The sequence below is a fragment of the Myxococcales bacterium genome (assembly GCA_012517325.1).
Classification (GTDB): domain Bacteria; phylum Lernaellota; class Lernaellaia; order Lernaellales; family Lernaellaceae; genus JAAYVF01.
The window spans coordinates 115,343-170,126 of the sequence record JAAYVF010000006.1; the positions used below are offsets into that span (position 1 = coordinate 115,343).

At 61.9% G+C, this 54,784-nt stretch carries 43 protein-coding genes (1 of these 43 only partly in view); 20 read left to right on the forward strand and 23 right to left on the reverse strand.

Annotation, left to right across the window (positions count from 1 at the left end; all coding sequences use genetic code 11):
* Nucleotides 1-503 carry the end of a potassium channel protein gene (locus GX444_00900; GenBank protein ID NLH47139.1) on the forward strand. It extends 511 nt beyond the left edge of the window, so the window shows 503 of its 1,014 coding nt (coding positions 512-1,014); its start codon lies beyond the left edge, outside the window; the stop codon is at nucleotides 501-503.
* 8 nt (nucleotides 504-511) lie between these two features.
* Here the strand turns inward: GX444_00900 and GX444_00905 are convergent, their stop codons facing one another.
* The 3 genes from GX444_00905 to GX444_00915 are packed head-to-tail and all read right to left on the reverse strand — an operon-like array spanning nucleotide 512 to nucleotide 4,176.
* On the reverse strand, nucleotides 512-1,477 hold the full coding sequence (locus GX444_00905) for a 6-phosphogluconolactonase (GenBank protein NLH47140.1): 966 nt from the start codon (nucleotides 1,475-1,477) through the stop codon (nucleotides 512-514).
* Between the two features lie 55 nt (nucleotides 1,478-1,532).
* Nucleotides 1,533-2,891 (reverse strand): phosphoglucosamine mutase, encoded by a 1,359-nt coding sequence (locus tag GX444_00910; GenBank protein ID NLH47141.1) that lies wholly within the window; start codon nucleotides 2,889-2,891, stop codon nucleotides 1,533-1,535.
* A gap of 22 nt (nucleotides 2,892-2,913) precedes the next feature.
* Nucleotides 2,914-4,176: a UDP-N-acetylglucosamine pyrophosphorylase gene (locus GX444_00915; GenBank protein ID NLH47142.1), complete on the reverse strand. Its 1,263-nt coding sequence runs from the start codon at nucleotides 4,174-4,176 to the stop codon at nucleotides 2,914-2,916.
* A 186-nt stretch (nucleotides 4,177-4,362) separates the two neighbouring features.
* Between GX444_00915 and GX444_00920 the strand changes: the two genes are divergently transcribed.
* The 3 genes from GX444_00920 (at nucleotide 4,363) to GX444_00930 (ending at nucleotide 9,085) form a co-directional block, all read left to right on the forward strand.
* Nucleotides 4,363-5,568: a diphosphate--fructose-6-phosphate 1-phosphotransferase gene (locus GX444_00920; protein NLH47143.1), complete on the forward strand. Its 1,206-nt coding sequence runs from the start codon at nucleotides 4,363-4,365 to the stop codon at nucleotides 5,566-5,568.
* A 47-nt stretch (nucleotides 5,569-5,615) separates the two neighbouring features.
* The gene (locus GX444_00925) at nucleotides 5,616-7,820 is read left to right on the forward strand and encodes a hypothetical protein (protein ID NLH47144.1); all 2,205 of its coding nucleotides are present in this window, start codon (nucleotides 5,616-5,618) and stop codon (nucleotides 7,818-7,820) included.
* A 161-nt stretch (nucleotides 7,821-7,981) separates the two neighbouring features.
* Nucleotides 7,982-9,085, forward strand: a complete 1,104-nt coding sequence (locus tag GX444_00930; GenBank protein ID NLH47145.1) for a DUF362 domain-containing protein — start codon at nucleotides 7,982-7,984, stop codon at nucleotides 9,083-9,085.
* A gap of 16 nt (nucleotides 9,086-9,101) precedes the next feature.
* Here GX444_00930 and GX444_00935 read toward each other — a convergent pair whose 3' ends face one another.
* The 4 genes from GX444_00935 to GX444_00950 all read right to left on the reverse strand — a co-directional run bounded on the left by GX444_00935 (nucleotide 9,102) and on the right by GX444_00950 (nucleotide 11,767).
* The gene (locus GX444_00935; GenBank protein ID NLH47146.1) at nucleotides 9,102-9,680 is read right to left on the reverse strand and encodes a hypothetical protein; all 579 of its coding nucleotides are present in this window, start codon (nucleotides 9,678-9,680) and stop codon (nucleotides 9,102-9,104) included.
* Nucleotides 9,681-9,696: 16 nt separating this feature from the next.
* Nucleotides 9,697-10,131 carry a hypothetical protein gene (locus GX444_00940; GenBank protein ID NLH47147.1) on the reverse strand — a complete coding sequence of 145 codons (435 nt, stop codon included), beginning with the start codon at nucleotides 10,129-10,131 and terminating at the stop codon, nucleotides 9,697-9,699.
* Nucleotides 10,132-10,146: 15 nt separating this feature from the next.
* Nucleotides 10,147-10,830 carry a glycosyltransferase family 2 protein gene (locus GX444_00945; GenBank protein NLH47148.1) on the reverse strand — a complete coding sequence of 228 codons (684 nt, stop codon included), beginning with the start codon at nucleotides 10,828-10,830 and terminating at the stop codon, nucleotides 10,147-10,149.
* Between the two features lie 88 nt (nucleotides 10,831-10,918).
* Nucleotides 10,919-11,767, reverse strand: coding sequence for a 3-hydroxybutyryl-CoA dehydrogenase (locus GX444_00950; protein ID NLH47149.1), 849 nt, complete (start codon nucleotides 11,765-11,767; stop codon nucleotides 10,919-10,921).
* Between the two features lie 176 nt (nucleotides 11,768-11,943).
* Here GX444_00950 and GX444_00955 point away from each other — a divergent pair, with 176 nt between their 5' ends.
* Complete coding sequence (locus GX444_00955) at nucleotides 11,944-12,252, forward strand: hypothetical protein (GenBank protein NLH47150.1); 309 nt, start codon at nucleotides 11,944-11,946, stop codon at nucleotides 12,250-12,252.
* 64 nt (nucleotides 12,253-12,316) lie between these two features.
* Here GX444_00955 and GX444_00960 read toward each other — a convergent pair whose 3' ends face one another.
* Complete coding sequence (locus tag GX444_00960; GenBank protein ID NLH47151.1) at nucleotides 12,317-14,362, reverse strand: amidohydrolase family protein; 2,046 nt, start codon at nucleotides 14,360-14,362, stop codon at nucleotides 12,317-12,319.
* Nucleotides 14,363-14,951: 589 nt separating this feature from the next.
* Between GX444_00960 and dnaK the strand changes: the two genes are divergently transcribed.
* From dnaK to GX444_00985, 5 genes are all read left to right on the forward strand, one after another.
* Nucleotides 14,952-16,847, forward strand: coding sequence for a molecular chaperone DnaK (gene dnaK, locus GX444_00965; protein NLH47152.1), 1,896 nt, complete (start codon nucleotides 14,952-14,954; stop codon nucleotides 16,845-16,847).
* A gap of 105 nt (nucleotides 16,848-16,952) precedes the next feature.
* Nucleotides 16,953-17,930 (forward strand): DnaJ domain-containing protein, encoded by a 978-nt coding sequence (locus tag GX444_00970; protein ID NLH47153.1) that lies wholly within the window; start codon nucleotides 16,953-16,955, stop codon nucleotides 17,928-17,930.
* Between the two features lie 38 nt (nucleotides 17,931-17,968).
* Nucleotides 17,969-18,598, forward strand: coding sequence for a nucleotide exchange factor GrpE (locus GX444_00975; GenBank protein NLH47154.1), 630 nt, complete (start codon nucleotides 17,969-17,971; stop codon nucleotides 18,596-18,598).
* 212 nt (nucleotides 18,599-18,810) lie between these two features.
* Nucleotides 18,811-19,068 (forward strand): DUF1844 domain-containing protein, encoded by a 258-nt coding sequence (locus GX444_00980; GenBank protein NLH47155.1) that lies wholly within the window; start codon nucleotides 18,811-18,813, stop codon nucleotides 19,066-19,068.
* A gap of 24 nt (nucleotides 19,069-19,092) precedes the next feature.
* Nucleotides 19,093-20,460: a Do family serine endopeptidase gene (locus GX444_00985; protein ID NLH47156.1), complete on the forward strand. Its 1,368-nt coding sequence runs from the start codon at nucleotides 19,093-19,095 to the stop codon at nucleotides 20,458-20,460.
* 9 nt (nucleotides 20,461-20,469) lie between these two features.
* Here GX444_00985 and GX444_00990 read toward each other — a convergent pair whose 3' ends face one another.
* The 4 genes from GX444_00990 to GX444_01005 form a co-directional block, all read right to left on the reverse strand.
* Nucleotides 20,470-21,762, reverse strand: coding sequence for an adenylosuccinate synthase (locus GX444_00990; protein ID NLH47157.1), 1,293 nt, complete (start codon nucleotides 21,760-21,762; stop codon nucleotides 20,470-20,472).
* A gap of 25 nt (nucleotides 21,763-21,787) precedes the next feature.
* On the reverse strand, nucleotides 21,788-23,374 hold the full coding sequence (locus GX444_00995; GenBank protein ID NLH47158.1) for a phosphoglycerate dehydrogenase: 1,587 nt from the start codon (nucleotides 23,372-23,374) through the stop codon (nucleotides 21,788-21,790).
* 140 nt (nucleotides 23,375-23,514) lie between these two features.
* Nucleotides 23,515-25,488, reverse strand: coding sequence for a PAS domain S-box protein (locus tag GX444_01000; GenBank protein NLH47159.1), 1,974 nt, complete (start codon nucleotides 25,486-25,488; stop codon nucleotides 23,515-23,517).
* Between the two features lie 92 nt (nucleotides 25,489-25,580).
* A complete protein-coding gene (locus GX444_01005) occupies nucleotides 25,581-27,224 on the reverse strand; it encodes an alpha/beta hydrolase (GenBank protein NLH47160.1) in 1,644 nt (547 codons plus the stop codon).
* 150 nt (nucleotides 27,225-27,374) lie between these two features.
* Here GX444_01005 and GX444_01010 point away from each other — a divergent pair, with 150 nt between their 5' ends.
* The 4 genes from GX444_01010 to GX444_01025 all read left to right on the forward strand — a co-directional run bounded on the left by GX444_01010 (nucleotide 27,375) and on the right by GX444_01025 (nucleotide 31,498).
* Complete coding sequence (locus GX444_01010) at nucleotides 27,375-28,370, forward strand: hypothetical protein (protein NLH47161.1); 996 nt, start codon at nucleotides 27,375-27,377, stop codon at nucleotides 28,368-28,370.
* A 24-nt stretch (nucleotides 28,371-28,394) separates the two neighbouring features.
* Complete coding sequence (locus GX444_01015; GenBank protein NLH47162.1) at nucleotides 28,395-29,780, forward strand: PhoH family protein; 1,386 nt, start codon at nucleotides 28,395-28,397, stop codon at nucleotides 29,778-29,780.
* 107 nt (nucleotides 29,781-29,887) lie between these two features.
* Entirely contained in the window at nucleotides 29,888-30,427 is a 540-nt protein-coding gene (locus GX444_01020) for a cob(I)yrinic acid a,c-diamide adenosyltransferase (protein NLH47163.1), read from the forward strand.
* A gap of 3 nt (nucleotides 30,428-30,430) precedes the next feature.
* Nucleotides 30,431-31,498 (forward strand): carotenoid 1,2-hydratase, encoded by a 1,068-nt coding sequence (locus GX444_01025; GenBank protein NLH47164.1) that lies wholly within the window; start codon nucleotides 30,431-30,433, stop codon nucleotides 31,496-31,498.
* Nucleotides 31,499-31,522: 24 nt separating this feature from the next.
* Here GX444_01025 and GX444_01030 read toward each other — a convergent pair whose 3' ends face one another.
* Both GX444_01030 and kdsB read right to left on the reverse strand, forming a co-directional pair.
* The gene (locus tag GX444_01030; protein ID NLH47165.1) at nucleotides 31,523-32,491 is read right to left on the reverse strand and encodes a KpsF/GutQ family sugar-phosphate isomerase; all 969 of its coding nucleotides are present in this window, start codon (nucleotides 32,489-32,491) and stop codon (nucleotides 31,523-31,525) included.
* A gap of 9 nt (nucleotides 32,492-32,500) precedes the next feature.
* A complete protein-coding gene (gene kdsB / locus GX444_01035; GenBank protein NLH47166.1) occupies nucleotides 32,501-33,280 on the reverse strand; it encodes a 3-deoxy-manno-octulosonate cytidylyltransferase in 780 nt (259 codons plus the stop codon).
* A gap of 162 nt (nucleotides 33,281-33,442) precedes the next feature.
* Between kdsB and GX444_01040 the strand changes: the two genes are divergently transcribed.
* The 4 genes from GX444_01040 to GX444_01055 are packed head-to-tail and all read left to right on the forward strand — an operon-like array spanning nucleotide 33,443 to nucleotide 37,364.
* Nucleotides 33,443-34,255, forward strand: coding sequence for a geranylgeranylglyceryl phosphate synthase family protein (locus GX444_01040; GenBank protein ID NLH47167.1), 813 nt, complete (start codon nucleotides 33,443-33,445; stop codon nucleotides 34,253-34,255).
* A 19-nt stretch (nucleotides 34,256-34,274) separates the two neighbouring features.
* Nucleotides 34,275-35,591 (forward strand): B12-binding domain-containing radical SAM protein, encoded by a 1,317-nt coding sequence (locus tag GX444_01045; GenBank protein NLH47168.1) that lies wholly within the window; start codon nucleotides 34,275-34,277, stop codon nucleotides 35,589-35,591.
* Nucleotides 35,588-36,331, forward strand: coding sequence for an isoprenylcysteine carboxylmethyltransferase family protein (locus GX444_01050; protein ID NLH47169.1), 744 nt, complete (start codon nucleotides 35,588-35,590; stop codon nucleotides 36,329-36,331). Before GX444_01045 ends, GX444_01050 begins: the two co-directional genes overlap by 4 nt.
* Complete coding sequence (locus GX444_01055) at nucleotides 36,309-37,364, forward strand: hypothetical protein (GenBank protein ID NLH47170.1); 1,056 nt, start codon at nucleotides 36,309-36,311, stop codon at nucleotides 37,362-37,364. The genes GX444_01050 and GX444_01055 overlap by 23 nt, the downstream gene beginning before the upstream one ends.
* Before the next feature lie 13 nt (nucleotides 37,365-37,377).
* On the opposite strand, the gene GX444_01060 is transcribed toward GX444_01055, so the two are convergent.
* Nucleotides 37,378-38,730 (reverse strand): B12-binding domain-containing radical SAM protein, encoded by a 1,353-nt coding sequence (locus tag GX444_01060; protein NLH47171.1) that lies wholly within the window; start codon nucleotides 38,728-38,730, stop codon nucleotides 37,378-37,380.
* Nucleotides 38,731-38,852: 122 nt separating this feature from the next.
* On the opposite strand from GX444_01060, the gene GX444_01065 reads away from it, so the two are divergent.
* The gene (locus tag GX444_01065) at nucleotides 38,853-40,325 is read left to right on the forward strand and encodes a hypothetical protein (GenBank protein ID NLH47172.1); all 1,473 of its coding nucleotides are present in this window, start codon (nucleotides 38,853-38,855) and stop codon (nucleotides 40,323-40,325) included.
* Complete coding sequence (locus GX444_01070) at nucleotides 40,326-41,654, forward strand: B12-binding domain-containing radical SAM protein (GenBank protein ID NLH47173.1); 1,329 nt, start codon at nucleotides 40,326-40,328, stop codon at nucleotides 41,652-41,654.
* Between the two features lie 9 nt (nucleotides 41,655-41,663).
* Here GX444_01070 and GX444_01075 read toward each other — a convergent pair whose 3' ends face one another.
* From GX444_01075 to GX444_01110, 8 genes are all read right to left on the reverse strand, one after another.
* Nucleotides 41,664-42,983 carry a B12-binding domain-containing radical SAM protein gene (locus GX444_01075; protein ID NLH47174.1) on the reverse strand — a complete coding sequence of 440 codons (1,320 nt, stop codon included), beginning with the start codon at nucleotides 42,981-42,983 and terminating at the stop codon, nucleotides 41,664-41,666.
* Nucleotides 42,984-43,086: 103 nt separating this feature from the next.
* Entirely contained in the window at nucleotides 43,087-44,484 is a 1,398-nt protein-coding gene (locus GX444_01080; protein NLH47175.1) for a TolC family protein, read from the reverse strand.
* A 92-nt stretch (nucleotides 44,485-44,576) separates the two neighbouring features.
* Nucleotides 44,577-47,024, reverse strand: coding sequence for a DNA internalization-related competence protein ComEC/Rec2 (locus GX444_01085; protein ID NLH47176.1), 2,448 nt, complete (start codon nucleotides 47,022-47,024; stop codon nucleotides 44,577-44,579).
* A complete protein-coding gene (gene uvrC / locus GX444_01090; GenBank protein NLH47177.1) occupies nucleotides 47,017-48,855 on the reverse strand; it encodes an excinuclease ABC subunit UvrC in 1,839 nt (612 codons plus the stop codon). The genes GX444_01085 and uvrC overlap by 8 nt, the downstream gene beginning before the upstream one ends.
* Entirely contained in the window at nucleotides 48,852-49,193 is a 342-nt protein-coding gene (locus GX444_01095) for a cupin domain-containing protein (GenBank protein ID NLH47178.1), read from the reverse strand. Before GX444_01095 ends, uvrC begins: the two co-directional genes overlap by 4 nt.
* A gap of 69 nt (nucleotides 49,194-49,262) precedes the next feature.
* Nucleotides 49,263-51,323, reverse strand: coding sequence for an excinuclease ABC subunit UvrB (uvrB, locus tag GX444_01100; protein ID NLH47179.1), 2,061 nt, complete (start codon nucleotides 51,321-51,323; stop codon nucleotides 49,263-49,265).
* 3 nt (nucleotides 51,324-51,326) lie between these two features.
* Nucleotides 51,327-52,229 carry a methyltransferase domain-containing protein gene (locus tag GX444_01105; GenBank protein NLH47180.1) on the reverse strand — a complete coding sequence of 301 codons (903 nt, stop codon included), beginning with the start codon at nucleotides 52,227-52,229 and terminating at the stop codon, nucleotides 51,327-51,329.
* 33 nt (nucleotides 52,230-52,262) lie between these two features.
* Nucleotides 52,263-54,784 (reverse strand): PKD domain-containing protein (locus tag GX444_01110; protein NLH47181.1); only part of this gene is annotated, 2,522 nt, incomplete at its 5' end.

Here is a 54,784-nt window from a genome sequence, read left to right on the forward strand (position 1 = left end):
AGGCCCGCGGGTTGGTCGTGGCGATCGGTTCGGACGCCGAGGCGGTATTCATCATTTTGACCGCCCGCGATCACAACCCGGATTTATTTATCGTGGCGCGCGCGCTCGAGGAAAAGAACGAACTCAAGCTCCGCCGCGCCGGCGCCAACCGCGTCCTTTCGCCGTACCGGTTCATCGGGAAGCGGATGGCGAGCAGCATTCTGAGCCCGGCGATCATCGACATGCTCGATTCGATCATGTATTCCGGCGAACTGGATTTGGCCATGGAGGGGCTGTTGGTCTATTCAAGCAGCCCGGTGGCCGGCAAATCGCTGCGCGACAGCGGCATCCGCGAAAAGCTGGGATTGATGATCATCGGCATCCGCAAGGCTCACGGCAATATTCACTTCAATCCGACCGCGGACGAAGTGATCGAACCGGGAGACACCCTGATCAGTATCGGCGAGAAGGATTCCCTGCGAAAATTGACCGATTTTCTCAGCGGCGGCATCCGCGAGTTGTAACGGGCGGATCAGGCGCGGCGGCGATCGACGATTTTCACGCCCTTGGCTTTCAGTTTGGCGCGGCTTTTCAGCAGCAGTTTCCCGGCCACTTCGTCGATGATATAAATCAACTCGCCGCCGTCCTGGGCGTATTTTTGCCCGTAGGAAATGGGGATCGCCGTCGAGGGATCCTCGATCAGCGAGCGCGCGACCGGTTCTTGTTTCCGCTCGCCGCTGGCCAGCAGCAGCACGGTGCGCGCCCGGTAAACGAGCTCGGCGCCCATCGTCACCGCGAAGCGCGGCACGCTGTCGATGGAGTCGAAATGGCCGTCGGCGACCGCGTTGATCACGGTGTTTTCGTCGAGCTTGACCAGCAGTACCGCGCCCGACCGGAAGGGGATGCCGGCTTCGTGGAAGGCGACGTGGCCGCGCCCGCCGACGCCGATGATTTGCAGATCGATGCCGCCGTAACGGGCGATTTTCTTCGCGTAGGCGTCGAGGATTTCGTTTTTGACCCAGGCCAGATACGGCGATTCGGCCTTGGCTTTGATGGTGATGGCCCGTCCCGAATCGCCGCCCGTTTCCCGCCAATCGCGCGGATACTTGTTCAGGTTGGCGATCAATTCCGCCTGATCGATCAGATTGGCGAAGGGGACGTTGGTTTCGACGAATTTGTGCTGCAAAAGAGCGAAAAATTCGGTGACCATGAAGTAGCAGTAACTGGCCGGATGAACGGTGCGGAGCTGGGCGTTTTCACCGGGCAGCCCGACGTATTCATCGAGGTTGAACGAGCGGATGCGGTGCGGATCGAAGTCGCCGCGATTGGCCGAGGCGGCCAGGTTTTTGTACAGGCCGACCGGGCTGTTGCCGGTCGCCAGGCCGAGCAGATATTCGGGCTTTTCATGCAGCCGTTTGCGGATGTCGGCGCGCACGAACTTGGCGCCCAGTTCGCTCATTTGTTCGTAATCGCGTGCCACCACAACTTGAATCGGCATCTTCCGCTACCTCGTCAAACGTTGTCGAATCGGCCGATCGGTGCTGAACGATCGTTCAAACGAGCGCCTGTTTTAATGCATCGGCGATCTGTTGGCAATATGTCCGGGTCTTCTCGGGGGTGGGGCCTTCCACCATGACGCGGCACATGTTCTGGGTGCCGGAATACCGGACCAGTACGCGGCCCTGCTCGTGCAACTCGGCCTCGACCTCGTCGATCAGTTTTTGCACCGCGGGCAGTTCCTCGAGCGGCCGTTTGCGGGCGACGTCGATGTTGATCAACACCTGCGGGAACACCTCCATGACCCGGGCCAGTTCGGAAAGGGGCTTGCCGGTGCGCCGCATCACGGCGAGCAATTGCAGCGCCGAAAGGGTGCCGTCGCCGGTGCTCAGAAAATCGAGGAAGATCATGTGGCCGGATTCCTCGCCGCCGATGTTGGCGCCGAGCCGTTCCATGTCTTCCAGCACGTAGCGATCGCCGACCTTCGAGCGGTGATTGGCGATGCCGAATTTTTCGCAGGCCACTTTCAGGCCGAAATTACTCATCACCGTGGTAACCAGCAGATCGTTCTTCAACCGGCCACGATCCTTCAGGTGGGTGGCGCAGATCATCAAGATCTGATCGCCGGTGATGCGCCGGCCGCGCTCGTCCACCGCGATGAGCCGGTCGCCGTCGCCGTCGAACGCCAGCCCCAGGTCGGCCTTGGTCTCGAGCACCAGTTTTTCCAGGTCTTGCGTGTGCTGGCTGCCGCAATGGTCGTTGATGTTGATGCCGTTGGGCGCGTTGTGAATGACCGTCACGTCGGCGCCCAATTCGATCAGGGTTTCCACGGCGGTCTTGTAGGTGGCGCCGTTAGCCACGTCGAGGGCGATTTTCATGCCTTCCATCGTCAGGTCGCGCGGAAAGCTGTTTTTCAGAAACTGGATGTAGCGGCCCTTGGCGTCCTCGATCCGGTAGGCGCGGCCCATTTCGTGAGCGGGCGGGGTCATTTTGTCCAGCTCGCCCGCCAGGATGAGGCGTTCGATTTCCGCTTCCTGCTCGTCGGACAGTTTGTGGCCGTTGCCGGCGAATAGTTTGATGCCGTTGTCTTCGTAGGGGTTGTGCGAGGCCGAAATGACAATGCCGGCGTCGGCGCGCATGCTTTCGGTGATGAAGGCGATGCCCGGCGTCGGCAGCACACCCACCAGATAGGGGTTGCCGCCCATGGAGGTGATGCCCGCCTCGAGGGAGCTTTCCAGCATGTAGCCCGAAATCCGGGTGTCCTTGCCGATGACGATGCGAATCTTGTGGCCGTTGCCTTTTTGCTTTTTCAGGACGTAGGTCACCGCCTGGCCGACCGCGAAGGCGATGTGGGCGTCGATCGGGTATCGATTGGCCTCGCCGCGGATTCCGTCCGTGCCGAACAGTATGCCCATGGGATTTCCCTTTCTCGTTTTTTCAAGCCGCCGGCCGATACGCGGGCAGGATGCGCCACGCATCCGCGCGCACCTGATCGACGATCGCCTGCAACCAGGCCGTGCCCTGTTGTTTCAAATCATCCGGCAGGTTTTTCATCACTTCCAGATAATTGCCGCCCCGGTCGTTGCGCCAGTCGATCAGGCCGCGCACGAAACGATCCCGCGCGGCGGCGCCCGTCTGCTCGGACCGGCTCGGATTGAATATCTCCAGCAATGGTTCGATGTTTTGATATAGATCCTTCTTGCGGATCGCCTCCGGTTCCTGCGAGGCGTGATGCGAGGCGACGATCGACTCCGGCATTTTCAACGCCAGGGTCTTGAGCCGGCCGAGCCGCTCTTTTTTCGCCTGCGCCAGCTTTTCGAGCACGCCTTCGTAAAGCCACAGGCCGAAGAGTTGCTCGTCCGACTCGAAAAACCGCCGCCGCACGTGCCGGTACCATTCTTCCAGCGCCAGCAGGTTGGCGAGGTAGAGCACGTTGTTGTTGACGATCCGGACCAGCGCGGGATACTGCCGCGCCACGTAAGGTTTGACGAGCGAACGGTTGGGCGCGTCCAGCACCAGTTGGTTGTCGCCCGGCACGTCATGCCGGAGCACCGATCCCGCCGCGACCACGTTGCCGAAACCCAATTGCACCGGGCCGACGATGCCGCCCTGGCCGCCGAGGAAAATCGGCGGGCGGTCCAACATGACTCCGCGCGGCACGTCGCCCAGCAGACTGGCCGTGCTTTTGTCGCCCTCCGGCGTGTAATTGAAGTGGATGTAGCCCGAGCCCACCTCGCTGTGGTCCTTCCGGCTTCGACCGCCGGACATCAGCACGTCGCAGAAGTTGATCAGGCTGCCGAGGGTGACGAACGGGAACAGGATCGTTTGTTTCAAGCCGACGCAATGGGCGCCGTTGGCTTCTTCCTCGAGAATGCAGGCTTCGCGTACTTGCGCGCCCAGGCCCAGGTTGGCGCCTTCCAGAAAAACCGATTGGCGGAAATAGCCGCCTTTCAGTTGCACCTTAGGACCGATCTGACAATCCTCGACGACCACCGGCGCCTCGTGGCCGAGGCGGGCGCCGTGGCAGATGACGGTTTTCGCGCCGTGAATGCGGCAGCCGGGATAAATCACGGTATCTTCACCGGAAATGCGATCCGGGTCCACGTCTTCGGCCACGGTGACGGTCAGCGGATTGACGAAATGGACGCCTTTGGCGATCAGCGCGCGCAGTGCCTGACTGGGGGCGAAAGATGAATCCACCCGGGCCTCCGTTCCCTTGATTGAATGCCCGCTGATTTAATCACAACCGGTAAAAAAATTCACTCGGAAAAATGACTGCGGCTGACGGCCATCCGCCGCCTCTTTCACGGTTGAAAGCGGCCGGCGATGCCGCCATAATTCCCTTTCGTTTCGAGAAAAACGAGGTTCATCCACGGAGGCGGTTTCATGCGCGGCAATCTGGTCATCGGCCAATCCGGCGGCCCGACGGCGGTCATCAACGCGTCGCTGGTCGGGGTGGTTCAGGAAGCGAAAAAGCAGGCGAACATCAAGAAAATATTCGGCATGCGCTGGGGCATCCAGGGATTTTTAAACGAGGATCTGGTCGACCTGGGCAAGGAAAAAGAGGCCACGTTGGAGCGGCTCAAGGTGACGCCGTCCTCCGCGCTCGGCTCCTGCCGGCTCAAGATCAAGGACGAGCATCTGCCGGCGATTCTCGCCGTGCTGCGCAAGTACGACATCCGGTATTTCTTCTACATTGGCGGCGACGATTCGCAGAACACGACGCATCGCGTGGTCGAGTACGCCAGGTCGCAAGGCTACGAGCTGTTCGGCATCGGCATCCCCAAGACGGTCGATAACGACCTGTACGGCACCGACCACACGCCCGGCTACGGCTCGGCGGGCCGTTACGTGGCGCTGTCGGTACAGCAGGGCGGCATCCTGGCCCGCGACATGCAAAAGGTGGATCCGGTGCTGGTGTATCAGGCCGTCGGCCGCGACGCCGGCTGGCTGGCGGCGGCGGGCGCCCTGGCGAAAAAATACGAGGCCGATCCGCCGCACCTGATCTACATTCCCGAGCGGCCGTTCACCCGCGAAAAGCTGCTGGCCGACGTCGAGCGGTGCTACGCGAAATACGGTTTCGTTTCCATCGTGGTCGGCGAGGGGATCACTTATCCGGACGGTTCGCCGGTTTCGGGCACGCAGACCTTCGACAAATTCGGCAACCCCGAATTCGGCGCGATGGGTGGCGTTTCGGCGGCGATGGTGGTGAAGAACCTGGCCTGCGATCACCTGAACGTGCGTGGCGAATTCCAGATCGTCGAATCGCTGCAGATGGCCGGCGCCGACCGGGTCTCGGTCGTGGATCGCCGCGAGGCTTATCGGGCGGGCGTCGAGGCGGTCAAACTGGCGGCGAAGGGCCGCACCGGGCTGATGGTCGCCTTTGAACGCCGGCCGGGCAAGGAATACAAGATCGCTTACACGCCGGTGCCGCTGACCCGCGTCAACGAGGGCAAGAACAGGATGCCCGACCGGTTCATCGACGACGCGAACAGCTTCGTCACCCCGGCGTTCATCGATTATCTCCGGCCGCTGGTCGGCGAACTGCCGGAAATGGGGCGGCTGGCGTACAAGGCGGTCCCCCGGAAATAACGGCACGGGAAATTACGGCGTTTTTCACTCCGATCGACGAGGTTGTCATGGCGAACTTCACCTATCGCGACGGGCATTATTTCAAAGACGGTGAACCGTTCTTCTTTATCGGTATCGACTATCAGTATTACCGCGACAAGCGCTCGAACTGGGGCGCGCGGCTGGATCAGCTCAAGGCCGGCGGGGGCAACGTCATCACGTTTTACATCCCCTGGCGGCACCACATCGTGCACGACGAACGGACCGGCGCGGTGCGCTACGACTTCACCGGCGAAACGCTCGATTCGCGCGACCTGGTGACCTTCCTCAACTTGATCCGCGCAAAAGGGCTGCACGCCGTCGCCAAGCCCGGGCCGTTCGTCCACTCCGAGCTGAACATCGGCGGCCTGCCGGACATCGCTTCGCCCTCGTTCAACCCGGAAATCGAGCCGGTGCGCCTCTATCACGGCGGGCCGCTCTATTGGGAGTACGACTACACGCAGTTGCCGTCGCCGTGGGATCCGCTCTTCGCCGCGCTGGCCGAGCGCTGGCTGGGCGAGGTCGGTAAGCTGTTGCAACCCTATGTCGGCGAACCGCTGATCGGTATTCAGTTGCTCGACGAAACGATTTACTGCACCAGCAACGATGCGCCGTGGCATTTCGGCTACGACGCGCCGAACATGCGCTTCTTCCACCAGTTGCTGCGCCGGAAGTACAAAACGATCGCCAATTACAACAAGGTTCACGGCACGGAATACCGGGCGTTCGATTTCGTTCCCGCGCCGCGGCTGGAGCCGGGAAAGCCGGTCGCGCACGAGCGCCGGGAACTGTTGCGGTACGTCGACTGGGCCGAGTTCCAGTGGCGCGTCCGGCGCGTCGCCTACGAGGTTTACCGGCAGCAACTGGGCATTGACTTGCCCTACCTGACCAACTTTGCCGGCATCACGCCGCCCATTTCGGAAAACGTGCCCGACGCTAAGGAAGCCTCGACCAAGGATTCGCCGCTGAACTATCTGCCGCTTTACCCCGAATGGTGGTTCGCGCAAAACCGCGTCGATCTCGACGCCGACGTCTATCACTACGGCATGATCTCCTGGCTCGGCGTTGCGGCCTACAACATCGGCGACGCCGGCAGCGAGCCGGGCGAACTGGGCGACAACGAGGTCTTCAACCGGTACATCAACACGGCGCGCCGGCGCCGCGGCCTCAACCTGGAAGAGAACTGGGGCTTCTCGAAGCTCTATCATCCGCTCAGCAAGTACCCAATGATCCCGTTCTTCCAAACGCTGGCTTCCATCGCCGGCGGCGCGACAGGCTACGTGGTGTTCACCGGCGTCTGCCACGGTTACTGGATCGACGACCTGGATCGCACGACGCAAAAGCAGTACCGCACCTTCCCGGACGCGGCGCCGGTCGGCGAAAACGGCGAGATCGGGCCGATGTATGACGCGATGAAGCTGCTCGACGATTATTTCGCGCGCGAGGGCGCGGCGTTCCTGCGCGCCGCGATGGACATGGACCTTTGCTTCTTGATCGAGCCGGAGTACGCCGCGGTATCATCCTGGACGCCGTCGGCGACCGAATGGACATTGCCGCACGCGATTCCGCGCGTCGGCACGGGCGTGCTGGAACCGGCGACCATGACCTGCAACCGCCTGGGCGTGAATTACGAACTGGCGGAACTGCCCGCCTTGTCGGTCGACGACCTGCTGGCCAAGAAGCGGGTCGCCATGCAACTGGCGTTCTTCCTGTCGCGGTCGGCGCAGGAAAAGCTGATCGAGTTCGTCAAACGGGGCGGCGTGCTCATCGCTTCCGGCGAACTGCCGCGTTACGACGAGTTCATGCGCCCGTGCGAGCTGTTCGCCGATTTCGTCCGCACCGATCCCGCGGGCCTAATTTACAACACGGGCAACATCTTCAACGACGAAAACGCCCTGCTGGCCAATCTGCGGCGCGCGGGTTGGGAACGCCGCGTGTCCTATTCGGATCTGCTGCGGGCGTTCGTTTACCGGCAGGAAGACGACTATTTCGTGTTGTTCTTCAACTTCGACCGCAGCGGCCCGCATGAAAAAGCGATCGAGTTTTACGGCCGCCGCCTGCTGCTTACCGTCGGCGCCAAGACCTGCGGCGTGGTGCGGGTGGTCGGCGACCGCATCCGCTCGTATCTCATCAAGGGCGTCAACGAGTTCGAAGACCGGGTGGAAACGATCCGCCTGCGGATGGCCGATCAGACGATCGAAGTGGTCGGCGACGGCTCGGGTTTTGACTTGTAGTCGCGTCAAGACCGCGCAATCGCGAACGAAAGGCGGCCCCGCGGGCGTCTTTTCGTTTTTGGGTTTCCCGGCAACTTTTCAATCCTTATATTCCCTGCTATAAACGTGGCGCGACGGCCGGATGAATCCGGCCCGGATCGGCGTTAACGAGAGGGATAACGATGACCAAGGCAAAAGTGGCGGTTTTAAAAACCATGCCGGAAACCGTGCTCGACGATTATGCGCGGTTGATCGAAATGGGCGAGGCGCAAAAGCACCTCGACCGGAACGCGACGACGATTCTGAAGGACAACATCTCCTGGCACTTCATGTACCCGGGGGCCAACACCACACCATGGCAACTGGAAGGGACGATTCTCGGCCTGCAGAAACTGGGCTACCAGGATCAGGTTTGCGTGCAGAACGAAACCGTGGTGATCAACGCCTTCAAGGGCGAGCGACTCAATAAATTCGTGCCCATCTTCGAAAAGTACAACCTACCGGTGAAGTACAATTTTCGGCCGGAAGAAATCAAATGGGTCGAGTACAAGCCGAAAGGCCAGACCCTGGTCCTGCACAAAATCTATCCCAAAGGCATCACGCTGCCCGAATACTTTTTTGGCAAGAACATCGTGCATCTGCCGACCGTCAAATGCCACGTCTACACGACGTACACCGGCGCGATGAAAAACGCCTTCGGCGGCCTGCTGACGACCCGCCGTCACTACACCCACACCTGGATTCACGAAACCCTCGTCGACCTGCTGATGATCCAGCGGGAGATCCACACCGGCCTCTTCAACATTATGGACGGCACTACCGCCGGCAACGGCCCGGGTCCGCGCACCATGTGGCCGGTCGTCAAAGATTACATTCTGGCCTCGGGCGACCCCGTGGCGATCGACGCGGTGGCGGCCAAATTGATGGGTTTCGATCCATTGTCGATTCCCTGCATCCGCATCGCCCACGATAAGGGCCTGGGCGTCGGCGACCCGCGCGAAATCGAGATCGCCGGCGAGGACATCACCAACGTCAATTTCCATTTCCAGACCGGGCACAATGCGGCGACGGGCTTCGTCAAATACTTCTGGTGGGGCTTCCTCAAACCGTTGCAGAAGCTCTTTTTCCATACGCCCCTGGTCTATTTCTTCGTGCTGGGCTCCTACGTGTTTCACGATTACATCTGGTACCCGTTCAAAGGCATTCCGCGGGTGCGGCGGTGGCTGCGCACGACCAAATGGGGCCAGTTGTTCCTGAAGTATCCGGGCAAGTTCAGCTATTATTGATTCGCGATCCGGCGCTTCACTGCGGCGGCGCGCCCAGGGGCCGGCCGAAGGTCAGGGTGCGTCGCGCCGCCTGCTGTTCCGCCGCGATCTCCAACTTCCATTCGACGAGTTGGCCGTCCGCCAGCGTCCAAAACGCCCGGCGGACCGGCGTCAGGCGCGTGCCTTCCCGGCGCGGGGCGCCCAGGATGGCCTCCAACCGATCGGTTTCGGCTTCGAATCGCGTCTGTTCGCTTTCCAGGTTCGCCGCCACCGGCTCATCCTGAATTTGCAGCCAGAGAATCGTGTCGTTTTCGCCGCGCAGCCTCACCAGGCGGTTGACTTGTTCGGGCCCACTCTGCGTGTACCAATAAATGCCGTTGCCGGCCGCCTGGTGGTTGGGATGAGCCCGCAGAATCGCGCGCACCGAGCCCCCCAGGCGGACTTCGATCTGGCAGGCCGAGAGGATTTCGTTTTGCCTGTCGCGCAACGACGGGGTACAGGCCAGGACCAGCAACAAGGAGACAAAAACGGGTAGGCGGCCAAAACGAGAGTGAATCAATCCGTCGGCATTGCCGTTCGGGAAATAGCGGTCAGGCGTAGCGTCGGTTCGGCTCACGCGCTTTTCGTTTTACCTATTCCTTGGTGCATTCGTTGTGTTCGGGCTCCTCTTTTTTATACAAGGCGGTCGCCAATTGGTGATAGGCTTCGTGAACGTCGATCAAGGCCTTGCTCAGCGCCGCGTCATCCTTGCCCTTCGCGGTTTGCGCCAATTTGCCGACCTCCGCAACCAGAATGAGCGCCTTCGAATCGAAAGTCGCCTTCCGGCTTTGCAGACCCGCCGGTAACGTCGCCTTTTGCAGGGCGCCGGCCAGCATAACCAGTTCCGGCGCCGCCTGGCGGATCGCGGCCCAATCCTTGGCCGGATAATCGGTATGCCAGCATTTGGCCATGACCAGATGGAACGCCGTCAATTCGGGGACGGGAGCCGGTTCATTTTCCCCGGCCCACGCGGCGCCCGCGCCCAAGCTCGTCAGCACCAGGAAGAGAACGAGAATCCGCCGGTGCATGGTTCCTACTCCTTTTTAATCGGTGAAGCGGAATTTCAGGATGGTCCACAGCGCTTTGAAGCCGTCGCGCCAGGTGATCTTTTTGCCTTCGGCGAAATCGCGGCCGGAGTAGTAGATCGGCACCTCGAAGACTTTGTACCCGCGCTTGAAAACCTTGGCGGTGATTTCCGGCTCGAACTCAAAACGGTCGGACCGGATGGCCATGTCCTTGAGGATCGGCGCGCGAAAAACCTTGTAACAGGTTTCCATGTCCGTGAGCATCGTGTTGTACAGCAGGTTGGTCACGAAGGTCAGGAAACGATTGCCGAGATAATGCCAATAGAGAAAGGCGCGGCGCGGCCCGAGAAAACGGCTGCCGTAAACGACGTCGGCTTTCTTGTTGACGATCGGGTCGATCAGCGTGTGGTAATCGTTCGGATCGTATTCCAGATCAGCGTCCTGAATCAGGGCGATCTCGCCGGTGATCTTTTCCTTGCCGGTGCGGATCGCGGCGCCCTTGCCGCGGTTGACCTCGTGGTAAAAAACGCGCACGTCTGGCAGGGGCTCGATTTTTTCCCGCAGGACATCCCGCGTGCCGTCGGTCGAGCCGTCGTCGACGATGATCAGCTCTTTTTCCAGGTTGACCGCCAGAACGAGCCGGACGATCTCCTCGATGGTGTCGCGCTCGTTGAAAACCGGCATGACGATGGACAGTTTCATGATCGCTCCATTTCTTGCGCGGGCCGTAGATTAGTGAAAAAACGGCCCGCGCGCAAACGGAATCGATTGGCGTCGCGAAGCGTCGGTATCAATAACGGTAAAAACCTTCGTTGGTTTTGCGGCCCAGCTTGCCCGCCTCGACCATCTTGATGAGCAAGGGGCAGGGGCGGTATTTGCTGTCGTTATAGCCCGTAAACAGACGCTGCATGATGAACAGACAGGTGTCCAGGCCGATCAGATCCGCTAGGGCCAGCGGTCCCATTGGGTGGTTCATCCCGAGTTTCATGACGGTGTCGATCGCCTCGGCGTCGGCGATGCCTTCGTACAGGCAGTAGATCGCCTCGTTGATCATCGGCATCAGTACGCGGTTCGAGACGAATCCGGGATAATCGGCGACGCGCGCCGGGGTTTTGCCCAGCTTCACCGAAAGCTCGTTGATGACGCGGTCGGTTTCGTCCGAAGTCGCCAGTCCCCGGACGATTTCGATCAGTTTCATCACGGGCACCGGATTGAAGAAGTGCATGCCGATCACCTTGTCGGGCCGTTTGGTCACGGCGGCCAGCGCGGTCACCGACTGGCTGGAGGTGTTGGTCGCGAGAATCACCTCGGGCCGGCAGATGCGGTCCAATTCGGTGAAGATCTTTTTCTTGATGTCCATGTTTTCGGTCGCGGCTTCGATGGCCAGATCGGCTGCTGCCGCCGCCGCCAGATCGCTCACCGTCGTGATGCGGCCCAGCAACGCGTCCGCGTCGGCGGCGGTCATTTTTTCTTTTTCCACGAGCCGCTTCAGATTCTTGGCGATCGCGGCCTTGCCCTTGGCGGCGAGCTCGTCGGTAATGTCGTGCATCAAGATCGAAAAGCCGGCACCGGCGGCGACCTGCGCGATTCCGTGACCCATCTGTCCCGCCCCAACCACGAAAATTGTTTGCAAACCCATTTTATCTACTCCTTTCCCTCCCGTCGGGTCGCGTGAATTCATTGAAAAAATGATGTGGTATGGGTTACTTAGCACGCGAGGAAAAAGGGAGCAAGAGGCGGTTGCAGGGAGGGCGTCGTTCTGGTAAATACTTCGGTCGATTCGTACCCAAATCGTCGGCACGATGGAGGAGTTCAATGGCCAAGAAGGAATTGGGTAAATTTCACGTCTGTGCGCATTGCGGAGTGAAATTTTTCGATCTGGCAAAAGATCCACCCACCTGCCCCAAATGCGGAACGGTGGCGAGTATGCAGATAATCGTTCGGCATGATGACCGCCCCGCGCCAACCGCGAAGAGCAAGGATCCGGATTTCCTGGAAGACATCGGCGATCTCGAAGATCTGGATGGCGATTATGACGGCGAGTTCGACACCGAGTTGGACGGCGATTTCAGCACGAGCAGCACGACGGAAGAGGACTTCACCGAGGAAGAAGAAGACATCTAGCGATGACGAATTCCGCTCCATAAAAAAGCGGGCGCGCGTCCGCTTTTTTTATTTCCACAACCCCCTACCGCGGGAACAGCATTTCGTAGGCCTTGCTCATCTCTTCGCCGTACAGGGGTGTCAATTTCTCGCCTTGAATCCGGGTCGGCAGGAAGTCGACGTTGCGCAAGCGGCCGCGATAAAAGCTCAGCACGGCGATCACGGCGGGATTGGCGCCCAGCGATTTTTCGCTCAACACGCTGACGTCGCCCAAGCCGCCCGCGATGAATCCGGTTTCGTCCACTGAAATCCGTTGCGGCGGGAATTTCCCCGCCAGTATGACCGCGATCGCGCCCTTGGCGCGCAATTCGCCGGCGATCGTCAACGCCTTGGTGTCGGGTTTGGGAGTGAACAGGTAAACCAGGCCGACCGTGCCGGCTTTGGCATCCGCGGCCAGGCGCGCCGCCACGGCCGGCAGACGATCGGGTTGATCCGCGTCGACGGCCAGCAAATCAAACGCATGGCCCCGCGTCATGAGCGGCGCGGCGGGCTCTTCGCTGGCCGTCAGCGCCGACAAATGATGATCGCGCAACTGCGTCGCCGTCTGGTGCGCGTCCTCGGTTTGCCGGGCCAGGGCGGGCGCCAGCGCCAGTAAATCCAGGCCGACATAATCGAACGCGTTCAGCCAGGCGGCATCGAGGCAGTCCTTGCCCGGCGCGGCGCACGGTTCGCGCAGCGGCAGATCGAGCACCGACGCGGTCAGGTCCGCCGATTGAAAATACGGCGTGATTTTGAATAGCGCCTCGGCATAAGGATCCAACTCCGATTCCACCGCCGGACCGGTGGGCCGTGACGCCGGCAGAAGCCGGTCCGCCAGCAGGACGCGGGTCAGTTGGTGCGGATCGAAAACCAGATCGGCCGGCGCGGGCTGTTCCGATTTCAACGGAACCAGCAGCGGGTAATTGTGGAAATAGTTGCCAATCAAACCGCCGCCGCGGCGGGCGCAGTCTCGGATGTAGGAAGTGGTCGGATTCTCGCCGTCGATCGAGAGTACGCGGATGCCCGGTTCGATATCGGCGAAAGCCAGGAACGCCAGCGCGGCGGGGTTGGCGGTAATGTACTGGCGGACGGCGCCAGCGTTCGGCAGCACGCGTAGCGGGATGGTTTTATCAAGGCCGAACAACTTCGGCAGCCATTGGTCGAACGGCGCGATGGTGACGATTTCGATCGGCCGGTCGATGCCGTTGATTTCACGCCAACTGGTCAGGGTGCCGGTCAGGGTGTTTTTCAAGCGGGCCGAGAAAATGCCTTCCACGGCGTTGGTCATGCTGGTCGTGCAGACCAGGATCAACCGGTAGGGCCCGTTTTTGTCGTACTCGACTTTCGGCGGGAGCCCGATGAGCAGTTTGTTCAGATCGTATTTCTCCACGGCGGGCGGCTGATCGTCGAGCACGCGCTTGAAATTCAGGTTGTAAAAGTGCGCCAGTTCGCGGCGGGCCAGATCGAGCCCGGCCAGGGTGATCAGTTCCGATTTTCCGTGGGTGGCGAATTTCATTTTCGCCGAGGCGTGTTCAAGGAAATAGCGGCTGTCGAAAATGTACTGCGTCAGCCAGTCCACGTTGCGGCCGGCGTCGCGCGCGATGATGATCTGCGTGCCCCAGAGAATGCGGTCGAAGCGGTCGTTCAAAAAGCGCCGGAATTCCTCGCGCCGGGCGGACATCGTTTCGAAGGCTTGGCGCTTGTCCACGTCCCATCCGAATGAGAAATCCAGATACAGGTTGTGGTAACGCAGCAGGTATTTCGACAGGCGCGGCAGATCGTTCAACAGGTGCAGAAAGCACCCGCCGATCACCGTCAGGTGGGGATATTCGCGCAGCACGTCCTCCAACTCCGCGCCGTATTTATCCAGTTCGATATCGATCAAAACCGGCAGGTGATTGATTTCGCACCATTCGTAAAACGGTTGCAAACGCGGGTCGGTCAGCGGCATCCGGCGCTGGCTCTCCAGGCCGTTGGTCAGGATAAAGCCGCGCGCGCCGCGTACGACGAGATCCCGAAAGTAATGATCAAAATCCGGTTCGTCGCCGCGAATGAGCGGAAAGATGATCAAGCGGCCAGGAACCCGGGCCAAAGCATCGAGCAGTAATTGATTATTTTCAATTGAAGAGTCCCAATTTATCGGCTCGCTCGGATTGAAAGTGTTGTTGTAGGACCCATCCAGGACGATTTTAGAAATTCCTGTTTTATCCATTGCTTGCAGTAGATCGCCGCCTTTGGCCTGGTCGGCCAGATGTTCGCGGGCGGAGTAGACTTCAAGTTCATCGAAAAGTCCGCCGGAGCAGGCGGTTACAAGAAAAATACAAAACGCCGAAACGATAAAAATGTACAAAATTTTCAAGACATTATGTCCTTCATGGCAATTCGCTTTTGATCCGGATTGTAATGTCGTGGCTACCACCGGTCAATTGCGAATCGCGGGAATTTTCCGGCAGGCCGACTGAATCGTCATTCAGTCTCAATAAAATCGGATGTCTTTGGCTCGCTTCGAATAAATCAAACTGAATATCAATAGGTTAGACGCCTTCACCGCATCGGGAAAAACGGCGATTTCGGTGTTAACACAATCGTCACGGACCTGAAATTTGCGTTGACAGGAGGGGAATCATGGTTACTTTTCAACCCAAAGTTTGCAGAATGTCGTCAAAAGGAGTGTGCGAGCAATGGGTAAAATCATCGGTATCGACTTGGGAACCACCAACTCGGTTGTGGCGGTGATGGAAGGTACGGAAGCCAAGGTGATCGTCAACTCGGAAGGCGGCCGGACCACGCCTTCGGTGGTCGCCTTTACCAAAGACGGTGAAAAGCTGGTCGGCACGGTCGCCAAGCGGCAGGCCGTTTCCAATCCCGAGAATACGATCTATTCGATTAAACGGTTCATGGGCCGGCGCATCAACGAAGTGAAAGAAGAGATGACGCTCGTCCCGTATAAAGTCGTGTCGGGCCCCAACAGCGACGCGCGCGTCGAGGTCATGGGCAAACAATACAGCCCGCCGGAGATCAGCGCCCTGATTCTGCAAAAGCTGAAGAGCGCCGCGGAGGATTACCTCGGCCAGAAAGTCACCGACGCGGTGATCACGGTGCCGGCCTATTTCAACGACGGCCAGCGCCAGGCGACGAAAGACGCCGGACAGATCGCCGGCCTCAACGTGCGCCGGATCATCAACGAGCCGACCGCGGCCGCCTTGGCTTACGGTTTGGACAAGAAAAAGAACGAAACCATTGCGGTCTACGACTTCGGCGGCGGCACCTTCGATATCTCCATTCTGGAAGTCGGCGACGGCGTGGTGGAAGTGAAGTCGACCAACGGCGACACCCACCTGGGCGGCGACAACATCGACCAGCGGATCATCGACTGGCTGGTCGGCGAATTTAAAAAAGACCAGGGCATCGACCTGAGCAAGGACAAGATGGCGCTGCAACGGCTGAAGGAAGCCGCCGAGAAGGCCAAGATCGAACTGTCGCAAGCCAATTCCTCCGGCATCAATCTGCCCTTCGTGACGGCCGATGCCGCCGGTCCGAAACACCTCGATTACACCCTGACGCGGGCCAAGTTCGAGCAATTGGCCGAGGATCTGTTCGAGCGGTCGCTCAAGCCGTGCGAGCAGGCGATGGCCGACGCGAAACTGAAAACTTCCCAGATCGACGAAATCGTGCTGGTCGGCGGCTCCACGCGCATTCCGAAGGTGCAGGAGTTGGTCCGCAAGTTTTTCGGCAAGGAACCGCACCGGGGCGTCAACCCGGACGAAGTGGTCGCGGTGGGCGCGGCGATTCAGGGCGGCGTGCTGGCCGGCGACGTGAAAGACGTGCTGTTGCTTGACGTCACTCCGCTGTCGCTGGGCATCGAAACCCTGGGCGGCGTGATGACCAAGCTGATCGAGCGCAACACCACCATCCCGACGCAGAAGAAGGAAATCTTCTCGACCGCGGCCGACAGCCAGACCAGTGTGGAAATCCATGTTCTGCAGGGCGAGCGCGAAATGGCCGCGGCCAACCGCACGCTGGGCCGCTTCCACCTGACCGGCCTGCCGCCCGCGCCGCGGGGCGTGCCGCAAATCGAGGTTTCCTTCGACATCGACGCCAACGGCATTTTGTCGGTCGCAGCCAAGGATCTGGCCACCGGCAAGGCGCAGACCATCACCATCACCAGCTCTTCCGGCCTCAGCAAAAACGAGGTCGAAAACATGGTGAAAGACGCCGAATCGCATGCCGAGGAAGACCGGAAGCGCCGCGAGGAAATCGACCTGCGCAACCAGGCCGATTCGATGGCCTACCAGACCGAAAAACTGCTCAAGGAAAACCGCGCCGCCATCGACGAAGCCGATGCCAAGACCATCGAGGAGGCGATCGCCGAACTGCGCAAGGCGCTGGAGAGCAACGAAGCGGGCGCGATCAAGGCCAAGATGGAGAATCTGACCCAAGCTTCGCATCGCATGGCCGAGGCGATGTACAAACGGGCCAGCACCCAGGCCGGCGCCGGCGCGGCGCAACAACCGGGCGGCGGCGGCTCCGGCGGCAACGGCGATGTGATCGACGCCGAAATCGTGGATGAGAAATAAAACCGGGGCGTCGAAAAGCGGCGGTTGACCACGAGGGGCGCTAAGCAAAGCGCCCCTTGTTTTCATGGCGGACGGGCGCGGCCGGTCCGTCGGAAGGGGCGTTCCGTGGCGGGGAAACGCGACTATTACGAAGTTCTCGGCGTTGCTCGCAACGCCGGCGAGGACGATATTCGCAAGGCTTACAAAAAGCTGGCGCGGAAGTACCACCCCGACTTCAATCCCGACAACAAGGAAGCGGAATCCCGCTTCAAGGAAGTGTCGGAAGCCTATGCCGTTTTGTCCAACAAGGAAGCCCGACAGAAATACGATAACTTCGGCCATCAGGGCCCCGGCGCCGGCGGCTTCGATTTCTCGGGCTTCGATTTCCGCAACATGCAAGGCGGCTTTTCGGCGGGCGGGCAAACCTTTTTCGGCTCCTTCGGCGACATCCTGTCCGACCTGTTCGGCGGCCGGAGCGCGCGCGGCGGCCGGCGGCGGTCGTCCTCGGCCGAGCCGTTTCCCGGCTTCGGCTTCGGTGGCTTCGGCGATTTCGGCGGCCAGCCGGCCGGCGGCCGCGATTTGCGGTTCCGCATGGCGATCGATTTCCTCCTGGCGGCCAAAGGCGGCGTCACTCAGATCCAGGTGCCGCAGAGCGGCGGCGACGCACGGATTTCCGTGCGCGTTCCCGCCGGCGTCGACACCGGACAGACGATCCGCCTTAAGGGCAAGGGAGAGGCTGGACCGGGCGGCGCGAAAGGCGATTTACTGATCGAGATCGAGGTTCGGCCACACCCGCTGTTCAAGCGGGAAGGACTCGATCTGTATTGCACCCTGCCGGTGACGATCGGCGAGGCCGTCCTCGGCGGCCAGATCCAGGTGCCGACCCTCGACGGCGAGGCGACCATCACCGTCGCCGCCGGGACGCAGGGCGGCCAGACCCTGCGCCTGCGCGGCCGCGGCATCCGCACCGAGCAGGGCAAGGGCGATCTCTATGTCACCATCCAAATCGCCGTGCCGCGCAACATCAATGATAAATCCAAGGCGCTCGTGCAAACGTTCGAAAAAGAAAACCCGATGCATCCGCGGGCAAACTTGAATCATTAACCACGGAGAACGGCGCGATGACGGGAAGGAAGATCGAAGTGAAAGGACCGGAAAAAAATCGCCGGCCGGAAACCGAGCCGGCCGCGGAACAACCGACGCCGCCGGAGACCGGCGCCGCCGAGACGAACGCCGCAACCGCGAAGGGAAACGGCGAAACGAAGGGCGAAATGCCGGCGGAAGCGCCGGCTGCCGAACCGACGGCCCGGGAACTGACCGATCATCTGCAGCGGCTGGCGGCGGAATTCGAAAATTACAAAAAACGCACCGCCCGCGAGGCGCAAACCATGAAGGAAAGCGGCCTGGCGCGCGCCCTCGAGGCGGTGTTGCCGACGCTGGATTCCTTCGCGCTCTCGCTGGCGACGCCGTCGACGGGGCAGGATGCCGCGCTCTGGCGCGAAGGGCTGGAAAAGATCGGCCGGCAGTTGTTCGAGAGCCTGCAGAAACTGGGATTGGCGGTCGTTTCTCCCGAGCCGGGCGAACCGCTCAATCCGCATCTGCACGAAGTCGTGTTTACCCAACCCAGCGCGGAAGTCCCGCCGGATTGCGTGTTGCAGGTATTTCAACCCGGTTATCGAGTCAATGATCGGCTGTTACGGCCGGCCAAGGTGGTGGTCGCCGCGGCGCCGGCCCCGGCTCCGGCTGCCGAAGAACAGGGGAACAAATCATGAAGGACGAGCAAACCAAGAGCGAATTCAAGGTGTCTGACAAGCGACGGATCGTGGTGGACGACCAAGGGAACGTCGTGGATCGCGGCGAACCGGAAAAGCCGGCGGCCGCGGCCGAGGCGAAAATTCCCGAACCGCCGCAAAAATCGGGCGGCGAGGCGAGTGAAGAGGAGTTCGAGAAGGAATGCGAACCGTGCGAAGACGATTGGCGCCAGATGCCGCCGATTGATTTTGCCTCCTTTGTGTTCTCGCTTTCGACCTCGACCATGATGTTCCTGGGCTTGCTGCCCGATCCGCAAACCAAGGAGCAGCATGTGGATTTGGCGATGGCCAAACACCACATCGACATTCTCGGTTTGTTGAAAGACAAGACGAAGGGCAACCTGAACGACGAAGAGGCCAAATTCATCGATCAGTCGCTTTACGATCTGCGCCTGCTGTTCGTGCAGGCGTGCAACGCCAAGACGAACTGACCGCCTCCGGGAGGAACCGGCTTGATGAAATCGATCCATCGCTTGATCGCGCTGGTCTTGTTACTTTGCGCGGCGGCTCCGGCCGCGGCGATCGCCGCCAACGCCGACACGACACTGCAACATCCGCCTTCTTTCGCCAATCTGGCGAAAATGGCGGCGTCGTCGGTCGTCAACATCTACGTCGCCAAACAGGCGCGGGTGCAGGCGCCCCATTTCATCATGCCGTTTCAAGTGCCGCCGCAGCGCGGCCAGGGCTCGGGTTTCATCGTCGACGCGGAAGGCTTGATCGTGACCAACAACCACGTGGTGCAAGGCAGCGACGAAATCCGCGTCCGGTTGATGGACAAGCGCGAGTTCAACGCCAAGATCATCGGCACCGACCCGAAAACGGACCTGGCGCTGTTGAAGATCGACGCCAAGGATTTGCCCCACCTGAAATTCGGCGACAGTGACGCGCTCCAGGTCGGCGATTGGGTCATCGCGATCGGCAACCCGTTCGGCCTGTCGCACACCGTGACCGCCGGCATCGTCTCGGCGAAGGGCCGCAGCCTCGGCGCGGGGCCTTACGAGGACTACATTCAGACCGACGCGTCGATCAATCCGGGCAATTCGGGCGGGCCGCTGCTCAACACCGACGGCGAGGTGGTCGGCATCAATTCCCTGATCACCGCGTCGGGGCAGGGGATCGGCTTCGCGATTCCCAGCAACCTGGCGACGACGATCATTCGCCAGTTGCAGGATCACGGCAGCGTGACCCGTTCCTGGCTCGGGATTTATTTCCAGCCGATGACGCCCGAACTGGCCGAGAGCTTCGGCCTGGAACGGCCGATCGGCGCCCTGGTCAATCAGGTGATCGAGGGCGGACCGGCGCAAAAAGCCGGGTTGAAGAGCGGCGACATCATCGTTGAATTCAACGGCAAGCCGGTCGAGGAGTCGTCCGAACTGCCGCTTTCGGTCGCGACCATTCCCGCCGGCAAAAAAGTGACCGTCAAATTCATCCGCGACAAAAAACCGCAGACCGTTACCCTAGAATTGGCCGAAATGCCCGATAACGCCACGCGGCTGTCGAATGTCCCCAACGGCGAAGGGCCGGACCGCGATGCGGTGGCGGTGATGATTTTCGGCATGGAACTGGCCGACCTGACGCCGGACGTCGCCGCCACCCTGGGCGTGCCGGCGGGCAAGGGCATCCTGATCAAGGAAGTGCAGCCGTTCGGCGAAGCCGCCGCCGCCGGTTTGGCAGCGGGCGACGTGATCCTCGCGGTGAATCGCGCCTCGGTCAATCAGGTGCGCGACTTCATGCTACTGGTGAAAAAGTTACCGAACGGAACGCGGTTGTTGTTCTTCGTGCAGCGTGGCCAGAATACGTTTTACGTTCCGCTGGCGCGTTGATTCGCCGGGTTACTCGAACGACGAATTGAGAATAATCGTTTCTTTGCGGCCCGGCCCCACCGAGATCATTGCCATCGGCAATTGCAGGGTTTCCTCGATAAAGCCGACGAACCGCCGCGCCTCGTCGGGCAAGTCGTCGAGGCGCCGGGCGGCGCTGACCGAACCGGGCCAGCCGGGGAAGTCGCGGTAGATCGGTTCGCAGCGCTCGTACACCGACGCCGCGGCCGGCAGGCAGGTCACCTCCTCGCCGTCGAGCCGATAGCCGACGCAAACGCGCAAGGTCTCGAAACCGTCCAGCACGTCGAGCTTGGTCAGAATCAGGTCCGTCACGCCGCTGAGTTCGGCGGCGTATTTCACCGCCATCAGATCCAGCCAACCGCACCGCCGGGGACGCCCGGTGGTCGAGCCGAATTCGTGGCCGCGCTCGCGCAGCCGTTGCCCCGTTTCGTCGTGCAATTCGGAGGGGAATGGCCCGGCGCCGACGCGGGTGCAATAGGCTTTCAAGACGGCCATCACGCGGTTGATGCGGTTCGGGCCCACGCCCGCGCCGTTGCACACCGAACCGATCATCGTGTTGGACGAGGTGACGTAGGGATAGGTGCCGTGATCCACGTCCAGCATGATGCCCTGCGCGCCTTCGAACAGCACGTTTTGCTTGGCGGCCAGGGCGTCGTTGACGAGCCGGTAGGTGCAGCCGGCATAGGCGCGCAGCCGCGTCGCGTAACCTTCGTACAAGGCGACGACCGAATCCTCGTCGATCGGTTCGGCGCCGTAGAATTGGGTCAACAGGAAATTGGCTTCCGGCAGAGCCTGACGGAAGAAATCGCGGATGCGGCCCGGTTCGATGAAATCGCCGAACCGCAACCCCGTCCGGCCGACCTTGTCGCGATACACCGGCCCGATGCCGCGTCCGGTCGTGCCGATCTTGCCGCTGCCCTTTTTCGCTTCCGCCGCCTTGTCGAGGGCGATGTGATGCGGGCAGGTGACGTGCGCGCGGTCGCTGATCACCAATTGCCGGTCGTCGGCCAGGTAGCCTTCCTGCTTGACGCGGCCGATTTCCTCCAGCAGCACGGCCGGATCGAGCACCACGCCGTTGCCGATGACGCAACGGACCTTCGGGTGCAGGATGCCGGAGGGCAGATGATGTAGAATGGTTTTCTTGCCGTCCACCACCACGGTATGACCGGCGTTGTTGCCGCCCTGATAGCGAACGATCATCTCGGCCCGTTGCGCGAAAGCGTCAATGGCCATGCCTTTGCCTTCATCTCCCCATTGGGCGCCCAGAATCACAACGGAAGGCATGTTCGAACTCCCGTGAAAAGTGCGTTTAACTCACGTTGACCAGGCGGGCGGACAGCACGTGCGGCAATTCCCGCAGCGCGATCAGGACATCCTCGCCGACCTCGTTGTCGCAGGTCACGGCCATCAGCGCCTCGGCCTGGTCCTTCATCCGGCCGAGCCGCAACTGGCCGATATTGATTTTTCGCGCCCCCAGCAGCGTGCCGACTTCTCCGACCACGCCCGGGACGTCCTCGTTGCTGATCAACAGGATCCGGCCCTCGGGGTCGAGGCTGATCTGGAACTGATTGATCCGGACGATCCGCTCCTCGCCGGGCGCCGGAATGGAAGCCTGGATTTCCACTTCATGACCTTCGAAGACCGCCTCGAGACCGATGACGTTGGCGTAGTCGGTCAGCGCCTCGCGCTTGGTTACCGACACCGCGATGCCGCGTTCCTTGGCGAGGAACGGGGCATTGATGGAGTTGATTTTTTCGTCGTCGTAAAAGTCGGGCAACAGGCCGACCAGCGCGGCGGCCGCGAACGGATCGGCCGGGTAGCCGGCGAAATCGCCGCCCAGGAAGATTTTCAGCATCCGCGGCGCGCCGTCTACGAGTTGGCCGAGGAGGCAGCCGATTTTCTCGGTCAGTTTCAGGGCCGGTTGAATCCGTTTGAGCAGTTCCGGCTCGATCTTCGGGGCGTTGACCGCGTTTTTGATGTTGCCGTGTTGCAAGAAGTCGATCATCTGGTAAACGATCGCCACCGCGACGTTGTCCTGCGCCTCGTTCGTCGAGGCGCCCAGGTGCGGCGTCACCACCACGTTGTCCAGGGCGAAGAGTGGCGATTCGGTGCACGGCTCGGTGATGTAGACGTCCAGCGCCGCGCCGGCCACCTTGCCGCTCTGCAGCGCCGCCAGCAGGTCGGCCTCGTTGACGATGCCGCCGCGCGCGCAGTTGATGATCCGCACGCCGGTCTTCATCTTGGCGATGGTTTCGGCGTTGATCAGGTTCAAGGTTTTGTCGCTCTTCGGCACATGAACGGTCACGTAGTCGGCTTCGGCGAGCACCTCGTCGAAGGTGGCCGGAACCGCGCCCAACTCGGCGATTTTATCGGCGACCACGAAGGGGTCGTGGACGAGCACCCGCATGCCCATTCCCAGCGCCCCGGCCACGACCACCTTGCCGACGTTGCCGAAGCCCAGCACGCCGAGGGTTTTGCGAAAGACCTCGACGCCCATGTACTTGGATTTTTCCCACCGGCCGGCCTTCAGCGCCGCGCAGGCCGCGGGAATCTGGCGGGACAGCGCCATCATCATCGACAGTGTGTGTTCGCCGGTCGCCACGTTGTTGCCGCCCGGCGTGTTCATCACCACGATGCCCATCTTGCCGGCGGCGGGCAGATCCACGTTGTCCACACCCGAACCGGCGCGGCCGATCGCCTTGAGGCGCGGGCATTTTTCCATCAATTCGGCGGTGACCTTGGTACTACTGCGTATAATGAGGCCGTCAGCTTGCGAGAGCGCGGCGACCAGGTCGTCGCCTTTCAGGCCGGTGCGGTAATCAACCTCGACGCCGGCGGTCTGCTTGAGGATTTCCAGGCCTTTTTCGGAGAATTTGTCGCTGACCAAAATACGCATGGCACACTCCTTGTTTTCACTGGGCCAAATTGTTGCCTGAATGAAACTGGGAGACACGATTTAGAGCCGCGAATCGACCATAAACAAGCGCGCGGGCGCTGTCAAGCAATAATCCAAAAGTTCTATGATTCCAAGCAATTCTAGGCCTTTGGCAACGTCACGGTGAAGCGGGTTCCCTCGCGAATGTTGTCGGTTGAACGGTCGGCCATGGCAATCGAGCCGCCCATGACATCCACCAGCGCCTTGACGATGCTCATGCCGAGGCCGAGGCCACCTTTTTCCGAGAAGCGGGCATATCGCTTGTAGATTTGTTGCTTGACCAGATTGGGAATCCCGTCTCCGTTGTCTTCCACCTGTATCTGCCAGTGTTGCCCGTCCGGCGAATCAGTCACCGAAATCGCCAACCATTTTTGCTCCTTGGAATTGTGGCGGATCGCGTTGGACATCAGGTTGACGAAGATCTGCCCCGCCAGTTGGTGACCGAGGATGAACTGATTGGGCTGGACGGATAATTCGGCGGTGAACGGGGTGTCGCTGAATTGCTCGCGCACGATTTCCAGGGATTCCTGAAGCATCCGGGGCAACGGCAGCGGAATGAACGACGACGGATTCAAATGGCGGATCGTCATCAGCTCGCGGACCCGGTCGATGAGGTTGGCGCACCGGCGCGCTCCGGAAAGGGCCTTTTGACGCTGCTTTTCCTGATTTTCGTTGAGCCGGCCGAACATTTCGTCGCCGAGCAGATCCATGTTGCCGACGATGATGTGCAGCATGTTGTTGACGTCGTGCGTCAACACATCGTTGTAAAATTCCGCCGTTTCCTTTTCGGCGATCAATTCGTTTTGCAGGGCGATGCGTTCGGACAAATCCCGGATGAAGGACATGCTGGCGGGTCGGCCTTCGTACTCGATGGTGGTGGCGTTGAACTCGACCGTGACGGTTTTACCGCCACGCGAGAGCAGGTCGCCCTGATAGATTTCCTTCGGCACCCGACCGGAAATCCGCCGTTGATAGCGGTCGAGCATGAGGTCGCGTTCCTCGATGGTCATGATCCGGGTGATGTCCATGCCGACCATGTCGGAGACGGTATACTCCAGCATATCGGCCAACCGTTTGTTGACGAACTTGAAAACGCCGTCCTGGCAGATCATGATCCCGTCGTTCGCCCATTCGATCAGGGTGCTGTATTTGCGCTGGCTTTCCCGCAGGTCCTGCAGCAATTGATCTTTCTCGATCGCCAGCGCCAACTGACCGGCGATCGCCTCGAGCAGGGCCTGATCCTCGGCGTTCGGTGGATTCATCGCCAGGTAGATCAGGGAACCGAAAATCTGGCCTTTACTGACCAGCAGACTGACTCGGGCGTCGCCCAGGCGGGCTTCGTTGATTTTCCCGCGCAGCCGTTCGCCCAGCCCCGGCCAATCCACCAGGCGCAGCGGGAGTTGTTCGATCAGGTGATTTTGAATCCAGGTCGGTTCGTAAGGCAGATCGGCGATCCCGGAAATGATTTCCTTGGGCATGCCGCGATGGGCGACGACCCTGGCGAAGCCCGTCCGCCGATCCAGCGAATGGATGCAGGCCATCGGCAGGCGGAGGATCTGCATGCTGATCAGCAGCAATTTCTCCATCAGGGCTTTCAACTCGCCGCCTTCGGCAATCAAGTTGCTGATCCGGCTGAACGTGGCCAACTGGGCGTTGCGCGCGGCCAAGGCGTCCTGGGCTTCTAACGCCGTCTCGGCCGGAGACAACAACAACATTTGGCGATAGGGGTAACCGTCGGGCGGGGTCACCGGGGCGCTGCTCAACATGATCGGAATCGATTGCCCGTCGCCGCGTTGCACCCGGATCGGCAGTTGAATCTTGTCGCGGAGCCGAAGTTGATCCTTGACCTGCTCGTAAATCGCCTTATCGGGAATCACCAGCGAGAGCGGTTTGCCGGTCAGGTCTTTCGCCGAATAATCGAGCAGCGACTGGATCGCTCCACCGGCGACGCGGACCCGGCTTTTCCCGTCGAGGAGCAGGAACGCGGCATTCACCGCGCCGAGCGCTTCCCCGCAGAACCAGTCGGTATCCAGCGCCGCGACTTGTCGAGTCATGGATTTGGATGGTCCCGGCATTTCGCTCTCCCCGGACGTCGCTCGCGGACGTCTCCACCCGAAATGGCCGTTATTTTATCCCAATCGCCGGAACAAATCAGTCCGGTGATCGGCTACAGGTTCGCCTTCAACCAATCGCTGACGTAGGTGACGAATGCCGGATCGGTCGCCGCGGTCGGGTCGGCGTATTCGCCGATCGTGCCCTTCGACGGCTCGAAAAAGTGGTTGAGTTTGTCGAACAGGCGGAACGTGTACCGGGAATTTCCGCTCAGGGCTTTGCGGAAACCGTCGGCGTGTTTCGGGAAAACCTGCAGATCCAAGCCGCCCTGCACGTGCAGGATCTTGGCGGTGGTCTTTTTCAGGTCGTCGACCGGCGTCATGGCCATCATTTCGCGGTAGTAATTCAAATACACGGGGCGGCCGCCGATGACGGTGTAATTCAGGTCCGGTTTTTCCTTCGCCAGCCGCAACACGGTGACGACCGGCGATTTTTCCCAGGCCGCCGGATTGGCGTTCTGTTCGAATTGAACGCGGTTTTTCACCTGTTCGATCGCCAGATCCGATAAGGGCGTGTCGCACGGCGCCAGGAGCACCAGGGAGACGATGTCGTTTCGTTTCGCGGCGGTCATGATCGCCACGTTGGCGCCTTCGCCCAGGCCGATCAACGCCAAGCGCGAGGCATCGATGTCGGGCCGTGTCTTCAGGTAATCCAGAAGCGCTTCCGCGTCCTGAATCTGGACCGAGAGGAAGTTGCGGGCGATGTCCCCTTCGCTGTCGCCGGTGCCGCGGTCGTCCATGCGCAGGACGGCAAATCCCGCCTTGCTGATTTGATCGAGCATCAAGCCCGTGCCGACGTTGATGTTGGCCGACGGCGAGTTGCCGTCGCGGTCCTGCAAGCCGGAATCGGAGAGGAAGACGAGCGCCGGAATACGGCCGACCAGGCCGCGGGGCTTGGTCAGCACGCCGCTGTATTTCCCGGCCGGTGTTTTCAGTTCGACGTCCTCGTACAACAAGTCGCTGCTGATGATCTTGACCGGGTTCGCCTCGGCGGCGCGTTCGCCTTCGTATTTGACCCGTTCGGCGATGAACCCCTGCATCGGTGATTCGATTTTCAGGATCTGACCGTTTTTATCGGCCCAGATGATCATCCCCACGTCGCCGCGGTTCAGGAAGTATTTGTGCGCCATGAAGAAGCCGTTTTTCAGGGAAACCGCTTCCCACGCCAGATGTTTCAGCGTTACCGGCTCGGCGAGCCGCAACTCGGACGGGATCGCCACCGAAAACTGCTGTTCGCCGCCCACGCGGTGCGAGTACCGCTGGATGAGCAAGTGGAGGTGATGCCAGACGCCGACGTCGACGATCATCGTCGAGGGGGTGACCTGCAAACGTTTTTCGCGTTTCTGGGTTCCCTGCTGGACCTCGATCAACAGCTCGCTGTTGCCGTAGGTCGCGCCCAGCGCCTGCGGCAGGGCCTGAATCGCCACCTCGCGTTGGTAACTGTGAATCGGACCGTTCAGATTCCGCATGACCAGACGGGTGAAGTCCTTGGTTTCACTGTCGCCTTCCTTCAGGGTTCCCTGGGATTCGGTGACGATCTGGCCGTTGGACTCGAAACTGATGGAAAACCGTTCGGCGCCGACGATTTTGCCGTTTTCGCTGATTTCGAAAACGCCGCTGATTTCGTCGACCGCCAGCGCCGGAGCGATCAGACAGGCAAGAATGGTCGCCGCCAAAAGGGCGATATGGAAAACGCGCATTTTCAACTCCCTTACGAACGCAATTGGGTGCTATTTGTAGCAGATAACACCCGATGTGACCATCGGTTCAATAAAACAATTGCAGGCCTCCGGAGGCCGTGCTAACTTGCTGCAAATTCCACCGGCGCGCGGTGGTCTGGAGGATCGGCAATGCTCTGGAAAAAACTAGCTATTTTCATTTTTTTCGCCATTTTCACCTTAAGCCTGGCCGCCTGTTCCTGGACGCAGTACCAGGGCGCGTTGGACCGTACGGCCAGCCCGCCGGCCCTGAATCTGGCGGAGATCCCGGCCTTCGACTACGATCGGGCGACGCCCGACATCGCCGCCGAGGTCAAGGAAAACAAACAGAACTACCAGGTTTATTTCGTTAAAATCCGCAAAAACGACTTTTCGCTGCGCAGTAAAAACGCGCGGGCCTTCTATTTCGAACAGAAGACCGCGCCGGGTGAAAAACGGCCGCTTTTGATCTGCCTGCCGCCGACCGGCGGGCCGATCGAACTGGCCAAGGGCTTTGCCGAGTATTACGCCCAACAGGGCTTCCATACGATCACGTTCTACCGGCGCGAGATGTTCTTCAACCCGAAAAAGGATTTGGAATACAACGTCAACCTGATCCGCCAATCGGTGATCGACGTGCGGCGGGCGCTCGATTATCTCGCCCAGAAGCCCAATGTGGACATGGATCGCGTCGCCGTCATGGGCGTCAGCCTGGGCGGGATCATCGCCAGCCTGGTCAGCGAGGCCGACGGGCGGGTCAAGGCGACCGCCATGCTCGTTTCCAGCGGCAATCTGCCCAAGATCATGGCCACCTCGCAATACGGCCGGGTGGCGCGCCTGCGCAACGGCCTGATGGAACAATACAAGCTGGGCTGCCGGGAGGAACTGATCAACTACGCCCGGCAATCGATGGCGGTGGTCGACCCGATCACCTACGCCGACCGTCTCGATCCGGCGCGGGTGCTGATGATCAACGGCTACCAGGACAACATCATCAAAATCTCGGCCGCCGAGGATACCTGGCGGGCGATGGGCCAGCCGGAATGGCGCACCTTGCCGGTCGGTCACTACAGTTCGTTTATTTTGATCGGGCAAGCCAAGCGGTGGACGCTGGCGCATTTTCGGAAGGTGCTGGGCCTGCCCTCGTAGCGATTCGCGAAAGGAAACTCGACCATGCGCAAAACTTTTGTGCTGGACACCAACGTCTTTCTACACAATCCGCGCGCCTTGTTCCTGTTCGAGGACAACAATCTGGTCATCCCGATCACCGTGATCGAGGAAATCGATAAATTCAAAAAGGACTTCAGCGAGATCGGGCGCAACGCGCGCCTGACCAGCCGCTTTCTCGACGAACTGCGCACCAGGGGCGACCTGGTCAAAGGCGTCCCGCTCGATTCGGGCGGCACGGTGCAGGTGGACATCGGCGCCTATTCCGATCCGGACATCGGCAACGTGCTGATCGAAAGCAACGCCGACCGGCGGATTTTGCAGTCCGCTCTGCACACCAAGAAAACGCTGGTCCAGGGCGGCCGGAGCGCGCCGGTCATCCTGGTCACCAAGGACACCAACCTGCGCATCAAAGGGCACGCCCTGGGCCTGGACGTCGAGGACTTCGAAAACGCCAAGGTCAATATCGACGAGTTGTATTCCGGCCGGATGGATCTCAAAGTCCCGCCCGCCCTGATCAACCGTATCTATCAAGAATCCGAGATCGACCTCGAAACGATCCGGCAGATCGTCAAGCAGCAGCAACCGACCGCGCCCGACAACGGCGACGGCGAGGGCCGGATCTACGCCAACCAATTTCTGCAACTGCTCGACGAAACCAACGAAAAGACCGGCGCCCTGGCGCGAGTGGACCCGCTTTGCCAGAAGATCGAACTGCTGCGCAAAACGAAGCACTCGATTTTCAACATCAATTATCGGAATCGCGAGCAATGCTTCGCCTTCGACCTTTTGCAGGACGACCGCATCCGGCTGGTCACCCTGGTCGGCATGGCCGGCACCGGGAAAACCCTGCTGGCGCTGGCGGCCGGCCTGCACAAGGTCATCAACGAGAACATCTACCAGCGATTGCTGGTCAGCCGGCCGATCTATCCGCTCGGGCGCGAGCTCGGGTTCCTCCCGGGCGATCTCGACGAAAAGTTGCGCCCGTGGATGCAACCGATTTTCGACAACCTCGAATTCCTGCTGGCCAGCCCGACCGACAAGGCGCAGCAATATACCTTGCTCAACGACTACCTCGACGACGGCCGCATCGAACTGGAGGCGCTGACCTACATTCGCGGGCGCTCGATCCCGAACGTGTTTTTGCTGATCGACGAGGCGCAGAACCTGACGCCGCACGAGATCAAGACCACGATCACCCGCGCCGGCGAAGGCACCAAGATCGTCCTGACCGGCGATCCGTACCAGATCGACAACCCGTATCTCGACTCCAATTCCAACGGCCTGACCTATGTGGTGGAACGCCTGAAGGGGCAGTCGATCGCGGGACACGTCACCCTGGTGAAGGGCGAGCGCAGCCCGTTGGCCGAACTGGCGGCCAAGGTGCTGTAGCGAGGCGCCCGAAACCTCCATTGTCAGGGAAGCCGAGTCCCGGTAAAACACTCATTCAAACGATTCCTCCCTCCGGCCGCGCGGCCGGCAAGGAAAGGAGCTGGGCCATGGCCAATGAGTTGCTGGGTAAAGGCTATCTTCAGGTTTATACCGGCAACGGCAAAGGCAAGACGACCGCCGCGCTCGGCCTGGCGTTTCGGGCCTGGGGGCGAGGCTTGCGCACCTATATCGGCCAGTTTATGAAAGGGCAGTTTTATGCCGAACTGTCGGCCGCCGAGCGGACCGGCGGCGCGGTCACGATCGAACAATACGGCAAGGATACGTTGATTCACGTGACCAATCCGCCCGCCCCGGAAGACGTTGCCATGGCGCAGGCGGGGCTGGAAAAATTGCGCCAGGCGCTGGCGAGCGGAAAATACGATCTGGTGGTGGCCGATGAAATCAATACGGCTCATTTTTTTCACCTGGTCACCGTCGCGGAAATGAAAGACCTGGCGGCCCGCCGTCCCGCCGGCGTGGAACTGATTTTCACCGGCCGGTACTGCCCGGCGGAGATCACGGCGCTGGCCGATCTGGTTACCGAGATGCAAGAGACCAAACATTACTACCGGGACGGCGTTCCGGCCCGAGACGGCATCGAGCGATAAAATATGCGCGCTTTAAAATTATTTGCTCCCCTGATCGCGATTCCGGTTTTGGCTTTGATCGGCCTGGCCATCTGGTTGGCGTTCGGCGACCGCGTCGCGGGTTCGGCGAAGGATTGGCAGCTCTTTCAGGATCAAAAGGACCCGGTCTGGAACAACCGACCGACGCTGGCGGACGCGACCGAGGGCGAGAAGGACGCGTTTGATTTCACCCGCAATCACATGGAATTTCCGCAGGAATGGTGGTATTTCAACGTTCACCTGATGGACGAGAAAGACCGCCGCTACGGCTTGATGATCGCTTTTCTGAAGACCGGTCAGATTCTCGGCTCACTGACCCTGGTCCGGCACGAAAAACATTTTTCGATGCAACAACCCGGCCTGGTGGAACTGAACCCGGAAACGCTGACCGTCGCCGGGCCTTCGACCACGTTGCGCCAGTTGGACCCGGGCAAGTACGAGTACGAATTCGCGCTGGAGCATCCGCTGGCCGAGATCAAACTCAAAATGAAGGCCAACAAGAAACCGTTGCCGGTCGGCGGCGCCGGCCTGATCGACATGGGGCCGGGCGGCGAGAGCTATTATTACTCGCTGACCAACCTGTCGGTGGAAGGCGAAGGCGAGATTCGCGGCAGCAAGGTCAAATTGCAGGGCAAGGGATGGATGGATCATCAATGGGGCAATTGGAACGACCGCGATTTCGACCAATGGCACTGGTATTCGATCCAACTGGCCGATCAGACCGAAATCATGATCTTCGAGTTCCGCCGCCACAGCAAAATGCTCAATCCCGTTTGCGACATCTACTATCCCGACGGCACGACCAAGCACAATCTGCCGTTTACGATCAGTTCGCTCGGCAGTTGGGTCAGCCCACGCACCACGCGGAGTTGGTCGGTCGGCTGGCGCATCCGCCTGCCCAGCGAGGAGTTGGACCTGCAAGTGCTCCCCGACCAGGAAGATCAGGAAGTGACGGACGCCTTGTGGGAAGGGGTTTGCCACGTCGAAGGTACGCGGAATATGAAACCGATCGCCGGCCTGGCCTTCTACGAGGCACGGCACCGCACCTGGTAGGAAAATCCCCCGCGTCCCTTCGCGTTAAATGATACCCGCCTTGAGCAGGTCGTGCAGGTGGATCACGCCGATGATGCGGTCCTCGGCCGGCGCCTCGTAAACCAGCAGCACGCTGACCAGATGCTGTTCCATCAGGTGCGCGGCGCGCGAGGCCAGGGCGTCGGCGGCGACTTTTTTCGGCGTCGTGGTCATGACCCGGCGCGCGGGCAGGGTGGAAAAATCGCCGAATTTTTGCAGCGCCCGCCGCAAATCGCCGTCGGTGATGATCCCCGCCAGGCGGCCTTCGCCGTCGACGACGATGGTCGTGCCCAGGCGTTTGGCGCTCATCTCCAGCAACACTTCGGTCATCGGCTGTTCCAACCCGACCTGCGGCAGCTCGGCCCCTTGGTGCATCAGGTCGTGCACTTTGGTGAGCAGTCGCTTGCCCAGCGTGCCGGCCGGATGGACCCGCGCGAAATCCTCCGCCGAGAAACCGCGCTGTTCGAGCAGCACGACCGCCAGCGCGTCGCCCATGGCGATTTGCGCGGTGGTGCTGGCCGTCGGCGCCAGGCCCAGCGGACAGGCTTCCTCGGCGACGCCGGTATCGAGTGTGACATCGGCGATCTGCGCCAGATGCGAGTTCGGCGCGCCCGTCATCGCGATGATCGGCACACCCAGGCGGCGCAGGCTGGGCAGCAGGGCGAGCACCTCGTTGGTTTCGCCGCTGTTGGAGATGACCAGCGTCACGTCCGATTTGTGCACGACCCCCAGATCGCCGTGCGCGGCTTCGGCCGCGTGCAGGAAGAAGGCGGGCGTTCCGGTGCTGGCCATGGTGGCGGCGATTTTCGCGCCGATCAGGCCGGACTTGCCCATGCCGATCACGACGGCCTTTCCCTGGCAGGCAAGGAGAATGTCCACCGCTCGCGTCAGGCTGTCGCCCAGGCGGGCGGCCATGGACTGAATGGCTTGCGCCTCGATCTGCAAAACCCGTTTGGCTCGTTCGTGTGAAGTCATGATGTTTTCCTACACCGCGCCGCTATCCGGGGCAAGCAGCCGCCGCACGGCGTCCAGATCGGCGGGCGTGTCGATGCTGATGGTCGCGTGGGGAGTGAGCGGACAGGCGATCGCCACCCCGCGCTCGAGGGCCCGCAATTGCTCCAGCCGCTCGACCTGTTCCAGCGCCGAAGGCGGCCAGGAGGCGTATTCCAACAGGAAATCGCGGCGGTAAACGTACAGACCCAGGTGTTTGTAATAAACGGGCAGCGGCCCGGCGTCGCCGACCGTCCAGCGGCCGTCGGCGACGGTGAAAATGTCGCGGGCGAAGGGGATCGGCGCGCGCGAGAAATAGATCGCCCGCTCGCGCGAATCGACCACGACTTTGACGCAGTTCGGGTTGAAAATCTCGTGGCGATCGGCGATGACGGCCCGCAAGGTGCCGAAGCGCAACGCCGGGTCCGCGAAAAACGGCGCGAGCGCGTCGTCGAGCATCCGCCCGTCGAACAGGGGCTCGTCGCCCTGTACATTGACAATCAGGTCGGCGTCCAGTCCGGCGGCGACCTCGGCGATGCGGTCGGTGCCGCTGACGTGATCGGCCCGGGTCAGGCGGACGGTTCCCCCGACGGCTTCCACCGCGTTGGCGATGCGGGTGTCGTCGGTCGCGACGATGGTCTGCGCCAGTCCCGGATGGCGGGCCACCCGCTCGTAGACATGGGCGATCATCGGGCGGCCGTGAATGTCGGCCAGGGGCTTCCCCGGCAGGCGGCTGCTGGCGTAGCGGGCGGGAATGACGGCAATAATTTTCATCGCGTTTTCGTCTCTTTGTTCACGACTGGCGGCAATCTAGCAAAACGGGGCCGGAATGCAACCCAAACGGTGCCGCGCCGGTTCGCCAGGAGAATTTATTTGACAGAAAACGCTTCCAAAGTTAAGAGGAATCATTTAGGATTTTCAAGGGAAAGCGGGAGAATGAAGCACGGTCGATTGCAAAATCTGTTCAGCCGATCCATGACGCATCGGAAGGTGCACTTCACTTCGTGCGACCCGGTCAAACACACGATTCGGCGGGTCCGGGAAGTGGTGGAAGCCGCCCTCGACGCGGGCACCGACGGTTTTCTGCTCGGCGGTTCGACGGGCGTCGACCGCGCGATGGTCGAACGCTACGGCCGCACCATCCGCGAGTGCCTGGACGAACGTTTCCCCGGCGATCCGGAGCGCCCCCCCTTGTTGCTTTTTCCTTCCAGTGCGGCTACCGGCCTTGCCGACGCGGCGGACGGTATCCTCTTTCTTTCGTTGCTCAATTCGAACGACGTGCGCTACCTGATTCGCGAACAGAGCGGCGCCGCGCCCTATCTGCCGGCCATCGGGCTGGCGCCGATCGGCTGCGGGATGATCATGTTCGAGCCGGGCGGCACGGCGGGCCGGATCGGTCATGCCGATTTGCTGCGTCCGGACGACTGGCAGACCGCGCTGGGTTACGCGGCCGCGGCGGCGGCGTTCGGCTTCGACACCGTTTACCTCAACGCGGGTAGCGGCAGCCCGCAGCCGATTCCGGCGGCGACGATCCGCCCGATCGCCGAAATCATCCGTAAGCCGCTCCTGGTCGGCGGCGGCCTCAAGGACGCCGATCAGGTCCGGGAAGCCGTCGCGGCCGGGGCGGATGTGATCGTCACCGGCACGGTGGTCGAGAACAATCCACGGGTCGGCGAAAGCCTGGCCGCCATCGTCCGGATCGTGCACGAGCAACCGCCGCGTTATCCGGCCGGGCTGCCGGACGTCTGAAGCGGGGAGGCCCATCGCCATGAAACTGACCCTGGTGGCGCCGGCGACCGACGTCTCCCGCCGCACCGGCCGGCGTCCGAAGGGCACCCCGTTCTTTCATTATTACAAGCTGGGCATCGCCACGCTGGCGGGCGCGACGCCGCCGGACATCGAGGTCGAGGCCGTCGACGAGATGGTCGATCTCTGGGATCCGCGCACGCATCCGACCGACGGGGTGGCGATCAGCGCGTTGACGGCCCTGGCGCCGCGGGCCTATCAGCTTGCCCGCACGCTGCGCGAGCGCGGCATCCCCGTCATCCTGGGCGGGATGCATCCGACCTTTCTTCCGGAGGAGGCCGGGCGGCATGCCGACGCCGTGGTGACCGGCGCGGGCGAATTGGTTTGGGAACAGGTCTGCCGCGATTGGCAGCGCGGGGCTTTGAAACCGGTTTATGCCGCGTGCCAAAACGACACCTCGATCCACGTTCCGCCGGCGCGGCGCGACATCTTCCGCAATCCGTTCTATCCGCCGCTCGACATCATTCAATTCTCGCGCGGTTGCGTGCACCGTTGCCGGTTCTGCTCGGTCAACGCGTTTTTCCGGGGGCGCTATCATTACCGGCCGATCGCGGAGGTGCGGGCGGAACTGGCCGGCTGCCGGCGCAAGCACCTGATGGTGGCCGACGACAACCTGTACGGCGACCGCGCATACTGCCTCGAAGTACTGGGCGCGCTGGCGCCGCTCGGCCGTTACCTCGGCATTCAGGGCACTGTCGATATGGCTTTTGACGGCGAGGTGATGGCGGCGGCGCGCGCGGCGAAGGTCGGCGCGGTGTTCGTCGGCATCGAAAGCGTCGTCACGGAATCGCTACGCGAGGCCGACAAGCTGCACAATCAAATCGAACGCTACGCCGAGGCCATCGCTTCGTTTCACCGGCACGGGATTTTCGTCGAAGGCGGGCTGATGTTCGGCTTCGATCACGACGAGCCCGACGTGTTCCGGCGGACGCTCGATTTCGTCGACCGCATCGACCTGGACGTGGCGCAGGTGGCGATTGTCACGCCGATGCCCGGCACGCGGCTGTTCGCCGAACTGGACGCGGCCGGCCGCCTCACCGACCGCGATTGGGCGCATTACGACTGCAACAACGTCGTTTACCGGCCGGCACGAATGACGCAGCTCGAACTGCTCAACGGCGTCGAATGGTTCCGGCGCGAATTCTACCGGCGGCGCGCTATCGCCCGGCGGGCATGGAAAGGCCGGCGCTGGTTCGACCTGACGACGCTGGCCACCCAGGCGGCCCTGAACCTCGGGTTCCGCCGCAACCACCAACTGGGATTGGATTACCCGCCATGAAACAGGGACAGACCGCGTCCGCCAAATGGTGCTTCACGCACCGGGTCGAACTGGCCAGCCTGATCGGCGTCGTCGGCTTTTTCTTTTTCCCGTGGTTTCCGCAATCGCTGCTGCGGCTCACGGCCGATCTTTTATCGTCTCGCCCGGAGGGTTTGATCCGCCTGGGTTACGTGCTGCTGGCGATTCTCAACCTGCTGGCCTCGGCCCTGCGGATTTGGGCCGGCGGCACGCTGGGCGGCGCCCGCATGATGGCGGTGCAGGTGCAGACCAACGCCATGATCACCGCGGGGCCCTACTCGCGTGTCCGCAATCCGATTTATCTCGCCGATATTCTGACGCTGGCGGGGATGGGGCTGGTCGTGCCGCCGCCGGGCTCGTTGGTCGTCTGGCTGCTGCTGGTTTACGTTTACCCGCGGATCATGTCCTACGAGGAAGAAAGCCTGGGCCGGGCGCTCGGCGAACCTTACCTGGAGTATCAGCGGCGCGTGGCGCGACTCGACTGGAGTTTCCGGCCGCTCGTGCCGCCGACCACGGGCGTATTTTCCTGGCGCGAAGGACTGCTCAACAATTTCATTTACCTGCCGCTGGTGCCGGGCTTTCTGGTGTGCGCGCTGACGGGCGTCTTGTGGCACGGCGTGCTGGTCGGCGCCGCCGGGCCGCTGGGCTGGGTCGGCCTGCATTTCTGGCGGAACTTCAAAAAAGACGGATTGACGCGTGATGGCCGCAAGCAAACCGATTGAGGTCGCCGTCGTCGGCGCGGGCCCGGCCGGCTGCGTGTTGGCCCATCGGCTCGCGGCGGGCGGCGCCGGCGTCGCCCTTTTCGATCCGTCCCATCCCCGCGAGAAAGTGTGCGCCGGCGGTATCGGCGCCCGCGCCCGGGAAATGTTTCCCGAACTGGAGGAACTGGTTCCGCTCGGCCGACAGGGAACCGGCCTGCGCCTGGTCGGCCCGTCGGGCGGCATGTTACAGGTCTCCGGCGAGGGTAAAACATTCGCGATCGATCGCCTGATCCTCGACCGGTTTCTCCTGGACCGGGCGATTGCCGCCGGGGCCGAATGGCACGCGTTGAAAGTGACCGACATCCGGCGATCCACCGACGGATTCACGCTCGTCGCCGGCAACCGGTCCTGGCCGGTGCGCGTGCTGGTCGGCGCGGACGGCGTTTTTTCCCTGGTGCGGAAAACGTTTCTCGGCCACATCCCCAAGCGTCATCGGGCGTTCGGTGCGCACGTGCTGGTCGACCGGCTCGATCCGCCTTCGGCCTTGCTGAAATTTTTCGGCGACCGGCGCGGCTACGCCTGGGTATTCAACCGGCGCGACCGCTCGTCGGTCGGCGTGGGGTTGCCTGATTCCCATCGGCGCGATTGGCGGGAAATCCTGGCGCGTTTCTTCGCCGAACAAGCGCCGGGTCGGCCGTTGCCGCGACTTCTCGCCTGGTCGCTGCCACAAGCCTCCGGCCGTGATTTTTTCAAGCTGCCGACCGGCGGCGACGATTGGCTACTCATCGGCGACGCGGCGGGGCACGTCGATCCGCTGACCGGCGAGGGCATCTGGTACGCCATGTGGGACGGCTGCCTGGCCGCCGAGGCGATTCTCGCCGGTCAGCCGTCCTTTTATGAAAACAGTTGGCGCGACGCCTATCTGGAGCGCTTCGAATTGCACCTGCGGTTCGCCTCGCTGCTGGAGCGCGGCCGGCTGTTGGATCTGCTGTTCGCCCTGGGCCGGTTTCCGGCGGTGGGCTCGCGGTTGTTTTCGTTGATCGGCGGGAAATAGACCGGCCGGCTTTTCAAACCCGTGGCGGCATTTGCCGGCGGGCATCCTTCCGAAACAAAACGAGGTTGTTGGTGAACACCAGGCTGGTCGCCAGAAAGTCGGGAATCAGCGAACCCCGGCGCGGCAACGGCGGCGGCAGGAAGCGCCGGGCAATCGCCGGCAGCGTGGTGATTTTGCGGCAGGCCTCCCAATAGAGTTGGGTCAGCCGCTCGGGCGAAATGTTTTTCGGCCGATAGACACAGGTGTAGGAGTCGTACCGCGACCAGTCGGTGGTCAGCAGCCGGTCTTCCGCCCGCAGGCGCTGAAAGAGCGGAGTGCCGGGAAACGGCGTCAGCAGGTACAGCGAGATCATCGGGATTTTTTCCGCCAGCATGAAGCGCACGTTCTCGGCGATCGATTGCTCGGTGTCGTTCTCGAAGCCGATGATCATCCCCGCCAACACGATCACGCTGTGACGGCGGTAGCGGCCGATCAATTCGCGATACCGGCTCGGGTGATTGACGCATGATTTGTTCACCGCCGCGAGGTTTTCCTCGCTGACGTTTTCGATCCCGCAGACCGCCATCTGAAAGCCGCTGCGCGCCGCCAGGCGCAGCAGTTCCTCGTCCGCCGCGAATTCGAGGTTGAGCTGCGCCGACCAGGAAACGTCGAGCGGAATCAAGGCTTCGAACAACGCCCGCGCGTACTGCTTGTCGGCGGCGAGGTTGTCGTCCACGAAAAAAATGTAACGGCTGGTCCGCCGGATGGCGCGCACGTCCTCGAGCACCTCGGCGACGGGCCGGTGGCGGTACGACTTGCCGTAGATTTGCGTCACCGTGCAGAAATCGCAGCGATGCGGGCAGCCGCGCGTCGTCTGGACCGGTCGCAGCAGGGTGTAGTAACGGTTGTTGCCGATCAAGTCGAAACGCGGCGCGGCCAGGTTTTGCAGCGAATGAAAACCCGCGGCCCGGTACCGCGGCTGCAAGCCGCCGCCGGTCGCGTCCGCCAACACCTGCCGCCAGAGATCCTCCGCTTCGCCCAGCACGATCGCATCGGCATGGGCGGCGGCCTCGTCGGGATTCAGCGTAACGTGCGCGCCGCCGAGGATCACTGGTGTGCCCCGCGAGCGGAAATGATCGGCGATTTGATAGGCGCGCGGCGCCCGCTGCGTCAGGACGCTCAAGGCCACGACATCGGCGGGCTCCAGGCCGCTGACCGGCGCCAGCGCGTCGATTTGGATTGCGATGTCCCATTCCGGTGGCGTCAGTCCGGCCAGGTACGGCAGGGTCAGGGTGCGCATGCCTTCGCGGTTCAGACGCGCCGGCATGCCGTTGGCCAGCAACCTGGTCGGCTCGATGAGCAGTAAGCGGGAGCGGGCAACCGACATTTAGTCTCCATTGGGGATGATTCGCGCCGGAATTCTTTTGCTACTATAATTTCCATTGAATAGAATTGACAATAGTTAAGGGAATCGGTATGAAAATAACGGGGGCAGAAAAGGTCGCAAAGGTGCAGGTTTCTTCGCGGGCCGTATTGTGGGCGGTGGGCTGTTTATGCCTGTTGTTCGCGCTGTTTCCGCCCGCCACGCCGGCCGCCGCCGAGTCCGTCCACGGAAAATTCTGGATCGATCAAGGGCAGCAGATGCTGCATGTCTGGGGCACGCCCTATGAAATGGGCTACGCGCACGGTTATTTCCTCGGCCCCCAAATCCTGGAACTGATGTCCGTCTATACATTTCCGCCGGAAGGCTTCGGCACCTGGCTGTACGACCTGGCGCGCTCGTTCATTTGCAACACGTTCGATTTCACCGACCCGGAATTGATGGACGAAGTGCGCGGCATGCTCGACGGCATGATCGCCGGCGGCGTCGAATCCTACGTGGAGGTGCTGGGCCGCGAACTCGATGTGCTGGACCTGCTCACATTCAACGGCCTGAACGACATCAACGCGCTGCGTTGCGCCTCGCTGATCGGCTGGGGCGACGCGACGCTCGCCGACCCCGAACTGAACGGCCAACCGGCCTTCGTGCACAACTCCGATTTCGGCGACGAAACCCGGGAAGCGCCGTTTCTGATCGCTCAACGGTCGCTGGTCATTTCCTACACGCCCAGCGATCCCGAGCGACAGCGCTTCCTCACGATCGGCAATCCCGGTACACTCGGCGCGGCGGTGGCGCTCAACGAGAGCGGCGTGGCGGTGGGGCTCAATCTGGGGATGGCCCTGAACCACAATCCCGACCCCGATCTGGACCCGAAACCCACGCTAGAAGGTTGGACTTCTCGTCAGGCGCTGAGTCGCCGCGACGCCGACGGCGACGGAGCTTACACGATCGAGGATTATTTCCTTTTACTCGAAAACACCTATCAATTCGGCTCCACGATCAATCACGTCATCGGCCCGCGCGCCGCGAGCGATCCGCCCGCCGCGGCGCTGGAAATCAGCAACACCGCCCGGAGCATGCGTTACCCGGCGGACGATCCCAATCTGGCCCCCGATATTTTCATGATCCTCAATTGGGAAGACGTGCTGGTGCCGGAACGCAACGAACACAACGAGGAACGCTATCAGATCGCGATCGACGCCATTTTGAACACTTACCAGCGGAATCTGACGCTGGCCAATTTATGGGATTTTCTTTACCTGATGCAGGTCGACAACACGGGATGCAAGACGATGCAGTCGATGGTGATCCTGCCGGAAACCGGACGGTTCGCGCTGGCGATCTCCGATGTGGACTCGCTGGCGCCTTCCAAAGAACCGGTCTGGCACGATTTCGCCGAATTGTTCCCGCCGTATGCCGTCTCGCCGTCTCCGGCCGCCGCTTGGATCGATTTGCATCCGGACGACGATGACAATGACGGGGATGACGATACCGTCGGCGACGACGATTCCGCGGGAAACGGAACCGACGACGATACGCCTGGCAATCCCGCCCCCGATGACGATGAGGACGACCAGGATGACAGAGGAGGGTGCATCTGAATGAAGAAGAAAATGTTGCTGGTGTTGCCGAGCCATTATCAGCGCGACGGCAGTCTGATCACGGTGAAAAAAGCCTCGTTGAATTTGAATCTGAGCCTGCCGACGCTGGCCGGATTGACGCCGGCGGATCGCTTCGAGATGCGTATTCTCAACGACTACGTGCATCCCGTCGATCCCGATACCGAGGCCGACCTGGTGGCGATCACCACGCTGACCACCACCGCGCAACGCGCCTACGATCTGGCCGATCAGTTCCGCGCCCGCGGCAAGACGGTCGTGCTGGGCGGCTATCACGTCTGGGCTTTTCCGGAGGAAGCGGCGCATCACGCCGACGCGATCGCGGTCGGCGAGGCCGAGGATATCTGGCCGCAGATCGCCGACGACTATCTGGCCGGCCGGTTGCGCGACCGCTATATCGCGCCGGGGCCGGCCGAACTGGCCGGGCGGCCCGCGCCGCGTTACGACCTGGTGAACATCAAGGATTACAAGGTCGAGGTCTATCCGGTGGAATCCAGCCGCGGCTGCCCGTTCCATTGCGATTATTGCGCCGTCACCGCGTTTCACGGCGGACGGCACCGGTTGCGGCCGCTCGCGGAGGTGCTGCGCAACATCCAGGCGACCGGCAGCCGTTACATCGCCTTTACCGACGACAACATCGTGGCGGACAAGGACTATGCGCGCGAGCTGTTCAAGGCCCTGATCCCGCTGAAAATCCGCTGGATGGCGCAAAGCACCATGCTGCTGGCCGACGACACCGATTTGATCCGGCTGGCGGCGGAAAGCGGCCTGCGCTTCGCGTGGATCGGCGTCGAATCGATCAGCCCGCGCGCGCTCAGCGAGGTACACCGCAAAATCAATCAGGTGCAGGAGTTCGAACGCCGAATCGCCGAGTTCAACGCCAACGGCATCCTGGTCGGCGCGAACATCATCTTCGGCTTCGATCAGGACACGAAGGAAACGTTCCGCGAAACCTACGACTTTCTCATTCGCAACAAGGTCTTTCCGTTCCTCTACATCCTCACGCCGGTGCCGGGCACGAAGGTCTACCAGCGCATGAAGGAGGACGGCCGCCTGCTGACCACCGACTGGTCGCGCTATACCGGTTACGAGACGGTTTATCGGCCGGTCAATTTCACGCCGGAGGAATTGGATGACTTGTATTTCAGCACGCTCGCCGACCTGTTCACCTTCAAGAACAACGTGCACCGCAGCGCGGCGAAAGTCCGCTTGCGCAACCTGAAAGAGGATTTTTTCATTCAGTTGGGCGCGTTCGTGGTCGGCAGCCAGGTCGGCTACGCCGCTCGCCATCGCATCCCGGACTACTGGTAGAGCGCGGCATTAAAAATAGGGCAGAATCCCGCGCTGCAGGTTGTAGCGCACGGCCAGGCTGTTGATCGCCACCGCCACTTGGGTCATGAACGAACCCCACGGACGTTTGATTGACAAGCCGTGATAGAAGCGCCGGGCGATGAACGGCAGGTCGTAGCACTTCCGGTAGAAATCCATGAACTGGCGGTCGAGTTCCGGGGGTGTGAAGCCCTTCGGCCGAAAGACGGTCTGGTAGGACGTGTAGCGCCAATAATCCTTGTGGAGCAGGCGGCCGTCCTTTTCCATGCGGTCGTACAGCCGCGTGCCGGGATACGGCGTGAGAATGTACGGGTTGACCATGAAGCAATTGCGCCGCACGAAATCGAAGGTCCGCGTAAAGGTCTCCGGCGTGTCGTTGTCGAAGCCGAACATCAGGTTCGTGCAGACCGTGATGCCGTATTTTTTGAAGAGCTTCGTCTTGGCGACGTACTCGTCCACCTGATTGACATTCTTCTTGCCGACCGCTTCCAGGTTTTGCTTGTCCAGCGTCTCGATGCCGATCACGGCATAGCGATAGCCGCTGCGCGCCGCAAGAGCCAGCACCCGCTCGTCGTCGGCCAGGCGGATCGACACTTGGCTCATCCAGAAGATTTTCAACGGGATCAGGGCGGAGTACAGCTCCGCGGAGTATTCCAGCTTACCGGCGATGTTGTCGTCGACGAAGCCGATGAACCGGCTGCCGGACGCCCGGATGTCGCGCGCGACCTCATCGACCGGTCGGAAGCGGTACTTGTGGCCGTAAAACGTGGTGACCGAGCAGTAGTCGCAATTGTAAGGACAACCGCGCGTGCTCTCGGCCGGAAAGACGTTGTTGAGGTATTTTTTCTGATCGATCAGATCGTAGCGCGGCACCGGCTGGTTTTTCATGTCGCACAGGCGGTCGGCCTGATAGACCGGCTGCAAGCGGCCGTGGCGGGCGTCGTCCAGCAGGCGTTCCCAAACCAGTTCGGCCTCGCCGACCACCACGGAATCGGCGTGGCGGCGGGTTTCCTCGGTGAACAGCGTGGGGTGAAAGCCGCCCAGCACGACCTTCTTGCCGTTTTCGCGGAAACGCCGGGCGATTTCGTATCCGCGTTGCGAATGCAGCGTCGTCAGCGTGATGCCGACCAAATCGTAATCTCCTTGATAGTCGATTTCGTCGGTGTACTCGTTGGCGATTTCGATCTGCCAGTCGCGCGGCGTCATGCCGGCGAGCAGGTAGACGGACAGGGGGATCAAAAACGCTTTTTTTCGGCGGAGCGGCGTTCCATCGTCCTGCAATTGCGCCGCGCTGACCAAGAGCAGTTTCATCGATGCTCTCCCCATGCGATTGAAATGCATTGTCGTAAAGATAACAGAAATCGCCCCGCGGGTATAGGCGAAAGAGGCCTGTGGCGGTAGGACGAAGGGCCGTTTATTTGCCGACGGCCCGCTCCAACCGGGCGTGCGAGAGGTTCAGGTTGTAAAGGCTTTGCGCCAGGCCCAACCGGGCCAGGGTGACGCGGTTGCGGGCGTCGGTCATTTCCAATCGGGTGCCCAGGCCGTTGTCGAAGCGGATCGCCGACAGTTTGTAGGCCTGTTCGGCCACTTCGAGCGATTTGCGACTGGCGTCCACGATGCCTTCCTGGACCTTGGTTTCGTCGAACAGGCGGGAAATTTCCAAATCGATCGCGCGCGCGGTCTGCTGGTACTGCAATTTGGCGGTGCCGCGCTTGGCGGCCATTTGCTTCATCTGCCCGTAGGAGCGCAGGCCATCGAACAGCGGCACGTGCAGCGAGACGCCGAAGGAGAGCGTCGGCAGCATCTGGTCGTCGGGGTTTTCCGGATAAATCTGCTTGTCGGTGCCCCCCGAATAGGCGTAGGTGCCGTTGGCCTTCAGCGTGGGAAAGTACATCGCGCGGGAGATCTTGTAGGAGTAGTCGTACATTTCCTCTTGCAGTTGCAGGGCGCGCAGTTCCGCCCGCTGAATCTTGGCTTCGTTGAGCAGGGCGCCCTTCGTCGCGTCCAGCGTCCGGTAACTCAATTCGCCGGTGATTTCCACCTCGCGATCCAGCGGTTCGCCGATTGTGAAGAGCAGCGCCTGCAGGGCGGTCTGATATTGGCTTTGCGCCCGCAATAATTCCGGTTTGGCCGCCGCCAATTCGGATTCCACGAGGAGCAGATCGAATTTGCTCAATACGCCTTGCTGGGTTTTCGCGGCGGTGACGTCATAGGTTTCCTGGGTCAGTTGCAGATTCGATTCGGCGACCTTGACCGCTTCCCGCGCGAACAGGACGCCGAGGTAGGATTCTTTCGTCTGCGCGACCAGATCCTGCTGGGTGATCTGTTTTTGCTGTTTGGCCAGGTCGGTGTAGACGCCACCCAGGCGGATCGCGTTGGTCACCTTGCCGAAGGTGAACAGGTTTTGCTCGGCGACCAGCCGGAAATCCCATTCGTGACTGTTGTAGAAATAGGATTTCGTCGGCGAAAGCGGCGGCGCGTTGAATTGCGCGAGGATCGGGTTGAGGAAGGTCATGTCCACCATCGTGTACGGCCGTTCCAGATAGCGGGTGTAGCTTGCGTTGCCGCTGATTTGCGGGAAGGCGTCGGCGGCGTAATAGGTGTAAGAGCCTTCCGCCTCGTCGATGGCCTGGTCGGCGATGCGCATCTGCTCGTTGTGGGCGAGGGCCAACTCAATCGCCTTTTCCATGCTGAGCTTGACGATCGCGGCCGTCGGCGGCTGGTCGTTGTTCTTCGCCTCTTGCGCCCGGCCGGATTGGGGCAGGATCAAAGCGTTCAGAATAATCAGCGAAAGCAGAATCGTTTTGCGCATGAAAATATCCTCATCACCCGGTGCATCGGTTGGATAGACAATAATCGCTTGCGGGGGCGAGTCAAGAAGGGAAATGACGGCCGGCGACGATTCTACTTTCCGGCCAATAACGGGTTGCTCGGCGGCGGCGCGATGCCGGAACAGAGCCAGGGCCCGCCCGTGGTTCGACAGGCGATTGCGCCGTCGCGGTCAGTGCGCCAGAGCCGGACGCCGGCGGCCGTCCACTGCGCGACCACCTCCGGGTTGGGAAGTTTGTAGGGATTCTGAAACCCGACCGGCAGCAACGCGTCGCCGGCTCCGAGGCGTTCGATCAGTTCGGGAACAAGGCTGGTCAGCGAGCCGTGGTGCGGCACCTGGACGACCTCGGCCCGGAGGTCGCGCCCGGTGGCCAGGAGCGCGGTTTCGGCCTCCCGCGCCATGTCGGCGAGGATCAACGCGGAACGATCACGCCAGCGGACGCGAAAGGCCAGGGAACGATCGTTCAGGTCCCAATTTGGTGGCGCGTCCGGCGGCGGGTTCAGGATTTCCAGAGTCAGCGGACCGAGCGCGACGGGCGTGGGATCGGCCTGGCGCTCGACGACCGGGAGGCCCCTGGCGCGCGCTTGATCGATGGCCAATAAATAGGGCCCCGTGTCGCGATAAGCCCGGTCCAAGGGCAGAACCCAGATTTCACCGATGGGGATTTTCTCCAATAACGGCAGTAGGCCCCGAAAATGATCCGGATGTGGGTGGGTGAAGATCAGCAGGTCGATCCGGCGCAACCGGTTGGCCGACAGAAACGACCGCACCGTCTGACCGCGCGGTTCGACGCCGCCGTCCACCAGAATGGTTTTTCCCTCGGGACCGCGAACCAGAATCGACATACCCTGGCCGACGTCCAACATCGTAAACGTCAATTCCTGGCGCTGCTCGCGGTACCGGCTCTGCAACGGCGGAATCGCGATCAACAAGCCGAGCGCGACCAGCGCCGCCGCTCTCGCCCGCCGGTCGCCGAGTAGCGGCACGGTGAAAATCAACAGGAAAAAGGCGGCCATTTCCAACCAGGTCGGCCGGCCGAGAAACCACATACGGCAGCCGAGGCGTTCGAACAGCAAGCCCATGCCGTAAACCTGATCGGCCGCGTACCAGGCCGCCGTCCAGAGCCAATGCGCGACGGCCGGATGAATGAAAACGAACAGGGCGCCCAGCAGGCACAGCGGCACGACGAACAGGCCGTAGATGGGAATCGCCGCCAGGTTGGCCACCAAGGCGACCGGCGAGATTTCGCCGAAGTGCCACAAGCAGATCGGCACCGTGGCGAGATACGCGGCGGCGGACAGAAAAAAGCTGGTCACCAGACCGGTGCGCAGCCGGTCGACCCACGGCGTGGCCGTCAACCGGTCCAGGTCCGCCCGTTGTTTGAGGATCAGCATGGGAAGCCGGCGCCAGTGAATCATCCCCCAGATCGAGGCGAAACTGAGCTGAAAGCCGACCTGCCACAGCGCTTCGGGAAAACAGAGCAACGTCAAAATGAATGCGGCAGCTAGGGAGTTGAGGGGATCGCGCCGCCTTCCGAGAAAAATGGAAAACAGCAGGATCAGAAACATGACGCTCGCCCGCCAAATGGTGGTCGCGCCGCCGGCGACGATCGTGTAGCCCACCACCGCCGGGGACGCGATCAGCGCCGCCAGTCGCGGCACGTTGAACCGCAGGCCGAAGGCGGGAAAGCGGCTGAAGAGATACCAGAATAACGTGAACAGCATTCCCGCGATGGCCGTGATGTGCGTGCCCGAGATGACCAGCAGGTGCCCTACGCCGAGCAGCGAGTAGGCGGCCTGGATGTTCGGGTCGATCAGCGATTGTTCGCCCAGGACCATCGCTTCCGCCAGCCAGCCCCGGTTGTCCGGTTCGGTGTCGGCCCGTTGGCGAATGCGCGTGCGGATCGCCTCGAGGAAATCAAATGATCGGCGATCGCTCGGGTTGATTTTGTCCAGGCGGTCGCCGTCGAAAACGCGCCCGTGGACGTAAAGCCGCTCCCCCGCGGCTGTCCAGTCGCGATCGTCGACGCCGGGGGTGCGCGGCGAGGCGATGTACTCGATCTCGGTTGCGAAGCGAACGGGGTCGTTTTTCGCGACCGGGGGCAGATTGCGGCCGACCAACACCTTCATTTTTCCGGTGGCGCGCGTCCACCGATCCTTCTGGGGGGCGATTTTCGTCAGGCGCACGATCAGGGCTCCGCCGCCATCGCGATAGCGGGTGGGCGATTCCTCGACGATCCCCTCCATTTCCATCCGGCCGCCATGAACCCAATGCGAGACATGATTCGCGGGCGGTGCCGGAGCCACGATCGCGTGAATGCGCAACAGCCCCGCGGCGAACAGGCCCAGGGTGAGGGCGACATTGCGCCAAAAAAGCTTTTGCCGGAGTTGGGCGGCGGGTATGCCGAAAGCGGCCAGGGCGAGGAGCAACAGCGCCGGAGTCACGGGCGGGTCGAGCCATCGTCCGACGAGGAGGCCGGCGGCGAGCGCCATCGCCCCGGCGACGAGCGGTCGTCTAATCATCCGGATGCAGGTGCTCGTAAATGGTGGAAGCCAGTTTCGGACCGATGCCCGGCGCTTGTCGCAGCGCTTCGCGGTCGGCTTCGCGAATGCGTGCCACGCTGCCGAAGGCCCGCAGCAGGTCCTTCTTCTTCTCCGGTCCGAGACCGGGGATTTCATCCAGTTCGCTGGCAGTGAGCGCCTTGGACCGCAAGAGGCGATGGTACTCGATGGCGAAACGATGGGCCTCGTCGCGGATGCGCTGCAGCAGGTGCAGGACGTTGCTGCCGGCCTTGAAAGTCAGGGCGTTTTTGCGGCCGGGCAGATAGATCTTGTCCTCCGGACCGGGGTCGTCCGGTTCCAGATCCTTGATTTTCGTGATCGCCGCCACTGGCTGGTCGACGAGCCCCAGTTCCGCCAACACGGCGACGGCCACCGCGAGATGACCCTTGCCGCCGTCGATCAGCAGCAGATCCGGCAGGTCGCCGGCGTCGCGACCGCGCGTCAGGCGGCGCGTCAACGCCTCGCGCATCATGGTGTAATCGTCGGGCGAGTCCTTGGTGCGGATGCGGTAGCGCCGATAGCCGCGGCGATCCGGCTCGCCCTGGACGAAGCGGACCTGTGACGCCACCGCCTGTTTTCCTTGGAGGTTCGAAACGTCGAAGCATTCGATGACATCCGGCAGGCGCGGTAGTTGCAGCTTTTCCTGGGTTTCGCCGAGCACGTCGGCCGACGTGACGAGCGCGCCGCGTTGCGCCTCGAAATGCCGTCGGGCGTTGGTCGCCGCCAGCGCGACCAGTTCCTTGCCTTCGCCGCGCTGGGCCGTGCGCAGCTCCACTTTGCGACCGGCGACCTCGCCCAGCCAATCGGCCAGCACCGTGACGCTTTCCTCGGCGTCCGGGGGCAGGAGGATCTGCTCGGGCAGAAAATTGTCGCCGCTGTAATAAACGCCGATAAGCTGCCGCAAAATCGCGTCGTCGTCGTCCTCGATGTTGCGGAACGGGTAGATTCGTTGGCCGGTCAGCGAGCCGCCGCGCACGAACAGTTGGCAGACGACCACCGCCGCGCCCTCGCGGTACAGGCCGAAGACGTCGCGGTCGCCCTTGCCGTGCGCCACCATCCGTTGTTTTTCGAGGGTTTTTTCGATCGCCGCGATCCGGTCGCGCAGCCGGGCCGCCGCCTCGAATTCCAGCGCCGCCGCCGCCTCCTGCATTTCGGCGGTCAACGCCGGCAACAGTTCGCTCATGCGGCCGGCGAAAAACAGCTTCACCTCTTCGATGAAACCGCGGTACTGCGTCTGGTCGATGTAACCGACGCACGGCGCGCGGCAACGGCCGATCTGGTATTGCAGGCAGGGGCGCTGGCGGCCGGAAAAGTTGCGGTCGCTGCATTTGCGCAGCAGAAAAACGGCGTTGATGAATCGCAGGGTCTCGCGCACGGCGCGGGCGTCGGAAAACGGCCCGTAGTATATGTTGCCGTCGCGTTTGACCTTGCGCACGACGTTCAGGCGCGGAAAGGGATGGCCGAGGTCCAGTTGCAGGCTGATGAAGCGTTTGTCGTCGCGCAGGCGCACGTTGTAGCGCGGCGTGTGTTTCTTGATCAGCGTCGATTCGAGGATCAGGGCTTCTTTTTCGGAATGGGTGACGATCCAGTCCAGGTCGGCGATGTGCGCGACCAGCAGGCGGGTCTTGCTATCCTTTTCCTCGGGGCGCTGAAAATATTGGCGGACGCGGTGGCGCAGCACTTTGGCCTTGCCGACGTAGATGATCTTCCCGGACTCGTCTTTCCAGAGATAGACCCCGGGATCGAGCGGCACCAGATCCAGTTTTTCGCGGATGAATTCGTCGCCGTTCATTCGATGTTGGGGATCAGGCACACGAACAGCAGGGGTTCTTGTCCGGTGTTGAGCACCTGATGCTCGAGGTTCGGGGCGATGAAGGCGTAATGACCCGGTGCGACCGGATAGGTTTTACCGTCGCAGAAAATCTCGCCCGTTCCCCGATGCACGAAGATTTCGTGCTCGTAATCGTGCCGGTGCCGGGGCGAATGGCCGCCCGGCTGCATTTCAAACACGCGCATGACGAAGTTCGGCGCGCCCTGTTTCGGCCCGATCACGACGCGCATCGTCACGTCCTTGGCGCCGGCCATGGTGACGGGCGCCGGCTCCACCTCGCGATAGGATTCGATCGGCATGACAAGCCCTCCCGGAAGCGATTCGGCGTTATTTTAGCCGTTGTTCCCGGCCGTGCAAAGCGGCGGCGGTCAGCGGCGGCGCATTTTGACGGCGCGCGGTTTGCGGCCGACGTTCTGCTTCAGCGCCGGGGTCGTGCGGCGGGTGCCGAGGTGGTATTCCTCGAGTTCGTTGATCCGGTCGCGCAGTTTGGCGGCCTGTTCGAAATCGAGTTGGTGCGCCGCCTCGAACATTTCCTTTTTGAGGCTTTCGATCAAGACGGGCAGTTGCCGCAGATCGATTTCGGCCGCCTCCGCGGGTTCATCGACCGGCACGGTCAGGTAATCCGCCTCGAAAATGCTGGCCAGAACGTCGTTGATGTTCTTGCTGATCGAGGCGGGCGTGATGCCGTGTTCCTGGTTGTAGGTCTTTTGCACCTCGCGCCGGCGGTTGGTTTCGTCGATGGCGCGCTTCATGCTGTCGGTCAGCCGGTCGGCGTAGAGGATCGCCTTGCCGTGGATGTGGCGCGCGGCGCGGCCCATGGTCTGGATCAGGCTTGTTTCCGAGCGGAGAAAACCTTCCTTGTCGGCGTCGAGCACCGCCACCAGGCTGACTTCGGGCAAATCGAGGCCCTCGCGCAGCAGGTTGATGCCGATCAGCACCGAAAACACGCCCTGGCGCAATTCGCGCAGAATGACCATGCGCTCGATCGTATCGACCTCGCTGTGCAGGTAGCGCACCGGCACGCCCAGGTCGCGGTAGTAGTCGGTCAGGTCCTCGGCCATGCGCTTGGTGAGCGTGGTCACCAGCACGCGTTCCTGCCGCTCGAGACGGTGCTTGATTTCGGCCAGCAGGTCGTCGACCTGGTCGGCGGCGGGGCGGACCTCCACCTCCGGGTCGATCAGGCCGGTGGGGCGGATGATCTGCTCGGCCACCACGCCGCCCGCCTGTTCGAGTTCCCAGCGGCCGGGCGTGGCCGAGATGAAAATCGTCTGGCCGATGCGCTGGACGAACTCATCGAACTTGAGCGGCCGGTTGTCCAGCGCCGAGGGCAACCGGAACCCGTACTCGACCAGCGTCGTTTTGCGGCTGCGGTCGCCGTTGTACATCGCGTGCAGTTGCGGCAGCGTCTGGTGCGATTCGTCGATGAACAGCAGAAAGTCCTTGGGGAAATAGTCGAGCAGCACGGCCGGCGCTTCGCCGGCGGGGCGGCCGTCGAGGTGGCGGCTGTAATTTTCGATACCGTTGCAATAGCCCAGTTCACGCAGCATCTCCAGGTCGAACAGGGTCCGTTCGCGAATCCGCTGCTCTTCGAGGTATTTGTCGTTGCGGTGCAGTTCGGCGCAACGGACCTCCATTTCGGCGCGGATGCTGGCCAGGGCGCGTTCGAGCTGGTCGGGCGGCGTGACGTAGTGGCTGTTGGGAAACACGGCGATCTGGTCCAGTTCGCGCAGGGTCTTGCCGCGCAGTGGGTCGATCGTCTTGATGGCTTCCAGTTCGTCGCCGAAAAACTCGAACCGCACCGCGGACTCTTCCTCGTAGGCGGGAAAAAGCTCCACCACGTCGCCGCGCACGCGGAAGGTGCCGCGGAAGAAATCCACGTCGTTGCGCTCGTATTGCATGTCCACGAACATGCGCAGCAACGCCTGTCGGTCGAGCTGCTGGCCGGCGCGGAACGTGGTCAGGAGCGAACTGTAGAATTCCGGCCGGCCCAGGCCGTAGATGCAACTGACCGAGGCGACGATGATCGTGTCGCGGCGGGTCAGGATGCTGCGCGTGGCGCTGTGGCGCAGGCGGTCGATGCGTTCGTTGATCGAGCTGTCCTTCTCGATGAAGGTGTCGCTGGCCGGGATGTAGGCCTCGGGTTGGTAATAGTCGTAATACGAGACGAAGTATTCGACGGCGTTTTCGGGGAACAATTGACGGAACTCGTTGAAAAGCTGCGCCGCCAGCGTTTTATTGTGCGCCAGCACCAGGGCGGGGCGGTTCAGCCGCGCGATCAGGTTGGCCATGGTGAAGGTCTTGCCCGAGCCGGTGACGCCGAGCAGCACCTGAAAGCGGCGGCCGCTTTCCGCTCCTTCGACCAGCTCGGCCAACGCCCGCGGCTGGTCGCCGGTCGGTTGGTATTCCGAAACGAGTTTGAATTGATCCATGTTTCAATCCGTCAGCGGCCAGCGCCGCGCCGGATCGCCCGCGGGGCGGGCGACGGCGACCAGCCATTCGGCGTCGGCGGCCTGGTATTCCCGGCCGGTCAGGTCGCCGAACACGGTTTCCAAACGCCAACCGGTTTCCAGCAAGAGCGATTCGAGTTCCGCCGGCGAATAGGCGGCGTGGCAGATGGCGAATTCACGGACCAGCTTGCCGTGCTGATCCAGAATGAACACCTGGTGCACTTGTTTGCGCTGTTCGGCGAGGTAGCGGCGCTCCTCGAGCCAAAGCTGCCGCCCTTCGTGAAACGGGCTGCTTTCCTTGATGTTCCAGGTGCGGCCGACGTCCTCCCGCAGCGCGTTGCGAGTGATGAGGTCGAGCACCAGCACCCCGTCGTCGGCGATCCAGCGTCGGATTTTTTCCAGCACGCGCCGGAATTCGTCCGGCCGAAACGCGTTGCCCTGGGCATAAAGCAGCGTCACGGCCTCGAACGACCGGTCGGGAAAGTCGACGGCGCGCGCGTCGGCTTCCCGATAGTCGATCGGCAGGCCGAGGCTCGCCGCCTGTTCCCGCGCGTAGGCGATCGCGGCCGGCGAGAAATCGACTCCCGTCGCCGCATGGCCGAGGCGCGTCAGTTCCACGGCGTAAAACCCGGGTCCGCACGTCAGATCGCACACGCGGGCCGGGCGTCCCAGGGCGTCGCGGAAGATCCCGTCCAGAAAGGCGCACTCGGCGACAATCAGATCGTACGGCCGGCTGGCCTGATCGTTCGAGGAGTCCAGGTGCAGCTTCAGGACCTGCCGCGACAGCTCGGGATCGTCCCACGGGAAGCTGCTCCAGCCGCCTTTGACCGGCGCGTTCAACCGCCGGTCGCGCAACTCATCGAGCCAGTTTTTCGACTTCGCCTTCATTGCCCTCGAAATCGCCGCGCCGGCCGGCCGCCGCTAGCAACCGCAACCGGCGTCGTCGTCATCGTCCGCGTCGCCGGATGAAGCGGGCGGTTCGCTGTCGTCATCGTCGTCCCCGGACGCGTCGTTGTCGTCGTTATCGTCATTGTCGTCGTTGTCGTCATCGTCATCGCCGGCGGCGGTCACCGTGAGGTAATCCGTTTTGGTCTCGACGTCCGAGCCGCCTTCGGTAGTGGCTTGTAACGATACCGTGTAAACGCCCGCCGTCGAATACGTATGCACGGCGTCGGCGATCGTGGAGGTCTGGCCGTCGCCGAAGGTCCAGAGATAGGTCGTGTTGCAACCCGAGTTTTCCGTCAGGTTGGTGAAAGTGACCGTCAGCGGGGCCTCGCCGGAGGTGACGTCCGCGCTGAAGTCGGCGGTCGGGGCCGGGCAGACCACCGTGATGTAGCGCCACTTCGAGGCGGTATCGGACCCGCCGGGGCCGGTGACCGTCAGGGCCACGGTGTACTTGCCGATTTCCTCGAAGACGTGCTGCGGGTCGCTTTCCGTCGAGGTCTGGCCGTCGCCGAAGTCCCATTCGTAGGCGGTGATCGATCCGGAGGAGAGGTCGGTGAATTGCACCGTGAGCGGCCCTTCGCCGCTGGTGGGCGTACCGGAAAAGTCGGCGACGGGCTCTCCTTCGTAGGCGTTGATGTAATCGGTTTTGGTGAGGGTATCCTCGTCGACGCCGTCCGAAACCGTCAGGCTGACCGTGTAATAGCCTTCCACAGGGTAAGTGTGAGCCGGATTGGTTTGATCGGAAGTCTCGCCGTCGCCGAAATCCCAGAGCCAGGAGGTCGGCTCGCCCGCGGCGGCGCTGGTGAATTGCACTTCCAGCGGCAGGAGGCCGCTGGTCGGCGTCCCGGTGAAGGCGGACATCAACGCCGGCGTGCCGACCGCGTCCAGGTCGAAGCCGTCGTACTGGCCGGCCTTGCCCGCGTCGCCGGAGCCGCCGTCCTCGATCAGCACGTAGCGGACGTTGCTCAACCCGGCGGATTCCAGGTCGAAGGCGGAGGTGCCGGTGCCGTCGCCGATCACGGTCCAGTCGTCGTCCCAGGCGGCCTTGCCGGAGAGCGTGAAATCCTCGTCGCCGTCGCTGTAGCTTTCGTAAACGGCCAGATCGTCGCCTGCGGCGTTGTCGATGCCGTCGGGCCCCAGGTCGAGGACGACCCAGCCGCCGAAGCCGAGAGGATAGATCTCGCCGTCGGGCCGGCCCAGGGCGTCCATGGACAATTGATGGGTGTAGATGGCGGTCGGGCATTCGCTGTAGATCCAGCGCCAGGCGAAGCTCTTGGGCTTCGTGTCCGGAGTCAGGGAAATCGCCAGGTTCGTCGGCGTGCCGGCGGCGATCGTCACGCTGTCGCTGTAAGGCAGATACCCGTTGGCGGCGACCGTCAGACTGTAAGTCCCCGGCCGCAGGTATTTGTGAAAATCGCCGATTTCCGGATCGCTGAAGGTCGACCAGCGGCCGTTGATCTGCACCAGGGCGGCGAGGGGGCCGCCATCGGCGTCGCTGGTGACGGTGCCGTGCAGGCCCTGGCCGAGTTCCTGCAACAGCCACAACAGCGATGGCTCGTGGTCGCTGATGATCTGCGCGGCCTTGTCCCAGGTGCATTCCTTGACCAGCGATACTTCCATGCTCCAGGCCGCCACGCCGTGGCTGCCGTACAGTTCGTCCTTCGTCGAACCGCTCATCTGGTACATGCCAATGCTGCCCTGATACCAGGTGTCCATCGCGGTATCGAGGCAGTAGTTGCAGTACTGCTCGCCGAGGTAGTCGAACTCGTCCCAATCGGGCGGCGAATCCAGGTGATACGACCACGGCAGGCTTATGACAACCGTGCCGGAATGGCCGGAAATGGCCGCGGAATAGGGCTGATTGCCGATCCAGATCGCGGAGAGCGCCTGGCTTTCGGGCTCGGAATGCAAAGCCGGGCCGGAATCGAGTTCGTCCGGATCCCACATGTAGCCGAAGTTGCGGTTCAGATCCACGCCGTCGTTGTTGTAGCGCGTCCGGCCGTAGATCGGGTCGTCATAATTGCCGTCGGGATTGGTCAGCGGCGTGATGAAGATTTCGCGGGAGTCGACCACGGCCTGGATATCGGGGTCGCCGGCGTAGTTGTCCAACAGCCACTCGATCGCATGCAGGTTCAGTGTGTACGCGGCGATCTCGTCGCCGTGAATGGAGCCCTCGAGGTAGATCGCCGGTTCGTCCTCGTTGACGGCGACGTTGTCGGAAATCTTGACCAGGTAAAGCGGCCGGCCGCCGAGGGTCGTGCCGATGGTTTCGTAGGTCATCAAATCCGGGTAGGTGTCGGCGTACCCTTGCAGGAACGCGCCGATTTCCTCGTTGGTGAAAAAGTGATCCAGCACCGGCGGCGTTTTCGGCTGCGGCCGGGGGCCTTGGGCGGTGGAATTTTTCGCGCGGGCGGCGGACCAGGCATCGAGATCGTCGATGAGGATTTCGACCTCGAATCCGGCCCGGATCAATTCGGCGATGGTTGCGGGGCGGGCGA

Coding starts and splice junctions, on each gene's coding strand:
- GX444_00905 (NLH47140.1), bottom strand. CDS start 1,477: ATGCCGATTCAAGTTGTGGTGGCACGCGATTACGAACAAATGAGCGAA.
- GX444_00910 (NLH47141.1), bottom strand. CDS start 2,891: ATGGGCATACTGTTCGGCACGGACGGAATCCGCGGCGAGGCCAATCGA.
- GX444_00920 (NLH47143.1), top strand. CDS start 4,363: ATGCGCGGCAATCTGGTCATCGGCCAATCCGGCGGCCCGACGGCGGTC.
- GX444_00925 (NLH47144.1), top strand. CDS start 5,616: ATGGCGAACTTCACCTATCGCGACGGGCATTATTTCAAAGACGGTGAA.
- GX444_00930 (NLH47145.1), top strand. CDS start 7,982: ATGACCAAGGCAAAAGTGGCGGTTTTAAAAACCATGCCGGAAACCGTG.
- GX444_00940 (NLH47147.1), bottom strand. CDS start 10,131: ATGCACCGGCGGATTCTCGTTCTCTTCCTGGTGCTGACGAGCTTGGGC.
- GX444_00945 (NLH47148.1), bottom strand. CDS start 10,830: ATGAAACTGTCCATCGTCATGCCGGTTTTCAACGAGCGCGACACCATC.
- GX444_00950 (NLH47149.1), bottom strand. CDS start 11,767: ATGGGTTTGCAAACAATTTTCGTGGTTGGGGCGGGACAGATGGGTCAC.
- GX444_00955 (NLH47150.1), top strand. CDS start 11,944: ATGGCCAAGAAGGAATTGGGTAAATTTCACGTCTGTGCGCATTGCGGA.
- dnaK (NLH47152.1), top strand. CDS start 14,952: ATGGGTAAAATCATCGGTATCGACTTGGGAACCACCAACTCGGTTGTG.
- GX444_00980 (NLH47155.1), top strand. CDS start 18,811: ATGCCGCCGATTGATTTTGCCTCCTTTGTGTTCTCGCTTTCGACCTCG.
- GX444_00985 (NLH47156.1), top strand. CDS start 19,093: ATGAAATCGATCCATCGCTTGATCGCGCTGGTCTTGTTACTTTGCGCG.
- GX444_00990 (NLH47157.1), bottom strand. CDS start 21,762: ATGCCTTCCGTTGTGATTCTGGGCGCCCAATGGGGAGATGAAGGCAAA.
- GX444_00995 (NLH47158.1), bottom strand. CDS start 23,374: ATGCGTATTTTGGTCAGCGACAAATTCTCCGAAAAAGGCCTGGAAATC.
- GX444_01000 (NLH47159.1), bottom strand. CDS start 25,488: ATGCCGGGACCATCCAAATCCATGACTCGACAAGTCGCGGCGCTGGAT.
- GX444_01005 (NLH47160.1), bottom strand. CDS start 27,224: ATGCGCGTTTTCCATATCGCCCTTTTGGCGGCGACCATTCTTGCCTGT.
- GX444_01010 (NLH47161.1), top strand. CDS start 27,375: ATGCTCTGGAAAAAACTAGCTATTTTCATTTTTTTCGCCATTTTCACC.
- GX444_01015 (NLH47162.1), top strand. CDS start 28,395: ATGCGCAAAACTTTTGTGCTGGACACCAACGTCTTTCTACACAATCCG.
- GX444_01020 (NLH47163.1), top strand. CDS start 29,888: ATGGCCAATGAGTTGCTGGGTAAAGGCTATCTTCAGGTTTATACCGGC.
- GX444_01025 (NLH47164.1), top strand. CDS start 30,431: ATGCGCGCTTTAAAATTATTTGCTCCCCTGATCGCGATTCCGGTTTTG.
- GX444_01030 (NLH47165.1), bottom strand. CDS start 32,491: ATGACTTCACACGAACGAGCCAAACGGGTTTTGCAGATCGAGGCGCAA.
- kdsB (NLH47166.1), bottom strand. CDS start 33,280: ATGAAAATTATTGCCGTCATTCCCGCCCGCTACGCCAGCAGCCGCCTG.
- GX444_01040 (NLH47167.1), top strand. CDS start 33,443: ATGAAGCACGGTCGATTGCAAAATCTGTTCAGCCGATCCATGACGCAT.
- GX444_01045 (NLH47168.1), top strand. CDS start 34,275: ATGAAACTGACCCTGGTGGCGCCGGCGACCGACGTCTCCCGCCGCACC.
- GX444_01050 (NLH47169.1), top strand. CDS start 35,588: ATGAAACAGGGACAGACCGCGTCCGCCAAATGGTGCTTCACGCACCGG.
- GX444_01055 (NLH47170.1), top strand. CDS start 36,309: ATGGCCGCAAGCAAACCGATTGAGGTCGCCGTCGTCGGCGCGGGCCCG.
- GX444_01060 (NLH47171.1), bottom strand. CDS start 38,730: ATGTCGGTTGCCCGCTCCCGCTTACTGCTCATCGAGCCGACCAGGTTG.
- GX444_01070 (NLH47173.1), top strand. CDS start 40,326: ATGAAGAAGAAAATGTTGCTGGTGTTGCCGAGCCATTATCAGCGCGAC.
- GX444_01075 (NLH47174.1), bottom strand. CDS start 42,983: ATGAAACTGCTCTTGGTCAGCGCGGCGCAATTGCAGGACGATGGAACG.
- GX444_01080 (NLH47175.1), bottom strand. CDS start 44,484: ATGCGCAAAACGATTCTGCTTTCGCTGATTATTCTGAACGCTTTGATC.
- GX444_01085 (NLH47176.1), bottom strand. CDS start 47,024: ATGATTAGACGACCGCTCGTCGCCGGGGCGATGGCGCTCGCCGCCGGC.
- uvrC (NLH47177.1), bottom strand. CDS start 48,855: ATGAACGGCGACGAATTCATCCGCGAAAAACTGGATCTGGTGCCGCTC.
- GX444_01095 (NLH47178.1), bottom strand. CDS start 49,193: ATGCCGATCGAATCCTATCGCGAGGTGGAGCCGGCGCCCGTCACCATG.
- uvrB (NLH47179.1), bottom strand. CDS start 51,323: ATGGATCAATTCAAACTCGTTTCGGAATACCAACCGACCGGCGACCAG.
- GX444_01105 (NLH47180.1), bottom strand. CDS start 52,229: ATGAAGGCGAAGTCGAAAAACTGGCTCGATGAGTTGCGCGACCGGCGG.